This is a genomic window from Klebsiella sp. RC2 (assembly GCF_014192815.1).
Lineage (GTDB): Bacteria > Pseudomonadota > Gammaproteobacteria > Enterobacterales > Enterobacteriaceae > Klebsiella > Klebsiella variicola.
In genome coordinates this window covers 1-57233 of record NZ_JACHYL010000012.1, presented here as the reverse complement: position 1 = coordinate 57233, position 57233 = coordinate 1, and the positions used below count along the sequence as shown (strand labels likewise).

Genomic DNA, 57233 nt, shown 5'->3' with positions numbered 1-57233 from the left:
AGCCGATCGTCCGGGCCACGATCTGCGCTATGCCATTGATGCCTCGAAGATTGCCCGCGAGCTGGGCTGGACGCCGGCAGAGACCTTTACTTCCGGTATGCGTAAGACCGTGGCGTGGTATCTGGCGAACGAGAGCTGGTGGCGCCAGGTTCAGGATGGAAGCTATCAGGGCGAGCGTCTTGGGCTGCAAGGCTAATCATCTCTGGGGGGAATGATGAAAGGTATTATTCTGGCGGGCGGTTCCGGAACGCGACTGCATCCCATCACCCGCGGCGTATCGAAGCAGTTGTTGCCGATCTACGACAAGCCGATGATCTACTACCCGCTGTCGGTATTAATGCTGGCCGGGATACGTGAGATCCTGATCATCACCACGCCGGACGACCTACGTGATTTCCAGCGCCTGCTCGGCGATGGCTCAGAGTTTGGCATTGCGCTGCACTATGCCGTACAGCCGACGCCGGATGGTTTAGCCCAGGCGTTTATCATCGGCGAAGCCTTTCTTAACGGCGAACCGGCATGTCTGGTGCTAGGCGACAATATTTTCTTCGGCCAGAGCTTTAGCCCGAAGCTGCGCAGCGTGGCTGCCCGCACGGAAGGGGCGACGATTTTTGGCTATCAGGTGATGGATCCTGAGCGCTTTGGCGTGGTGGAGTTTGATGACAACTTCCGCGCGCTGTCGCTGGAAGAGAAGCCGAAGCAGCCGAAGTCGAACTGGGCGGTCACCGGTCTCTATTTCTACGATGGCAAGGTGACGGAGTATGCCAAACGGGTCAAGCCGTCCGAGCGCGGCGAGCTGGAAATCACCTCCATCAACCAGATGTACCTTGAGGATGGCGCATTGACCGTCGAGCTCCTCGGGCGCGGTTTTGCCTGGCTGGACACCGGCACGCACGATAGCCTGATCGAGGCCAGCATGTTCGTGCAGACCGTCGAGAAGCGCCAGGGCTTTAAAATCGCCTGTCTGGAAGAGATCGGCTGGCGTAACGGCTGGCTGGACGATGATGGCGTCAAACGCGCCGCGAAGCGGCTGGAAAAAACCGGCTACGGCCAATACCTGCTGGATCTGCTCCGTGCCCGTCCGCGCCAGTATTGATCCCCTGGAGTGGGAGAACCGCTTCTTTGCTGTTAACAGCGCCATCGTTCACTTTGATGAACGTGCGCCGCGGCTGACGCCTGAGGCGCTGGCGGGGTGGTCGCGGGTGCAGGCGAAGGTGGCCGCCAGCGACACCGTCCGGCTGGACGCGCTACAGCAGCTGGGTTTTCAGCTGGTGGAAGGCGAAGTCGATCTGGCGCTACCGGTGGGCAACCCTGCTGATGCGGGCGCCGACGTTGCCGTGGAAGCGGATATTGCGCCGCTGCGCGAGCTGGCGGCGCAGGCCTTTGCCATGAGCCGCTTTCGCGCGCCCTGGTACGCTGCCGATGCCAGCGGCCGCTTCTATGCCCAGTGGATTGAAAATGCGGTGCGTGGCACCTTCGATCATCAATGTCTGATTTACCGCCATCCTGAGGGGGATATCCGCGCCTTTGTCTCCCTGCGGCAGATCACAGCGACCGAAGCGCGTATCGGCCTGCTGGCCGGGCGCGGCGCCGGGGCGCAACTGATGCAGGCGGCGCAGTACTGGGCTGCCTCGCGCGGACTTTCTACACTGCGGGTGGCGACCCAGATGGGCAACACCGCCGCGCTTAAACGTTATATTCTCAGCGGTGCTAACGTGGAAAGCACCGCCTACTGGCTATACAGGTGACCCCATGATCCCATTTAACGCGCCGCCGGTGGTTGGAACCGAGCTTGATTACATGCAGTCTGCGATGAACAGCGGCAAGCTGTGCGGCGACGGCGGTTTTACGCGCCGCTGCCAGCAGTGGATGGAGCAGCGATTTGGCACGGCAAAAGCGCTGCTGACGCCTTCCTGCACGGCTTCGCTGGAGATGGCCGCGCTGCTGCTGGATATCCAGCCGGGCGACGAAGTGATTATGCCCAGCTATACCTTTGTCTCTACCGCCAACGCCTTTGTGCTGCGTGGGGCGAAAATCGTCTTCGTTGATATCCGCCGCGATACGATGAATATCGATGAAACGCTTATCGAAGCCGCCATCACCGATAAAACCCGGGCGATTGTCCCGGTGCACTATGCCGGCGTAGCCTGCGAGATGGACACCATCATGGCCATTGCCGACAAATACAACCTGTTTGTGGTGGAAGACGCCGCGCAGGGGGTGATGTCTACCTACAAGGGGCGCGCGCTGGGCACCATCGGCCATATCGGCTGCTTCAGCTTCCATGAAACCAAAAACTACACCGCCGGCGGTGAGGGCGGGGCGACGCTTATCAACGATCGCACACTGGTGGAACGCGCGGAGATCATTCGTGAAAAAGGTACCAACCGCAGCCAGTTCTTTCGCGGTCTGGTGGATAAATATACCTGGCGCGATATTGGCTCCAGCTATCTGATGTCCGACCTGCAGGCCGCCTATCTGTGGGCGCAGCTGGAAGCGGCGGAGCGGATCAACCAGCAGCGCCTGGCGCTGTGGCAGAACTATCACGATGCGCTGCTGCCGCTGGCGCGTGCGGGGCGTATCGAACTGCCGACGGTTCCGGCCGACTGTGGGCAAAATGCGCACATGTTCTACATTAAGCTGCGTGATATCGAGGATCGCAGCAGGCTGATCGCCTGGCTGAAAGAGGCGGAGATCCTCGCGGTATTCCATTATATTCCGTTGCACAGCTGCCCGGCCGGAGAACACTTCGGCGAGTTCCACGGTGAAGACCGCTACACCACCCAGGAGAGCGAGCGCCTGGTGCGCCTGCCGCTGTTTTACAATCTCTCTCTGGTGAACCAGCGGACGGTGATTAACTCGCTGCTGAGCTATTTCTCCTGATATGTCGTTAGCAAAAGCCTCACTGTGGACGGCGGTATCGACGCTGGTCAAAATCGGCGCCGGTCTGCTGGTCGTCAAGCTGCTGGCCGTCTCGTTTGGGCCGGCGGGCGTTGGCCAGGCCGGTAACTTCCGGCAGCTGGTCACCGTGCTCGGCGTGCTGGCGGGTGCCGGGATATTTAATGGCGTCACGAAGCTGGTGGCTCAGCATCACGACGATCCCCCACGTCTGAAACAGGTGGTGGGTACCTCGTCGGCTATGGTGCTTGGCTTTTCCACGCTGCTGGCGCTGGTGTTTTTACTGGCGGCGGCGCCGATAAGCCAGGGGCTGTTCGGCCATACGCACTATCAGGGGCTGGTACGCCTGGTGGCGCTGGTGCAGATGGGGATCGCCTGGGCGAACTTCCTGCTGGCGCTGATGAAAGGCTTTCGCGATGCGGCGGGTAACGCCTTCTCGCTGATTGCCGGGAGCCTGATTGGCGTCGCGGCCTATTATGCCTGTTACTACTTCGGGGGTTACCAGGGGGCGCTGTTGGGGCTGGCGTTAGTGCCGGCGCTGGTGGTGATCCCGGCGGGCATCATGCTCTGGCGGCGGGGTAATATACCGCTGAGCGCCCTGCGCCCGCGCTGGGATAACGGTCTGGCGGGACAGCTATCGAAATTTACCCTGATGGCGCTCATAACCTCGGTGACGCTGCCGGTGGCCTATGTGATGATGCGTAATCTGCTGGCGGCGCATTACGGCTGGGAGGCGGTCGGGATTTGGCAGGGGGTGAGCAGCATTTCCGATGCTTACCTGCAGTTTATTACCGCCTCGTTTAGCGTCTATCTGCTGCCGACGCTGTCGCGGCTGAGCGCCAAAACGGATATCACCCGCGAGATTGCCAAATCGCTGAAATTCGTTCTGCCGGCGGTGGCGGCGGCAAGCCTGACGGTCTGGCTACTGCGCGATTTTGCCATCTGGCTGCTGTTTTCCGATCGCTTTACCGCGATGCGTGACCTGTTCGCCTGGCAGCTGGTGGGCGACGTCTTAAAAGTCGGCGCCTATGTCTACGGCTATCTGGTGATCGCCAAAGCGTCGCTACGTTTTTATATTCTGACGGAAATCAGCCAGTTCACGCTGCTGACCGCATTCTCACACTGGCTTATTCCGGCGCACGGCGCAATTGGCGCGGCGCAAGCGTATATGGCCACGTATATTGTTTATTTCGCCCTCTGTAGTGGCGTGTTTTTACTCTGGCGTAAACGGGCATGACAGCACTGATACATGTACTGGGATCGGATATCCCGCACCATAACCAGACCGTACTGCGGTTCTTTAACGACGAACTGGCCGCCGACCCGCAGGCCCGGAGATTTTTGGTCGTCGGTGATGAGGCCAGCGTGCGTGATGGATATCCGGCACTGGACATCACCTGCTATCCAGGAAAGAAAGCGCTGGCGCAGGCAGTGATTGCCACCGCGAAAGCCAACCGCCAGCAGCGCTTTTTCTTCCACGGCCAGTTTAATACCGGGCTGTGGCTGGCGCTGTTGAGCGGCGGCATCCGCCCGTCACAGTTTAACTGGCATATCTGGGGGGCAGATCTGTATGAAAACTCTGCCAGCCTGAAGTTTCGCCTGTTCTATCCGCTACGCCGCATGGCGCAGGGGCGAGTAGGGCGCGTTTTCGCCACCCGCGGCGATCTCAGCTGGTTCGCTAACCGCCATCCGCGTGTGCCGGGTGAGCTGCTCTACTTCCCGACCCGTATGGATCCGGCGCTGAATACCCTGGCCGATAACGCCCCGCGCAGTGATACCCTGACTATTCTGGTCGGCAACTCCGGGGATCGCAGCAATGAACATATTGCCGCGCTGAAGGCTATCCATCAGCAGTTTGGCGATACGGTGAATGTCATCGTGCCGATGGGTTATCCGGCGAATAACGACGCCTATATCAACGAGGTGCGCGAGGCGGGGGCGGCGCTGTTTAGCCATGCGCATCTGCAGATCCTCAGCGAGAAGCTTGAATTTAATGATTATCTGGCGCTGCTGCGCCGCTGCGATCTGGGCTATTTTCTGTTTGCCCGCCAGCAGGGGATCGGCACCCTGTGTCTGCTGATTCAGGCGGGCATCCCCTGCGTGCTCAATCGGGAAAACCCGTTCTGGCAGGATATGACCGAGCAGCATGTGCCGGTGCTGTTCACCAGCGACGCGCTGGACGTCAGCGTGGTGCGTGAAGCGCAGCGTCAGCTGGCGAGCGTGGATAAATCTACTATCGCCTTCTTCCGGCCGAACTATCTGACGGGCTGGCAGCGGGCGCTACGGTTAGCGGCGGAGGGGCAGGCATGACGTTAATGCAATTTAGCGGGCTGCTGGTGGTCTGGCTGCTGTCGACCCTGTTTATCGCCACCGCCACCTGGTTTGAGTTCCGCCGGGTACGCTTCAACTTCAACGTCTTTTTCTCGTTGTTGTTTCTGCTGACCTTTTTCTTCGGCTTCCCGCTGACCAGTATTCTGGTGTTCCGCTTTGACGTCAGCGTAGCGCCGCCGGAGATTTTGCTGCAGACGCTGCTGATCGCGGTATGCTTCTACGCGATCTACTACGTGACCTATAAAACGCGCTTGCGCCCGGCCTCGCGCGAGGTTGCGCATCGCCCGCTGTTTACCATGAACCGGGTGGAAACCCATCTGGCGTGGGGCATACTGATGGGGCTGGCGCTGCTGTGCGTCGGCATCTTCTTCGCTCACAACGGCTTTCTGCTGTTTAAGCTCAACTCCTACAGCCAGATTTTTTCTGCTGAAGTGTCCGGCGTGGCGTTGAAGCGCTTCTTTTACTTCTTTATTCCGGCGATGCTGGTGGTTTATTTTCTGCGCCAGGATTATAAGGCGTGGATCTTCTTCCTCGTCAGCACCGTGGCCTTTGGTTTGCTGACCTACGCCATTGTCGGCGGGACCCGCGCCAATATCATCATCGCCTTCGCCATCTTTCTGTTCATCGGTATTATTCGCGGCTGGATCAGCTTGTGGATGCTGGCGGCGGCGGGCGTGCTGGGTATTGTCGGCATGTTCTGGCTGGCGCTGAAGCGCTACGGGATGAACGTCAGCGGCGATGAAGCGTTTTATACCTTCCTGTATCTCACGCGCGACACCTTCTCACCGTGGGAAAACCTGGCGCTGCTGCTGCAGAACTACGACAAGATCGATTTCCAGGGGCTGGCGCCGATGATCCGCGATTTCTACGTCTTCATCCCCAGCTGGATGTGGCACGGTCGTCCGACGATGGTGCTCAATACCGCCAACTACTTCACCTGGGAGGTGTTAAACAACCATTCGGGGCTGGCGATTTCGCCGACGCTGATTGGCTCGCTGGTGGTGATGGGCGGCGTCTGGTTTGTGCCGCTGGGCGCAGTGGCGGTAGGGTTGATTATTAAATGGTTCGACTGGCTGTATGAGCTGGGCAACCGGGAGAGCAATCGTTACAAAGCGGCTATCCTGCACAGTTTCTGTTTCGGCGCTATCTTCAACATGATAGTGCTGGCGCGCGAGGGTCTGGATTCGTTCGGCTCCCGCGTGGTGTTTTTCCTCGTGATCTTTGGTATCTGCTTGCTGGCGGCGAAATTGCTGTACTGGTTCCTGGATAGCGTGGGACTGATTCATAAGCGCGTAAAACCGCTTTCGCAACCGCAAGTCTGAGAAGGATAGACATGACTGGGACCATTTCCGCGCCGTTGTATCTGTTAAGAGGGCTGCAGCTCATAGGCTGGCGCGATATGCAGCACGCTCTGGATTATTTGTATGCCGACGGCGCGCTCCGGGAGGGGACGCTGGTGGCCATTAATGCTGAGAAAATGCTGGCCGTAGAAGATAACCCGGAGGTACGGGCGCTGATTGAGGCGGCGGAGTTTAAATATGCGGATGGCATCAGCGTGGTGCGTTCGCTGCGCAAAAAATACCCGCAGGCCCAGGTATCCCGCGTCGCCGGGGCCGATCTCTGGGAAGCGTTAATGCAGCGCGCTGGCGCTGAAGGGACACCGGTGTTTTTGGTTGGTGGTAAACATGAGGTCCTGACGCAAACGGAGTCCAGGCTGCGTCAGCGCTGGCAAGTGAACATCGTCGGCAGCCAGGACGGTTATTTTACCCCTGAGCAGCGCCAGGCATTGTTCGAACGCATTCGCGACAGCGGGGCGAAAATCGTCACCGTCGCGATGGGGTCGCCGCGCCAGGAGATCTTCATGCGCGACTGCCGGCGCCTGTATCCGCACGCGCTGTATATGGGCGTCGGCGGCACTTACGATGTCTTCACTGGGCACGTCCATCGGGCGCCGAAGTTCTGGCAGGATCTGGGGCTGGAGTGGTTCTATCGCCTGCTTTTGCAGCCGAGCCGCATCAAGAGACAGTTCCGTCTGCTGCGCTATTTACGTTGGCATTATACCGGCAAGCTCTGATATTCCACTGCAACCAGGCGAGTTTGCATACATATTCTGTGTAATCTCTTCACTCGCCTGATACTTTATTTGCCATTTCCGTAAAATTAATTAACCATTCGCAGGCTTCATACGCGCGGGGGAGACCTGCGCGTCGGCAAGGCTATGGTTTCAGTTAATAACAATAACCGGGAGTACCCGGAATACGGCAAACACAAGAGGATATATGACTGAGAAAAAAGCGGAGCTCCAGCGTGGACTGGAGGCCCGGCATATTGAACTGATCGCCCTTGGCGGGACGATTGGCGTGGGGTTGTTTATGGGGGCGGCCAGTACGTTGAAATGGGCCGGGCCTTCCGTGCTGCTGGCGTACATTATCGCTGGCCTGTTCGTCTTTTTCATTATGCGCTCAATGGGCGAAATGCTGTTCCTTGAGCCTGTCACTGGCTCCTTCGCGGTGTATGCGCATCGCTATATGAGCCCCTTCTTCGGCTACCTGACCGCGTGGTCCTACTGGTTTATGTGGATGGCGGTGGGGATCTCGGAGATTACCGCCATCGGGGTCTATGTGCAGTTCTGGTTCCCGGAGATGGCGCAGTGGATCCCGGCGTTAATTGCCGTGGGGCTGGTGGCGCTGGCGAACCTGGCGGCGGTCCGGCTGTACGGTGAAATCGAGTTCTGGTTCGCCATGATTAAAGTGACCACCATTATCGTGATGATCGTCGTCGGGCTGGGCGTCATTTTCTTCGGCTTTGGCAACGGCGGCCACTCCATTGGTTTTGGTAATCTCACCGAACATGGCGGTTTCTTCGCCGGCGGCTGGAAGGGCTTCCTGACGGCGCTGTGTATCGTGGTCGCGTCCTATCAGGGGGTGGAGCTCATCGGCATTACCGCAGGTGAAGCGAAAAATCCGCAGGTGACCCTGCGCAGCGCGGTGGGCAAAGTGCTGTGGCGGATCCTGATTTTCTACGTGGGCGCGATTTTCGTTATCGTCACCATCTTCCCGTGGGATCAAATCGGCTCCAACGGCAGCCCGTTCGTACTGACGTTTGCCAAAATCGGGATTACCGCGGCGGCGGGAATTATCAACTTCGTGGTGCTGACGGCGGCGCTTTCCGGCTGCAACAGCGGAATGTACAGCTGTGGACGTATGCTGTACGCCCTGGCGAAGAACCGCCAACTGCCGGCGGCGATCGGTAAGGTATCGCGCAACGGCGTTCCGGCCGTCGGCGTGGCGCTGTCGATTCTGATCCTGCTGGTGGGCTCCTGCCTGAATTACATCATTCCTAATCCGCAGCGGGTGTTTGTCTATGTCTACAGCGCCAGCGTGTTGCCAGGGATGGTGCCATGGTTTGTGATCCTGATTAGCCAGCTGCGTTTCCGTCGCGTGCATCGGGCGGCAATCGCCAGCCATCCGTTCCGTTCGCTGCTGTTTCCGTGGGCCAACTATTTCACCATGGCCTTCCTGATCTGTGTGCTGGTAGGGATGGGTCTGAATGATGAAACCCGGATGTCGCTGTTTGTCGGCATTATTTTCCTGGCCGCCGTCACCCTGATTTATAAGGTGTTTGGCCTCGGAAGACAGGGGCAAGTCAATAATACGGCTGAATAACCGTCAAAACGAACAAAGCATGAGCAAACGATAATTTTCTTTTAAAAGGCACTAGACAGCGGGGTAGGAAGTCCGTATTATCCGACCCCGCAACGGCGCTAAGCGCCCGTAGCTCAGCTGGATAGAGCGCTGCCCTCCGGAGGCAGAGGTCTCAGGTTCGAATCCTGTCGGGCGCACCATTAACCCGGTGCTGGAGCTGCGGTGGTTTTAATACCGCGTAAAAGGTTTGCAGTGGTGGCTATAGCTCAGTTGGTAGAGCCCTGGATTGTGATTCCAGTTGTCGTGGGTTCGAATCCCATTAGCCACCCCATTATTTGATAGAGTTGTGAATTTGCGAAGGTGGCGGAATTGGTAGACGCGCTAGCTTCAGGTGTTAGTGTTCTTACGGACGTGGGGGTTCAAGTCCCCCCCCTCGCACCACGACTTTAACGAATTGAACTAAAAATTCAAAAAGCAGTATTTCGGCGAGTAGCGCAGCTTGGTAGCGCAACTGGTTTGGGACCAGTGGGTCGGAGGTTCGAATCCTCTCTCGCCGACCAATTTTGAACCCCGCTTCGGCGGGGTTTTTTGTTTTCTGTCGCTGCCCGCCATTATTTATTCCCCTGATCTTGCTGATAAAAAAACGCCTCTCTGCTTGAGAATACGCGTCAGGAAAACTCTCAATTCATCACTGTGGTAGATGCAATTTCCCCGGATCCTGTGCGATAATAACCGGGTAGATGCTCATTCCATCTCTTATGTTCGCCTTCGTGCCTCATAAACTCCGGAATGATGCAGAGCCGTTCTTACGGTGCTTATCGTCCACTGACAGATGTCGCATTTATGCCTCATCAAACACCATGGACATTACGTTGAGTGAAGCACCCAATTTGTTGTCAAACAGACCTGTTTTAACGCCTGCCCTGATTTCAGCGCAGGCGTTTTTTTCTTTTAGGGATCCGTCAACGCGAAGGCGGGGGAGAAGGGCTATCGCCCCGCAGGAGGCGATAGCCATGGCAGGTTACGGCTGAGGATTATTCTGCAGCGTCAGCAGCAGCCCATCGCGGCGCATAGCGGCGGCTTCTTCCGGCTGATGCAGGCGATCCAGGGCATCCGCCAGCCAGGCGTAATCAAAGGCATCCGGACGCTGCTTAAGCGCGGCGCGGAAGGCGATGCTGGCCTCCTGCCATTCGCCGTGCCGCATCAGCGACTGGCCCAGGGTACTCCACAGCAGCGGACGGTCGCCAACGGCTTTGATCTGCTGGCGCAGCACTTTCTCCAGCTGTTCCGGGTTATTGGTCTTCAGACGCGGGATCGGCATCACCAGACGGTCATCATACTGTTTCTTCAGACCATCAATGATAATTTGCTGCGCGGTATCGTGATCGTCGCTCTCGATGAGGCGCTCGGCCATTGCCACCTGCAGCGGCACCAGCGCCCGCGTTTTACGGCTCTGGTTGCGCCACCATTCGCGCAACCCTTCGCTGCCGCCGTCGGCCAGCGCTTTATCCATCAGGCCAACCCAGGCCAGCTGTTCCAGCGCAGCGCGGTGCTCTTCATCGCCGACGTTAGCTTTCGCCATCGATGGAATGATGTCCAGCAGCGACTGCCAGGCGCCGGTGCGGGTGTATGCCTGTTCGGCGAGGCGCAGCACTTCAGGATGACGCGGAGTAATTTCCAGCAGCTTATCGATGCCATGGCGCGCGGCGTGATTTTCATTACGTGCCAGCTGCAGGCGAACGCGGGTGATTTCCACCGGGATCAGGTCATCGCCCGCCAGCTCGGTGGCGCGCTCCAGATGCTGGTTGGCCCGCGCTTCATCGCCGCGCTGCTGGGCCGCTTCAGCCGCCAGCAGATAGTTCACCACCGGCTGTTCGGCGTGATCGGCATTTTTCGCCATCAGCTTCTCAACCTGCTGGTAATCACCTTCCGCCAGCTTGAGTAGCGCCTGCTCGGTTTGCTTACGCGCGCGACGGCGTTTACGGCCGACAAACCAGCCGCGCGTATGTGCCCCGGTGCGGAAAATGCGGCGCAGCAGCCATTCGATGGCGAACAGCACCACCATGGCGAGGATCAGAATGATCACCAGCCCGGTGACGCTGGTCTCGATATTGTAATTATCGGTCTGGATCAGGACGTAGCCCTGATGCCCGGCGATCATCGGGCCAAGCACGATCCCGGCGATCAACAGCGCGAAGAGTAGAAGAATTTTCAGCATACGTTACTCTCCTTGCGGCGCAGCAGGGGCGGCCGGTGCAGCAGGGGCTGGTGAGGGCGCGCCGCCCGCGGTAACGGCAGGCTGCGCCATCAGGTTGCGCACCCGGGTCTGCATCAGTTTTTCCAGCAACGCCTGGCTCTGCAGCGTTTCCGGCACCGTCATGGTAATGCTTTGCTGACTGAGCTTATCCACCTCGTCGAGGAAGGCTTTGGTGGTGGCGTCATCAGTATCGTAATAGGCGCGTACCCAGGTCGAGACGTTATCCAGCGACTGTTTCCAGGTCTCTTCCTGATGGCGCGGCACTGCCTGCGCGGCGACCAGCAGGCGAGAGCGAATATTTTCCCGCAGATAGATATCCTGATTCGGCGCCAGCAGCGGGACCGCGGTTTCATCGCGGCGGCGCACGGTGATAAAGCTGTCCATAAAGTTCTGCCAGCTTTTCTGCAGATTGACGCGCCATTCGCTGATAGAGCTGGAAAGCTCGTCGCTATCAGAGTCCATCGGCGAATCGTCATCGTTATTATCGGCCAGCCGCAGGTTGTCGATTTGGTTCGCCAGCTGATTCACCTTGAGGATCATGCCGTCGTAGTCCACCTGGCTTACCGCGGAGAGGGTGGCGATGTCGTCGGTGATCGCCCGGCGGGCGCCGATCAGGCTGGGGTCATTCATGTCGGCGAGGCTGGCGTCGGCGCTTTTTAGCAGCGCGGCGGCGGTGGTGACATCCTGATCGCTCCACAGCTTACGTCCCGCCAGCTTGACGAGGAAATCGGCCTGGGCCAGCAGCCAGGTTTTGGCATCGCTGCCCGAAATCACGGCGACTTTCTGCTGCAACTCATCAAGCTGTTTGGTCAGGGTTTCCTGCTCGTGTTTGGCCTGACTCAGCTGGTCGGCCTGCTGTTTGATAATGCCTTCCAGTTCGCTCTTTTGGCTCTCCTGCGCTTTTTGCAGTGCCGCAAGCTGGCCTGATAATTCAGAGGTGGTTGCGTTTTGCCGCGTGGCCTGCTGTTTGTTCAGGCCATACAGGCCGATGCCAGCGGCTATCGCAATGGCGATAGCGATCGCGCTGAGCGCCAGGCTGGTTTTGTTACCCGCCTTCTTCTTATCGTTGTTCTCTGGCTGTGGTGTGGTTTCCACGGCCTCCCTGGTCTCTTCAACCACGGCGGATTGATTTTGTTGTTCCGTCATTATGGCTTCCAATGTTGAGAGTTATTGTAATGCGCGTAGCAGCGCATCGTTGTCAGCGTTATCGGCAACCTGAATCTCCTGCCAGCCCAGTTCCCGGGCCTGAAGGGCCAGACGTTCGCTGACAACGACAACGCGGCAGTGCAGGAGCCATTGTTCGCGATACCATTGCGGTATTAACGACCACAGCTGCTGCAGCATCTCACCGCTGGTGACCACCAGCGTGGTGACCCCGCGAGACTGCCAGCGCATCGCTTCTTCTGCGCCATCGTAATGTTTTGCACTACGTTGATAACATTCACAAAATGTGACCCTGGCGCCGCGTTCAGCCAGCGTGGCGCCTAAGAGTTCCCGCCCACCATTGCCGCGTAGGATCAGCGCATTTTTCCCGGCAATGTTTTGTAATTCAGGTAATTGTAGCAAGACTTCGCTAATTTCCCGATCTAACGGGTAACGGATGTGCTGCCCGCTGACCGTATGCAGGGCCAGCGCCGTCGTTCGACCAATGGCAAAATAGTGCGGAGAAGTGGGCCAGGGCAGGCCTTGCTGCTGCAGACGGGCATGGGCGAATTCCACCGCATGCTGGGATAGCGCAAACAGCAGGTCGTCGGACCCCAGATGGGCAAGATGGTCGCCCAGCACGGGAAGCTCCCGGCCAGGCGTAAATTCTATCAGCGGAAAGCTCCAGGCCACGCGTCCCATGGCCCGCAGACGGCTGACCAGCGCTTCCCCTTGCGGGAGTGGACGAGTGACCAGGATGCTCATCGTGGGGCTTCTCCATCATAAACTGCCGCGAGAATGTCGCGGGCGCCGTTATCCAGGAGCTCTTCCGCCAGCGAGATGCCGAGCGCTTCGGCCTGCTCTGCTGGCCCGCGCCGTTCGCCGCGTACCATCTGCGAACCATCCGGGGCGCCAACCAGCGCCCGCAGCCACAGTTCGCCGTTGACGAGTTCCGCATAGCTGCCAATTGGCACCTGACAACCGCCTTCGAGGCGGGTGTTCATCGCCCGTTCGGCGCGCACGCGTACTGCGGTTTCCGCATGGTTGAGGGGCGCTAACAGCGCCTGGGTCCATGCATCGTCAAGACGGCATTCGATACCCACCGCGCCCTGGCCGACGGCCGGCAGGGATTGCTCCGGCGACAGCGGCTGGCGAATACGCGCTTCCAGTTTCAGGCGCTTCAACCCGGCGGCGGCAAGGATAATGGCGTCATACTCACCGTTATCCAGTTTACTCAGCCGGGTACCGACGTTACCGCGCAGAGAGCGGATCACCAGGTCTGGACGGGTGGCGGCCAGCTGGCACTGACGGCGTAAACTTGACGTGCCAACGACGCTGCCGGCCGGCAGTTCGTCAATTGAGGCATAGTGATTGGAAACAAACGCGTCGCGCGGATCGTCGCGCTCGCAGATGGTGACCAACCCCAGGCCCTCCGGGAATTCCACCGGGACATCTTTCATCGAATGGACGGCGATATCGGCCCGCCCTTCGAGCATGGCGAGCTCTAACTCTTTCACAAATAAGCCCTTGCCGCCCACCTTTGCCAGGGGCGTATCAAGGATGACATCACCGCGCGTAACCATCGGCACCAGCTCGACGTTCAGTCCTGGATGCGCTTGTTCCAGGCGCGCTTTAACATACTGCGCCTGCCATAGCGCAAGCGGGCTTTGCCGTGTGGCAATTTTCAAAACTTTGTCTAACATGCTTGTTACCGTCATTGTCGACCACTATCCATCCTAACATTGTTGTCTTACGGATGTTAGTTTTCACGGTTTATGTGGGAGATGGCCCCGGCCTTCTCTTTTTTAACCTTTCATGCGCGTGGCGGTTGCCGGAGGCGTAGTGAGGAATTTACAGGTAATAAACGGTGCTACACTTGTATGTAGCGCATCTTTCTTTACGGTCAATGAGCAAGGTGTTAAATTGATCACGTTTTAAACCATTTGTCCGTCCGCTGCTCATCACAACCACACCGACGACGAATGGTGACGGTTTTTGTTGAAATACTGAAATCCTCCGTACTATTGTACTTCGGGTTTTTGAACATCAGGCGATATGTCTTGTACCTCTATATTGAGACACTGAAACAGAGACTGGATGCCATCAACCAATTGCGCGTGGATCGCGCCCTTGCTGCCATGGGACCCGCTTTCCAGCAGGTTTACAGTCTACTGCCAACGTTACTACATTATCATCACCCGCTGATGCCGGGTTACCTTGACGGTAACGTTCCCCGTGGCATTTGCCTCTACACGCCTGATGAAACCCAACGCCACTATCTTGAAGAACTAGAGCTGCATCGCGGCATGCAGACCCAGGAGCCGCCGAAAGGCGAGCTGCCGATCACCGGCGTCTACTCGATGGGCAGTACTTCTTCCGTTGGTCAAAGCTGTTCTTCCGATCTGGATATCTGGGTATGTCACCAGGCCTGGCTGGATAGCGAAGAGCGCCAGCTGCTGCAGCGAAAATGCAGCCTGCTTGAGAGCTGGGCGGCCTCGCTCGGCGTGGAAGTCAGCTTCTTCCTGATCGACGAAAACCGCTTCCGTCATAATGAAAGCGGCAGTCTCGGCGGCGAAGACTGCGGTTCGACTCAGCATATCCTGTTGCTCGATGAGTTCTATCGCACCGCGGTGCGCCTCGCCGGCAAGCGTATTCTGTGGAATATGGTGCCGTGCGATGAAGAAGAGCATTACGATGATTACGTCATGGGGCTGTATGCCCAGGGCGTGCTGACGCCTAACGAATGGCTCGATCTCGGCGGCCTCAGTTCGCTGTCGGCGGAAGAGTACTTCGGCGCCAGCCTGTGGCAGCTGTATAAAAGTATCGACTCCCCCTATAAAGCGGTGCTGAAAACGCTGTTGCTGGAAGCCTACTCCTGGGAATACCCCAATAACCGCCTGTTAGCGAAAGATATCAAACAGCGTCTGCACGACGGCGAGATTGTCTCCTTCGGCCTCGACCCGTACTGCATGATGCTGGAGCGCGTGACCACCTATCTGCAGGCCATCGAAGATGAAACCCGCCTCGACCTGGTGCGCCGCTGCTTCTACCTGAAAGTTTGTGAAAAACTCAGCCGCGAACGCGCCTGCGTCGGCTGGCGTCGCGAAGTCGTCAGCCAGTTGGTGAATGCCTGGGGCTGGGACGAAAAGCGTCTGATGATGCTCGACAACCGCGCCAACTGGAAAATTGATGAAGTGCGCAAGGCGCACAACGAACTGCTCGACGCCATGATGCAGAGCTATCGTAATCTGATCCGCTTCGCGCGGCGCAATAACCTTAGCGTCTCCGCCAGCCCTCAGGATATTGGCGTGCTGACCCGTAAGCTGTATGCGGCCTTTGAAGCGCTGCCGGGGAAAGTGACGCTGGTGAACCCGCAAATTTCGCCGGATCTGTCGGAACCGAACCTGACCTTTATCCACGTGCCGCCGGGCCGTGCCAACCGTACCGGTTGGTATCTGTATAACCGCGCGCCGGATATGGAATCGATCATCAGCCATCAGCCGCTGGAATATAACCGTTATCTTAATAAGCTGGTGGCCTGGGCCTGGTTTAACGGCCTGCTGACCTCACGCACCCGCCTGTTTATTAAGGGCAACGGCATCGTCGATCTGGCGAAGCTGCAGGAGATGGTGGCCGACGTGTCGCACCACTTCCCGCTGCGCCTGCCGGCGCCGACGCCAAAAGCGCTGTACAGCCCGTGCGAAATCCGCCATCTGGCGATTATCGTCAACCTCGAATATGACCCGACCGCGGCCTTCCGCAATCAGGTGGTGCACTTCGACTTCCGTAAACTGGATGTTTTCAGCTTCGGCGAAGAGCAAAAATGCCTGATCGGCAGCGTCGACCTGCTGTATCGCAACTCGTGGAACGAAGTGCGTACGCTGCACTTTAACGGCGAGCAGGCGATGATCGAAGCGCTGAAGACGATCCTCGGCAAAATGCATCAGGACGCCGCGCCGCCGGACAGCGTGGAGGTGTTCTGCTATAGCCAGCACCTGCGCGGCCTGATCCGTACCCGCGTGCAGCAGATGATCTCCGAATGCATCGAACTGCGTCTCTCCAGTACCCGCCAGGATACCGGGCGCTTCAAAGCGCTGCGCGTCTCCGGCCAGACGTGGGGGCTGTTCTTCGAGCGTCTTAACGTTTCGGTGCAGAAGCTGGAAAACGCCATTGAGTTCTACGGCGCTATCTCGCACAACAAGCTTCACGGGTTGTCGGTGCAGGTGGAAACCAATCACGTTAAGCTGCCGGCGGTGGTGGATGGCTTCGCCAGCGAAGGGATTATTCAGTTCTTCTTTGAAGATGCGGATAACAACGACAGCGGCTTTAACATCTATATTCTTGATGAGAGCAACCGCGCCGAGGTCTATCATCACTGCGAGGGCAGTAAAGAGGAACTGGTGCGCGACGTCAGCCGCTTCTATTCGTCATCGCACGATCGTTTCACCTACGGCTCCAGCTTTATCAACTTCAACCTGCCGCAGTTCTATCAGATTGTCGAGGTAGACGGGCGCACCCAGGTGATCCCCTTCCGCACCCAGGCGATTGCCGCCGCGATACCCACCAGCCAGGACGTTACCGCTTCGCCGGTGCTGCAGCAGCGCTACTCGTAGATTTGGCCCGGATAAGGCGTGAGCCGCTATCCGGAGATCTTCCCTGCTGGCGCTGCGCTTAGCAGGGCTACGGTTCTAAGTCGTCGGGTAGCCCGGATAAGGCGCGATGCGCCGCCATCCGGGAAACACGTTATTAACGGAATTTCACCGTCTCACCGGCCTGCTGGCTCGCCGCCTGCTCCAGCAAATCCCAGAAGGTCTCGCCGCTGCGATCGCAGATCCACTCGTCGCCTTTGAGATCAAAATGGTAGCCGCCCTGTTTGGTGGCCAGCCACACCTGGTGCAGCGGCTCCTGACGGTTAATAATGATTTTGCTGCCGTTTTCAAAGCTGATGGTCAGCACGCCGCCGTTGATTTCACAGTCGATGTCGCTATCGCCGTCCCAGTCGTCCAGGCGCTCTTCGATGGTCATCCACAGGCTATCCGCCAGGCGATGGAATTCACTGTCGTTCATGGTTCTATCCTGCTTTTTTGAAGATGGCGGCAGTATAGCGCGAAACAAAAGCGCGCGCAGTCGGATGCTAAAGGCTTGCTTTTACGTCTTCTCCTGCGATGATAGAAAGCAGAAAGAATGAATCACGGGCAACTATCAATGAAAAACGTTTTTCCTACGCTTGCCGTTTTGTTTGCGATCTTCAGCCTGACCGGCTGCGGTCTGAAAGGGCCTCTCTATTTCCCGCCGGCGGACAAAACCGCGCCGCCGCCGACCAAACCGGTTAACCCGGGCATTCAGAGCTCAACGCCGGATCGTAACGATCGTGGCGATACCGGTGGTCCGAGCCAGGTCAATTACTAACGATAACGTTCTGTTCCGCGCAACTGGAGTAGATGATGCAGTTCTCTAAAATGCATGGCCTTGGCAACGATTTTATGGTCGTTGACGCGGTAACGCAGAATGTTTTTTTCTCGCCGGAGTTGATTCGCCGCCTGGCAGATCGCCATCTTGGCGTCGGGTTCGATCAGCTGTTGGTCGTCGAGCCGCCCTACGATCCCGATCTGGATTTTCATTACCGGATCTTTAACGCCGACGGCAGCGAAGTGTCGCAGTGCGGCAACGGCGCGCGCTGTTTTGCCCGCTTTGTCCGGCTGAAAGGCCTGACCAATAAACGTGATATTCGCGTGAGTACGGCCAACGGGCGTATGGTATTAAGCGTAACGGAAGACGATCTGGTGCGGGTGAATATGGGCGAGCCTAACTTTGAGCCGTCCCAGGTGCCGTTCCGCGCCAACAAAGCGGAAAAGACCTATATCATGCGTGCCGCCGAGCAGACAGTATTGTGCGGCGTGGTGTCCATGGGGAATCCGCACTGCGTCATCCAGGTGGATGACGTGGATACGGCGGCCGTAGAAACCCTCGGCCCGGTGATGGAAAGCCACGAGCGTTTTCCGGAGCGCGCCAATATCGGCTTTATGCAGGTGGTCGGCCGGTCCCACATCCGTCTGCGCGTCTACGAACGCGGCGCGGGGGAAACCCAGGCCTGCGGCAGTGGCGCCTGCGCCGCGGTGGCGGTGGGGATCCAGCAGGGGCTGCTCGCTGAAACGGTACGCGTGGAATTGCCCGGCGGTCGTCTTGATATCGCCTGGAAAGGCCCGGGCCAGCCGCTGTTTATGACCGGCCCGGCGGCCCATGTCTATGATGGATTTATTCATTTATGAAACCAATCGGGGAAGAACAGCAGGAGGTTACCAGCGCGTTGAACGATCGGGCGGTGGTGGACTATCTGTTGCAACATCCTGAATTTTTTATTCGTAATGCCGCCCAGGTTGAACATATCCGTGTCCCGCATCCGGTCCGCGGTTCGATTTCGCTGGTGGAGTGGCACATGATGCGGGCGCGTAACCATATTCATGTGCTGGAAGAGAATATGTCGCTGCTGATGGAGCAGGCGGTCGCTAATGAAAGCCTGTTCCAGCGCCTGCTGCAGCTGCAAACGCGGCTGGCGGCCGCGGAGAGCCTCGATGATATGCTCAACCGCCTTCATCGCTGGGCTCGCGAGCTGGGGTTAGCTGGCGCCACGGTGCGCCTGTTCCCTGACTGCTGGCGCCTCGGCGCGCCCTCGAAGTTTACCCATTTGGCGTTAAGCCGGCAGGCGTTTGAGCCGATCCGTATTCAACGTCTGGGCCAGGCGCGCCACTATCTTGGGCCGCTGAACGGTCCGGAGCTGCTGGTGGTGCTACCGGAAGCGAAGGCCATTGGATCCGTGGCGATGTCGATGCTGGGCGGCGATAACGCTCCGGGCGTGATGCTCTTTAGCAGCCGCGATGCGCAGCATTATCAGTCAGGGCAGGGGACGCAGTTGCTGCAGGAAATTGCGCAGATGCTCCCTGGCCTGCTGGAGCGCTGGATTGAACGCGCATGACCGACTCTCCGCTTTCCGCCTGCGTCGACCGCTTCCTGCGCTATCTCGGCGTTGAGCGTCAGCTTAGCCCGATTACGCTGACTAACTACCAGCGTCAGCTGGACGCGTTGATCGCCCTGGCGGATGAGGCTGGGCTGAAAAGCTGGCAGCAGTGCGATGCCGCTCAGGTGCGTAGCTTTGCGGTACGCAGCCGCCGTGCGGGTTTAGGCCCGGCGAGCCTGGCGCTGCGGCTTTCCGCGCTACGCAGCTTCTTTGACTGGATGGTCAGTCAGGGCGAACTGGCCGCTAACCCGGCGAAGGGGATTGCGGCGCCGAAAATTCCCCGCCACTTGCCGAAAAATATCGATGTCGATGATGTAAATCGGCTGCTGGATATCGACCTCAACGATCCGCTCGCGGTGCGCGACCGGGCGATGCTGGAAGTGATGTACGGTGCAGGTCTGCGTCTGTCTGAGCTGGTCAACCTTGATATTAAGCACCTCGACCTCGAAAGCGGTGAGGTTTGGGTGATGGGCAAAGGCAGCAAAGAACGCCGTTTGCCGATCGGTCGTAACGCGGTGGCGTGGATTGAGCACTGGCTGGATTTGCGCGGCCTGTTCGGTACTGACGACGACGCGCTGTTTTTGTCGAAGCTGGGTAAACGCATTTCGGCGCGCAACGTGCAGAAGCGATTTGCCGAGTGGGGGATTAAGCAGGGGCTGAACAGCCATGTGCACCCGCACAAGCTGCGCCACTCCTTTGCTACCCATATGCTGGAGTCCAGCGGCGATCTGCGCGGCGTGCAGGAGCTGTTGGGCCATGCTAACCTCTCCACCACTCAAATCTATACCCATCTTGACTTTCAACACCTTGCCTCGGTGTACGATGCCGCGCATCCGCGCGCTAAACGGGGGAAATAATGCGTTTTTACCGACCTCTGGGCCAGATTTCCGCACTGACGTTTGACCTGGACGACACCCTATATGATAACCGCCCGGTGATTGACCGGACGATGCACGAATCGCTGGCCTTTGTGCGCAATTACCATCCGTCGCTCAGCCAGTTCGATGCCCATGAGCTTAACCAACTGCGTCAGACGCTGCTGGCATCTGAGCCGGAGATCTACCACGACGTGACCGTCTGGCGCCATCGTGCGCTGGAGCTCGGCATGCGTAACGCTGGGCTCTCCGCCGAAGCGGCAAAAGCCGGCGCCGATGCGGCGATGGAAAACTTCGCTCACTGGCGCAGCCGGGTCGATGTTCCGCAGGAGACCCACGATACGCTGGCGAAGCTGGCGGAGAAGTGGCCGCTGGTGGCCATTACCAATGGCAACGCCCGCCCCGAGCTGTTCGGCCTGAACGACTATTTCCGCTTCGTGCTGCGCGCGGGTCCGGATGGTCGTTCCAAGCCGTTTGCCGATATGTATCACCTGGCGGCGGCGCGTCTGAATTTACCGCTCGGGCACATTCTGCACGTCGGCGATGATCTGACGACCGACGTCGCCGGTTCGCTACGCTGCGGGATGCAGGCCTGCTGGATTAAACCGCAAGGCGCGGACCTGATGCACACCGCGGACAGCCGCCTGCTGCCGCATATTGAAATTTCACGGTTGGCATCTCTGACCTCGCTGATATAATCACCAGTCACTCTGTATATATTAACAGGGGTTCATGGAACCCCTTCTCTTCCGGCGGTGCCAATGGACGTTTCTTACCTGCTCGACAGCCTTAATGACAAACAGCGTGAAGCCGTAGCGGCCTCGCGCACCAATATGCTGGTTCTGGCAGGGGCGGGCAGTGGTAAGACGCGCGTTCTGGTGCACCGTATCGCCTGGCTGCTGAGCGTGGAGAACTGCTCGCCGTACTCGATTATGGCGGTGACCTTTACCAACAAAGCGGCGGCGGAGATGCGCCACCGTATCGGCCAGCTGATGGGCACTACCCAGGGCGGCATGTGGGTAGGCACCTTCCACGGCCTCGCGCACCGCCTGCTGCGTGCGCATCATCTGGACGCCAACCTGCCGCAGGATTTCCAAATCCTCGACAGCGAAGACCAGCTCCGTCTGCTGAAGCGTCTGATTAAGGCGATGAACCTCGATGAGAAGCAATGGCCGCCGCGTCAGGCGATGTGGTACATCAACAGCCAGAAAGATGAAGGGCTGCGCCCGCATCACATTCAGAGCTACGGCAACCCGGTCGAGCAGACCTGGCAGAAGGTCTATCAGGCCTACCAGGAGGCCTGCGACCGCGCCGGGCTGGTGGATTTCGCCGAGCTGCTGCTGCGCGCGCACGAGCTGTGGCTGAACAAGCCGCATATCCTGCAGCACTATCGTGAGCGTTTCACCAATATCCTCGTCGATGAATTCCAGGACACCAACAACATCCAGTACGCCTGGATCCGCCTGCTGGCGGGTGATACCGGCAAAGTGATGATCGTTGGCGATGATGACCAGTCGATTTATGGCTGGCGCGGCGCGCAGGTCGAGAACATTCAGCGCTTCCTCAACGACTTCCCCGGCGCGGAAACTATTCGCCTGGAGCAGAACTATCGTTCAACCAGCAATATTCTTAGCGCTGCCAACGCCCTGATTGAAAACAACAACGGGCGCCTGGGCAAAAAGCTGTGGACCGACGGCGCCGACGGCGAGCCGATTTCGCTGTACTGCGCCTTCAACGATCTCGACGAAGCGCGCTTCGTGGTGAACCGCATTAAAACCTGGCAGGAGAACGGCGGCGCGCTGGAGCAATGCGCCATTCTCTATCGCAGTAACGCCCAGTCGCGCGTGCTGGAAGAGGCGCTCCTGCAGGCCAGCATGCCGTACCGTATCTACGGCGGTATGCGCTTCTTCGAACGTCAGGAAATCAAAGATGCGCTCTCTTACCTGCGCCTGATTGCCAACCGTAACGACGATGCCGCCTTTGAGCGGGTGGTCAATACCCCGACCCGCGGCATCGGCGATCGCACGCTCGACGTGGTGCGCCAGACGTCGCGCGATCGTCAGCTGACGCTGTGGCAGGCCTGCCGCGAGCTGCTGAAAGAGAAAGTGCTGGCTGGCCGTGCCGCCAGCGCTCTGCAGCGCTTTATGGAGTTGATTGACGCGCTGGCGCAGGAAACCGCCGATATGCCGCTACATGTTCAGACCGATCGGGTGATTAAAGACTCCGGGCTGCGCGCGATGTACGAGCAGGAGAAAGGCGAGAAGGGCCAGACCCGTATTGAAAACTTAGAGGAACTGGTGACGGCGACGCGCCAGTTCAGCTACAACGAAGAAGATGAAGACCTGATGCCGCTGCAGGCGTTCCTCTCCCACGCCGCGCTGGAAGCGGGCGAGGGGCAGGCGGACACCTGGCAGGACGCGGTTCAACTGATGACCCTGCACTCGGCGAAAGGGCTGGAATTCCCGCAGGTGTTTATCGTCGGCGTCGAAGAAGGGATGTTCCCGAGCCAGATGGCGCTTGATGAAGGCGGCCGCCTGGAAGAAGAGCGTCGCCTGGCCTACGTTGGCGTGACGCGCGCCATGCAGAAGCTGACGCTGACCTACGCCGAAACCCGCCGTCTGTACGGCAAAGAGGTTTATCACCGCCCGTCGCGCTTTATCGGAGAACTGCCGCAGGAGTGCGTAGAAGAAGTGCGTCTGCGGGCCACGGTGAGCCGTCCGGTAAACCACCAGCGACTGGGGGCGCCGATTGCCGAGAGCGATACCGGCTACAAGTTAGGTCAGCGGGTGCGTCATCCGAAGTTTGGCGAAGGCACTATCGTCAACCTCGAAGGCAGCGGCGAGCACAGCCGGCTGCAGGTGGCTTTTCAGGGCCAGGGAATCAAATGGCTGGTGGCGGCTTACGCGCGGCTTGAGACGGTGTAACTTTAAGAAAAATATCATTATTTTGTAATATTCTGCTACCTTTATACGTTAAGGCGCCTGATTTGCGCTTTCGCGTTCCGTTGCGTGTTGACGCCGATTTTGCGCTGGCGTAACATGCGCGCACGATTACGCTAAGAGGACATTCGCCTTGGACACACCCAGTAGATGCTGGCTCAACTTCCTGTCATTCAGGAACAACTCCTAAGGCTATCCTCTTATGCTGATAGCCTTAGCGGTTGTCAGCGACCTGCCCTATTCCCGTCGCGCTGAGTCAGGCTTAATGGTCTGAAACCCAATTTGTTTCTGTGTGCCCACCGAACTGTCCGATAATTTTTTTTCATTGGGAGTCCCGGTCATGCTGAGCGCATTTCAACTGGAAAACAATCGTTTAACGCGCCTGGAAGCCGATGAGATCAAGCACCTCGCCAGCTCGGTGTGGGTCGATCTGGTCGAGCCTGACGACGATGAGCGAAGCCGCGTGCAGACGGAACTGGGTCAGAACCTGGCGACGCGCCCGGAACTGGAAGATATCGAAGCCTCCGCGCGTTTCTTTGAAGATGAAGACGGGTTACACATCCACTCGTTCTTCTTTTTTGAAGATGCGGAAGATCACGCCGGCAACTCTACCGTGGCGTTTACCATCCGCGAAGGCCGCCTGTTCACGCTGCGCGAGCGCGAACTGCCCGCTTTCCGCCTGTACCGTATGCGCGTGCGCAACCAGACGCTGGTCGACGGTAACGCCTACGAACTGCTGCTCGACCTGTTCGAAACCAAAATCGAGCAGCTGGCGGATGAAATTGAAAATATCTACAGCGACCTGGAAAAGCTGAGCCGCGTGATTATGGAAGGCCATCAGGGCGACGAGTACGATGAAGCGCTGTCGACGCTGGCGGAACTGGAAGATATCGGCTGGAAGGTCCGCCTCTGTCTGATGGATACCCAGCGCGCGCTGAACTTCCTGGTGCGTAAGGCGCGCCTGCCGGCGGGCCAGCTGGAACAGGCGCGGGAGATCCTGCGCGATATCGAATCCCTGCTGCCGCACAACGAATCGCTGTTCCAGAAGGTGAACTTCCTGATGCAGGCGGCGATGGGCTTCATCAACATCGAGCAGAACCGCATCATCAAGATCTTCTCGGTGGTGTCGGTGGTATTCCTGCCGCCAACCCTGGTGGCGTCCAGCTACGGGATGAACTTTGAATTTATGCCGGAGCTGCACTGGAGCTTCGGCTACCCGGGGGCGATCGTCTTTATGATGCTGGCCGGCCTGGCGCCATATCTCTACTTCAAGCGTAAAAACTGGCTGTAAAAAAAGGGAGCGGCGGCTCCCTTTTTTACTGGCTGAGGCCGGCTTAGCCTATGCGCAGCCGGCGCTGGGTATACAGCGCATCGACGATAAATACCGCCAGCGCGACCCAGATAAAGCCGAAGGTCACCATTTTATCCTTGCCCGGCACTTCGCCGTAGAACGTCACCGCCAGCAGGAACATCAGCGTTGGGCCGATGTACTGGAAAAAGCCCAGCGTGGAGAGCCGCAGGCGCGTTGCCGCGCCAGTGAAGCACAGCAGGGGAATGGTCGTGACCACGCCCGCGGCCATCAGCAGCAGATTGAGCGACCAGGGGTTCTCCCCCATATGGCTGGTCGGGCTATCAGTGATGCCAAACAGCCAGATTGCCGCCACCGGCAGTAGCCACAGCGTTTCCACCAGCATGCCGGTCTGCGCGTCGACAGCGATTTTCTTCCGCACCAGGCCGTAAAAGGCAAAACTGAAGGCCAGCCCAAGGCCGATTATCGGCAGCGAACCAAAGGTCCACAGCTGGACCAACACGCCGCAAAAGGCGAGGATCACCGCCAGCCACTGCAGGCGACGGAAGCGTTCGCCGAGGAAAATCATCCCCAACAGAATATTTACCAGCGGGTTGATAAAGTAGCCGAGGCTGGCTTCCAGCATATGGTGGTTATTCACCGCCCAGATGAACAACAGCCAGTTACCGCCGACCAGCACTGCCGAGAGCGCCAGCAGGAAGATCTTGCGCGGCGTCTTCAGCAGCTTTTTCACCTGCGGCCACTGGCGGCTGACGCTGATGAGCGCCACCATGAAGAAGAAGGACCAGATCACGCGATGGGTCAGAATTTCATCGGCGGGAACATAGTAGATAAGTTTGAAGTACGCTGGCGCGATACCCCAGATAAAGTAGGCGGCGAGGGCCAGAATGATCCCCAACCGCGTCTGTTTCGCATCCATCGGTAAAATCCATTGCCAAAGAGAGTGATGTTACTCGATTTTGGCCAATCAACCCACCATATAGGTGGCCGTTGCGCTGGCAATATAGACCTGAGCTTCGTTATGCAGTTCCACGCGGGCTACCGCCACTTTATTGCCGGCGCGCAGCAGGCTGCTGGTGGCGGTAAACCGTTCGCCGCGGCCCGGACGCAGGTAGTCTACGCGCAGGTCGATGGTTCCCATGCGGGAGAGGCGTTGGCGCAGCTCTTCTTCGTTGATGGTGTCATGGCGGGTGAGGGTGCTGCCGACGCAGACCAGGCCAGCGGCGACGTCCAGCGCGGAGGCGATCACTCCGCCATGCAAAATACTCTGCGCCCAGTTGCCGACCATCATCGGCTGATTATTAAAGCTGAGCTGGGCAAACGCCTTTTCATAGCGCTCCAGTTCGAGACCGAGGGCGCGGTTAAACGGCATGTGATAGACGAAAATCTCCCCCACCAGTTTCAGCGCTGCTTCGGCAGTAAGTTCAGACATAACACCGGTTCCATTCGTTAACAAAATGTTGATTTTATGCTTCTAAAATATTGATTTCCACTTTCGGAGCGGATTAGGGGGCAGGTGATTAATAAACAGGTAGAATGGCTTCAGGTTAAACAAAAATAAAAACTATTTATCAGGAGACCAGCATGCGTATCTCTTTGGCCTGCCTGGTGGCGCTGTGCGCGCTACCGGCCGGTGTTATGGCGCAGGATGCGTCGGTTCACGACAAACCGGCAGTGCGCGGCAGCATTATCGCCAACCTGCTCCAGGACCATGATAATCCTTTCCTGCTCTACCCTTATGAGAGCAACTATTTGCTCTACACATGGACCAGCGACCTCAATAAAGAGGCGATCCGCAGCTATGACTGGGCCGAAAATGCCCGTAAAGATGAAGTGAAATTTCAGCTGAGTCTGGCGTTTCCGCTGTGGCGCGGCATCCTGGGTGATAATTCGCTGCTCGGCGCATCGTACACCCAGAAATCCTGGTGGCAGCTCTCCAACAGCAAAGAGTCGGCGCCGTTTCGCGAAACCAATTACGAACCCCAGCTGTTTTTGGGCTTTGCGACCGACTACCAGTTTGCCGGCTGGACGCTGCGCGACATCGAGATGGGGTATAACCACGACTCGAATGGTCGTTCCGACCCCACCTCGCGCAGCTGGAACCGGCTTTACGCCCGCCTGATGGCGCAAAACGGCAACTGGCTGGTGGAAGTGAAGCCCTGGTATGTGGTGGGCAACACCGATGATAACCCGGATATCACCAAATATATGGGCTATTACCGGCTGAAGGTGGGCTACCAGCTGGGAGAGGCGATCCTCAGCGCGCAGGGGCAATATAACTGGAACACCGGCTATGGCGGGGCGGAGCTCGGCGTGAGCTATCCCATTACCAAACATGTTCGCGCCTATACGCAGATCTACAGCGGTTACGGCGAATCGCTTATCGACTACAACTTCAATCAAACGCGCGTCGGCGTCGGGCTAATGCTCAACGATCTGTTTTAATCGTTGCACTCTGGCTCGCAGGCGCTGAAAATAGCGCCTGTTTTCTTTTCAGGCAAATGGGGTCAACGTGGCACAGGCGGAAGTATTAAATCAGGAATCGCTGGCGAAGCAGGTTTTACAAGAGACCTTCGGCTACCAGCAGTTCCGTCCTGGCCAGGAAACGATTATCGAGACGGTGCTTGAGGGCCGTGACTGCCTGGTGGTCATGCCGACCGGTGGCGGTAAATCGCTGTGCTATCAGGTGCCGGCGCTGGTCATGGGCGGTCTGACAGTCGTGGTCTCACCCCTGATCTCGCTGATGAAAGACCAGGTCGATCAACTGCTGGCCAACGGTGTGGCGGCGGCTTGTCTGAACTCGACGCAAAGCCGCGAGCAGCAGCAGGAAGTGATGGCCGGCTGTCGCAGCGGGCAGGTTCGTCTGCTGTATATCGCGCCGGAACGGTTGATGCTGGATAACTTTCTTGAGCATCTGGCGAACTGGAACCTGGCGATGCTGGCGGTAGACGAAGCGCACTGTATCTCCCAGTGGGGCCATGACTTCCGTCCGGAATATGCCGCGCTGGGCCAGCTGCGTCAGCGGTTGCCGCAGATCCCGTTTATGGCGTTGACCGCCACCGCCGATGACACCACCCGCCGTGATATCGTCCGTCTGCTCGGGCTTAACGATCCGCTGATTCAGGTCAGCAGCTTCGACCGGCCGAACATCCGCTATATGCTGATGGAGAAATTCAAACCGCTCGACCAGCTGATGCGCTACGTTCAGGATCAGCGCGGCAAATCGGGCATCATCTACTGCAACAGCCGCTCGAAAGTGGAAGATACCGCCGCGCGTCTGCAGAGCCGCGGCATCAGCGCGGCGGCTTACCATGCTGGTCTGGAAAACGCCGTTCGCGCCGACGTGCAGGAGAAATTCCAGCGCGACGATCTGCAGATCGTGGTGGCGACGGTGGCCTTCGGGATGGGTATCAACAAGCCGAACGTCCGCTTTGTGGTGCACTTCGATATCCCGCGCAATATTGAATCCTACTACCAGGAAACCGGCCGCGCCGGGCGTGATGGCCTGCCGGCGGAAGCGATGCTGTTTTACGATCCGGCGGATATGGCGTGGCTGCGCCGCTGTCTGGAGGAAAAACCCGCCGGACCGCTACAGGATATCGAGCGGCATAAGCTGAATGCGATGGGGGCGTTTGCCGAAGCGCAAACCTGTCGTCGTCTGGTGCTGCTGAACTACTTTGGCGAAGGGCGCCAGGAGCCGTGCGGCAACTGCGATATCTGTCTTGATCCGCCAAAGCAGTACGATGGCTTAATGGATGCGCGCAAGGCGCTGTCAACGATTTACCGGGTGAATCAACGTTTCGGGATGGGTTACGTGGTGGAGGTCCTGCGCGGGGCCAACAACCAGCGCATCCGTGACATGGGCCACGATAAGCTGCCGGTTTACGGTATCGGCCGGGAGCAGAGTCACGAGCACTGGGTGAGCGTGATCCGCCAACTGATTCACCTTGGGCTGGTGACGCAGAATATCGCCCAGCACTCCGCACTGCAGCTGACCGAAGCCGCACGACCGGTGCTGCGCGGCGAGGTGCCGCTGCAGCTTGCCGTACCGCGTATCGTGGCGCTGAAGCCGAAGGCGATGCAGAAATCCTTTGGCGGCAATTACGACCGCAAGCTGTTTGCCAAGCTGCGCAAATTGCGTAAAGCGATCGCCGACGAAGAGAATATCCCGCCATACGTGGTCTTCAACGACGCGACGCTGATCGAGATGGCGGAACAGTCGCCACTCACCGCCGGCGAGATGCTCAGCGTCAACGGCGTGGGGACGCGTAAACTTGAGCGCTTCGGTAAAGAATTCATGGCATTGATACGCGCTCATGTCGATGGTGATGATGAGTAGTCAGCCGCGGGAAAAGGTGCCAGAATAGTTTCCCTCTTCACTATTTTCCTGCGAGTTAACTATGCTGATGCTTTTCCTCACCGTGGCGCTGGTGCATATCATTGCGCTGATGAGCCCGGGGCCGGACTTTTTCTTTGTCTCACAAACGGCCATCAGCCGCTCGCGCAGAGAGGCGATGATGGGTGTGCTGGGGATCACCTGCGGCGTCATGATCTGGGCGGGGGTTGCCCTGCTCGGCCTGAACCTGATCCTCGCGCAGATGGCGTGGCTGCATAACATCATCATGGTCGGTGGCGGCCTGTATCTGTGCTGGATGGGCTACCAGATGCTGCGCGGCGCGCTGAAAAAAGAGGCGGTGGCCTCGGCGGAGCCGCAGGTGGAGCTGGCCCGCAGCGGACGCAGCTTCGTGAAGGGACTGCTGACCAATCTGGCGAATCCGAAAGCGATCATCTACTTCGGCTCGGTGTTCTCGCTGTTCGTGGGTGACAGCGTCGGCGCTGGTGCGCGCTGGGGTATTTTCCTGCTGATTATCGTCGAGACGCTGGCCTGGTTTATGGTGGTTGCCAGCCTGTTCGCCCTGCCGGGGATGCGCCGCGGCTATCAGCGGATGGCGAAGTGGATCGATGGTATCGCCGGTACGCTGTTTGCGGGCTTCGGCATCCACCTGATTATCTCGCGTTAACCGGTATGCTGTTTCCCACCCGGCTGTTTCCGGGTGGGAAAGTGTCAGTGGCGAAGCCGCTGCAGCTCATCCTCAGCCAGACCGGTCATTTCCATAATAGCTGCGTCATCAATACCGCGTTTGCGCATTGCTTCGGCAACCTGCAGCAAGGCCTGGTGTTTACCTTCTTTTATGCCTTGCTGTACGCCTTCCTTGATGCCTTTCTCCATACCTTCTGCAAGCCATGTTTCCGCCAGCGTCATCAGTAATCCTCCATGCTGCGGCACGCGCTGTGCCAGTCCGTACAAGAGTGTCCGTGTATCCTCGGCATCTCCTGCCTGAGCCATATAGTTTACCAATACGGTGATTTGTTGTCCGCTCATCTGCTCCAGCAGTAAGAGATGGGTCAACTTATCCAGCAATTGCGCCATATCGCGCTGGCGGATGTGCTTTTGCACCAGCGTCAGGGCTGCCATGCTGCGGTGCTGCATGATGTCGTCGTCGGGGATCACCGTGATATCGACCAGCGGAAACGCCCCGCTATAGAGCTGGCGGGCGGTCTCAGGATCGGCAAAATTATCCAGCCAGCGCATCGACCAGGGATAGGGGCTGCGTCGTCCCTGATAAAAGAGAATAGGGATAACCAGAGGCAGCGTTTTATGGCCGCTCTCCAGGTGCCGCTGCATGGCGGCGACAGCATAGCGCATTAAGCGAAAGGCCATCAGCTTATCAGGTGCGCTCTGGTGCTCGATCAGAACATGGACATAGCCCGCACCGCGGGTGGTTTCCAGCGAATAAAGGATATCACTGTAGTAAGGCCTGAGATCGTCTTCGAGAAAGCTGCCGGATTCCAGACGCAGGGTATCCAGTTTGCAGATCTGTGTTAACGACGAAGGCAGGTGGAGCTCGATAAAATCGCGCGCCGTCTCTACCCGCGAGAGAAAGGTTTTAAATACCGCATCATGAGGAGTCGCCGTTTCCGCCATCGCCGTTCATCCGTGAATCACGTATCTGGCGGCATCCTGACACGGTGGGTTCAACGCCGACAGCGGGTAAAAAAATTAATTACCCGCTTTGCGTGTCGGCTCGTGCAGAGAGTGCGCGTTTTTCGCCCGGTAAACCTCTCTTTGCGAGCGAGATTCCATGATTCAGGCGTGACGGGCGGAGGCGAGCAGCGCCCCGACCAGCATAAACAGCGAACCAAAGACTTTGTTCAGCGCCTTCATCTGCTTTGGCCCTTTGATCCATGCGGAAATGCGCTGCGCCAGGGTCGCATAGCCAATCATCACAATGATATCGACGACAATGGTGGTGACGCCCAGAACAAGATACTGCATCACCTGCGGCTGGTGCGGCAGGATAAACTGCGGAAACAGGGCGGCCAGAAACACAATGCTTTTGGGGTTGGTGAGATTCACGAACACCGCGCGCTGGAACAGTTTGCCGCGCGTCTGCGCCTTCGCCAGCGTATTCAGGTCGATCGCCCCCGCCGCCCGCCATTGCTGGATCCCCAGCCAGATAAGATAAGCCGCGCCGGCCCATTTCAGCACTTCAAAGGCCAGCACCGAGCGGGAGAAAAGGGTGCCGAGACCAACACCAACCAGCACGATATGAATAACCAGCCCGGTCTGCAAACCGGCAATCGACGCCGCCGCGCCGCGGTAACCGTGGTTAATGGAGGTGGTCATGGTATTAATCGCTCCGGAACCTGGTGACAGGCTGAGAATGATTGATGTCAGCAGGTAGGCGAACCACCACTCAATGGTCATGAGAAACTCCCTGATTGTCTGTTTTTATGCCACAATACGCTATTGTGTCAGCATTGTGTGATACACGGCAAAAAAACGATTTTCAGCGGTTAACAGGGGTGTAAACCCGATGTTTGGGCAGAAAAAGGACTGGGAAACACGAGAAAACGCGTTTGCGGCCTTTAGTATGGGGCTGCTGACGGATTTCTGGCGACAGCGCGAAGAGGCTGAATTTAAAGGCGTCGATGATGTACCGGTACGCTTTGTTCGCTTCTGCGCGCAAAATAACGATCGTCTGGTGCTGATTTGCCCCGGGCGCATTGAAAGCTACGTGAAGTATGCCGAAGTCGCCTACGATCTCTTTCACAGCGGCTTTGACGTGATGATCATCGATCATCGCGGCCAGGGACGCTCGGGCCGCCTGCTCTCTGATACCCACCGCGGACACGTCGTCAACTTCAGCGACTATGTCGATGACCTGGCGGCGCTCTGGCAGCAGCAGGTGGTCCCCGGACACTGGCGAAAACGGTTTATCCTCGCTCACTCTATGGGCGGGGCGATTGCCACGCTTTTTCTGCAACGTTACCAGGCGCATTGCGATGCGATTGCGCTCTGCGCGCCGATGTTCGGGATTATCATTCGATTACCGGACTGGATGGTGCGCCATATTCTCGACTGGGCTGAGGGCCATCAGCGCATTCGCGAAGAGTATGCCATCGGCACCGGGCGCTGGCGGGCGCTGCCTTTTGCCGTTAACGTGCTGACGCACAGTCGACAACGCTATCGTCGCAACCTGCGCTTCTATGCCGATGAACCGCGACTGCAGGTTGGCGGCCCGACCTGGCACTGGGTGCGTGAGGGCATGCTGGCCGGCGACGAAGTGCTGGCGAATGTGGAAAAAGACACCGCCCCGACGCTGCTTTTACAGGCAGAGGAGGAGCGGGTGGTCGATAATCTGATGCACGACCGCTATTGTGAATTACGGGCCGCTGCCGGCCATCCCTGTGAGGGCGGTAAACCGCTCGTCATTGAAGGGGCATATCATGAGATCCTTTTTGAAAAGGACGCTATGCGCTCAGTCGCGCTCAATGCCATCGTCGAGTTTTTCAATCGACATACTTAATCCGACGATAACGCTCGTCGCCCTGCTTAGAGGTTAACTTTTTTATGTACCAGGTTGTTGCGTCTGATTTAGACGGCACGCTGCTTTCCCCCGACCATTTCCTGACCCCGTATGCCAAAGAGACGCTGAAATTGCTCACCGCCCGTGGGATCAATTTCGTCTTCGCCACCGGCCGTCACTACATCGACGTCGGGCAGATCCGCGATAATCTCGGCATCCGGTCGTACATGATCACCTCTAACGGCGCCCGGGTTCACGATAGCGATGGTCAGCAAATCTTTGCCCATAACCTCGATCGCGATATTGCCGCCGACCTGTTTGAGATCGTGCGTAACGACCCAAAAATCGTCACTAACGTCTATCGGGAAGACGAGTGGTATATGAACCGCCATCGTCCGGAAGAGATGCGCTTCTTCAAGGAGGCGGTGTTTAACTACAAGCTGTATGAGCCGGGCGAACTGGATCCGCAGGGGATCAGCAAAGTATTCTTTACCTGCGAGGATCACGAGCATCTGCTGCCGCTGGAGCAGGCGATGAACGCCCGCTGGGGCGATCGCGTGAACGTCAGCTTCTCCACCTTAACCTGCCTGGAAGTTATGGCGGGTGGGGTATCGAAGGGGCATGCGCTGGAGGCGGTGGCGAAAATGCTCGGTTACACTCTTGCCGATTGCATCGCCTTCGGCGACGGTATGAACGACGCTGAGATGCTGTCGATGGCCGGCAAGGGCTGCATCATGGCCAACGCCCATCAACGGCTGAAGGATCTGCATCCGGAACTGGAAGTGATCGGCAGTAACGCCGACGATGCGGTCCCGCACTACCTGCGTAAGCTATACCTCGACTGAAAAAGATTGACGACTGGCGAATAACTGTCCAGTCGTCAACCTGACTCTTCGCTACAATGCCTGTTCTTTATCCAACGAGACGACCATTGTGGCGCTGTTAATTATCACCACTATCCTGTGGGCCTTTTCTTTTAGCCTGATTGGCGAATACCTTGCCGGTAGCGTCGACAGCTATTTTTCGGTGCTGATGCGTGTGGGCCTGGCGGCGCTGGTGTTCCTGCCTTTCCTGCGCACGCGCGGCCAGTCTCCGCGCACGATCGTGCTCTATATGCTGGTGGGCGCGATGCAGCTTGGCATCATGTATCTGCTGGCTTTCCGCGCCTATCTCTATCTGACGGTTTCGGAATTTCTGCTGTTTACCGTGTTTACCCCGCTGTATATCACGCTGATCTACGACCTGCTCAGCGGACGTAAGCTGCGCTGGGGCTATCTGTTGAGTGCTGCGCTGGCGGTGCTGGGGGCGGCGATTATCCGCTATGACAAAGTCAGCGATCATTTCTGGACCGGGCTGTTACTGGTGCAGTTGTCAAACCTCTGCTTCGCTATCGGCATGGTGGGTTACAAGCGCCTGATGGAGGTACGTCCGATGCCGCAGCACAATGCCTTTGCCTGGTTTTATGTCGGGGCCTTTATCGTGGCGGTGGCAGCGTGGTTTATGCTGGGCAACCCCCAGAAGCTGCCGACCACCACGCTGCAGTGGAGCGTGCTGGTGTGGCTTGGCGTGGTGGCTTCCGGGCTGGGTTACTTTATGTGGAACTATGGCGCCACGCAGGTGGATGCCGGCACGCTGGGGATCATGAACAACGTCCATGTCCCCGCTGGTCTACTGGTTAACCTTGCCATCTGGCAGGAGCAGCCGCACTGGCCGAGCTTTATTAGCGGAGCGTTGGTGATCCTGGCCTCGCTGTGGGTCCATCGCCGCTGGGTCGCTCCGCACTCCGGACAAACGGCAGGTGATCGCAGGCGTGGTTCCGCGCAGAGCGAATAAACGCTTCGGTGACCGGTTGACGCTGTTCGCCATCGCGGACGGCCGCGTACAACCGGCTCCATAATCCCTCACCCAGGGTTTTGGTGACCACCAGGCCCTGGCGTTCAAAGCTTTCCACCACCCAGTGCGGCAGCGCGGCGATGCCCATCCTTGCGGCCACCATCTGGATCAGCAACAGCGTGTTATCGACGCTTTTCAGCTGGGGACTGATGCCGGCCGGCTGCAGGAAATGGCGCCAGATGTCGAGGCGCCCGCGCTGCACGGGATAAATCAGCAGTGTTTCCGCGGCCAGGTCCTCTGGCGTAATCAGCGTCTTCATGGCTAACGGGTGCTCGGGCGCCAGCACCAGACGCACCTCATAATCAAACATCGGCGAGTAGTGCAGACCGCTGCGCGGCAGGATATCGGAGGTCATCACCAGATCCAGTTCGCCCTGCTGCAGCGCAGGCTGCGGGTCGAAGGTCACTCCGGAATGGAAGTCGACCTCCACGTGCGGCCAGCGGGCGCGGAAATTCTCCAGCGCCGGCGTCAGCCACTGAATACAGCTGTGACATTCGATAGCCAGCCGCAGCCGGGTCTGCTGTGGTTCGTTACAGTCCTGCAGGGCGCGAGCGATCTGCGGCAGCACCTGATTGGCCAACTGCAGCAGAATTTCCCCTTGCGGCGTGAAGCGTAGTGGCTGGCTTTTACGCACAAACAAACGGAAGCCAAGGCGCTGTTCCAGATCGCTGAACTGGTGAGACAAGGCGGACTGGGTCTGGTGCAGGGCCGCTGCCGCACCCGCCAGTGAACCGCTGTTCCGCAACGCTTGCAGCGTTTTCAGATGTTTAATTTCGATCATGAAAGTCCTTCACTTCGCCATGAGCAATTTGCGCTTGAGGAATATACAGTAACTGCCAATTATGGATGTGTAAACATCTGGATGGCTAAAATCCTTCGTCTTTTGAATTTATGGTGCGTTGGCTGCGTTCGCTCACCTCAGTCACTTACTTCAGTAAGCTCCTGGGGATGAGCAAACTTGCCGCCTTCCCTAAATACAAAATCCTTTGGATTAATAATTAATTAGAGGAAGAACACATGACAATTATTAACCACACCCTCGGTTTTCCTCGCGTTGGCCTGCGCCGCGAGCTGAAAAAAGCGCAAGAGAGCTACTGGGCGGGCAACGCCACTCGCGAGGAACTGCTGACAGTAGGCCGTGAGCTGCGTGCCCGCCACTGGGAGCAGCAGAAACAGGCGGGCGTTGATCTGCTGCCGGTGGGGGATTTCGCCTGGTACGACCATGTTCTGACTACCAGCCTGCTGCTTGGCAACGTGCCGGCTCGTCATCAGAACAAAGACGGATCCATCGATATCGATACCCTGTTCCGCATTGGCCGCGGCCGTGCGCCGACTGGCGAACCGGCCGCCGCTGCGGAAATGACCAAATGGTTTAACACCAACTATCACTACATGGTGCCGGAGTTCGTGAAGGGCCAGCAGTTCAAACTGACCTTGACCCAACTGCTGGATGAAGTAGACGAAGCGCTGGCGCTGGGCCACAAGATCAAGCCCGTGCTGCTGGGGCCGGTAACGTACCTGTGGCTGGGTAAAGTGAAAGGTGAACCGTTTGACCGTCTGAGCCTGCTGAATGACATACTGCCGGTTTACCAGCAGGTGCTGGCCGAACTGGCGAAGCGCGGCATCGAGTGGGTGCAGATTGATGAACCGGCGCTGGTGCTGGAGCTGCCGCCAGCGTGGCTGGAGGCCTTTAAACCGGCTTATGACGCCCTGCAGGGCCAGGTGAAACTGCTGCTGACCACCTATTTTGAAGGCATTAGTGACAATCTCGCGACCATTGCTGCGCTACCGGTCCAGGGGCTGCACGTCGATCTGGTGCACGGCAAAGATGATGTTGCCGAGCTGCACAACCGCCTGCCGGCCGACTGGCTGCTGTCTGCGGGTCTGATCAATGGGCGCAACGTCTGGCGCGCCGATCTCACCGAAAAGTATGCACAAATTAAAGACCTCGTCGGTAAGCGCGAGCTATGGGTCGCGTCATCCTGTTCTCTGCTGCATAGCCCGATCGATCTGAGCGTGGAGACGCGCCTTGATGCGGAAGTGAAGAGCTGGTTTGCCTTCGCGCTGCAGAAATGCGGCGAGCTGGCGCTGCTGCGCGATGCGCTGAACAGCGGCGATACGGCGGCGATTACCGAGTGGAGCGCGCCAATCCAGGCCCGTCGCCATTCGACCCGCGTGCACAACGCGGAAGTGGAAAAACGGCTGGCGGCGATCACCGCTCAGGACAGCCAGCGTGCCAGCCCCTATGAGGTTCGCGCGCAGGCACAGCGCCAGCGCTTTAACCTGCCGAAATGGCCGACCACCACCATCGGGTCATTCCCGCAAACGACGGAGATCCGCGGTCTGCGCCTGGACTTCAAAAAGGGCAACCTTGACGCCAGTCATTATCGGACGGGGATTGCGGAACATATTAAGCAGGCGATCGTCGAGCAGGAGCGGTTAGGTTTAGACGTACTGGTGCACGGAGAAGCCGAGCGGAACGACATGGTGGAATACTTCGGTGAACATCTGGACGGTTTTATCTTCACGCAAAACGGCTGGGTGCAGAGCTATGGTTCCCGTTGCGTGAAGCCGCCGGTGGTGATCGGCGACGTCAGCCGTCCGCAGGCGATCACCGTCGACTGGGCGAAGTACGCGCAGTCGCTGACCGACAAGCCAGTGAAAGGGATGCTCACTGGACCGGTGACCATTCTGTGCTGGTCCTTCCCGCGGGAAGATGTCAGCCGTGAAACCATCGCGAAACAGATTGCGCTGGCCCTGCGTGATGAAGTGGCGGATCTGGAAGCGGCGGGGATCGGCATCATCCAGATTGATGAGCCGGCGCTGCGCGAAGGGTTACCGCTGAAGCGCAGCGACTGGGATGCCTATCTGCAGTGGGGTGTGGAAGCCTTCCGCCTTAATGCTGCGGTCGCCAAAGACGACACTCAGATCCACACCCACATGTGCTATTGCGAGTTCAACGACATCATGGACTCCATTGCCGCGCTGGATGCCGACGTGATCACCATTGAAACCTCGCGGTCCGATATGGAGCTGCTGGAGTCGTTCGAAGCGTTCGAGTATCCCAATGAGATCGGGCCGGGGGTATATGATATTCACTCGCCGAACGTGCCGAGCGTGGAGTGGATTGAAGCGTTGCTGGCAAAAGCCGCGCAGCGTATCCCGGCGGAGCGGCTGTGGGTTAACCCGGACTGCGGCCTGAAAACTCGCGGCTGGCCGGAAACCCGCGCCGCGCTGGCGAATATGGTGCAAGCGGCGCAGAACCTGCGCCAGTCCGCCTGATCGTTACGCAAAAAATCAAAAAGGAGGCATTTGCCTCCTTTTTTCATGCATTGGGTGATTATGCTTTTTTACCGCCATACTGAGCAAACCACGCGAGCATTCGCTGCCAGCCGTCTTTGGCTGACTCTTCATGATAGCTGGCGCGATAGTCGGCGTTAAAGGCATGATCGGCTTCGGGATAGACCACGATTTCCGCCGTGGCGTTGGCCGCCCGCAGCGCCTGACGCATGGTCTCGATGGTGTCCTGCGGAATACTGGCGTCTTTAGCGCCGTACAGACCAAGCACCGGGGCGTTGAGATCGACCGCGATATCCACCGGATGCTTCGGTGAATTCAGCGATTTTTCTCCCACCAGCTTGCCGTACCAGGCCACGCCTGCCTTCAGCTGCGGGTTATGCGCGGCATACAGCCAGGTAATGCGTCCGCCCCAGCAGAAGCCGGTGATTAGCAGACGATGGGCATCGCCGCCGTGGCGCGCCGCCCAGCTGGCGACATGGTCGAGATCCGCCAGCACCTGCGCGTCCGGCACCTTGGTAACCAGCTCTTTGAACAGGGTCGGGATATCGTGGTACTCATTCGGATCGCCCTGACGGAAGTACAATTCAGGCGCAATAGCCAGATAGCCTTCCTGCGCCAGGCGGCGACAAAGATCGCGAATATGCTCATGCACGCCGAAAATTTCCTGTACCACGATAACAATCGGCAGTGGGCCATCGACGTTTTTCGGGCGGGCGTGGTAGGCCGGCATGTTTTCACCCTGAGAGGGAATAGACGTCTCTCCGGCGATAATATGCTCTTCCGGCGTATGAACGGCGGTGGCGGCGTGTGGTGAAGCTGCAGGTGCGAATCCAGGTTGCTTGGTGGTGGTCATGGTATTCTCCGTACCCTTATTTATTAGCGCATCAATAACTATAGACCCTTTACCTTTAGTTCGGGCGGTAATAAAGCACAGTGCCTGAAAGCGGCTATCTTTTGTTCTGTGACGATGAATATAACTTGTTAATGTGATGTGTATCACTATTTACTGAAAAACAACTGCAATCATTATTGGTCTTGGTGACTATCATCACAAAATGTTGCCAGGGGCTTCTGTACAGTACCGTTTTGCTTCTGCTGATAATTCGACCCACAGAGGAGTTTTTTATGTCCAAGTCTGATGTTTTTCATCTCGGCCTCACCAAGAACGATTTACAAGGGGCTACGCTGGCTATCGTCCCTGGCGATCCGGAGCGTGTGGAAAAGATCGCCGCGCTGATGGATAAGCCGGTCAAGCTGGCATCCCACCGCGAATTTACCTCCTGGCGCGCGGAGCTGGACGGCAAGCCGGTGATCGTCTGCTCTACCGGCATCGGCGGCCCGTCGACTTCTATCGCCGTGGAAGAGCTGGCGCAGCTGGGCGTGCGTACCTTCCTGCGTATCGGCACCACCGGCGCGATTCAACCGCACATTAACGTTGGCGATGTGCTGGTTACGACCGCTTCCGTTCGCCTGGACGGCGCCAGCCTGCACTTCGCGCCGATGGAGTTCCCGGCCGTCGCAGACTTCGCCTGCACCACCGCGCTGGTGGAAGCGGCGAAATCTATTGGTGCCACCACCCATATCGGCGTGACCGCCTCTTCGGATACCTTCTACCCAGGCCAGGAGCGTTACGACACCTTCTCCGGCCGCGTGGTGAGCCGCTTCAAGGGCTCAATGGAAGAGTGGCAGGCAATGGGCGTGATGAACTATGAAATGGAATCCGCCACGCTGCTGACCATGTGCGCCAGCCAGGGCCTGCGTGCCGGAATGGTCGCCGGGGTTATTGTGAACCGTACCCAGCAAGAGATCCCTAACGCCGAAACCATGAAGCAAACCGAAAGCCACGCGGTCAAAATCGTCGTGGAAGCGGCGCGTCGTCTGCTGTAATTCAACCCCTTCTCTGTCAGGCCGGGTCCTCCGGCCTTTCTTTTTTGCGTTGCTCCTCGCAGGAAATCCCTTTTAAACTGGACGTTTGTACAGCACAATTCTATTTTGTGTCATCAGGTTATCGCAGGGGGCGTCGTGGATCTCTCAATCATTATCAGCGCGGTTATCGCACTGGCTGCCGGGTTAATGGTCGGCTGGCTGGCAACCAAAGCGCGCGCCGACCAAATCCGGGCCGATCTCATTGAGGAGCGGCGAGAGCTGGATATTGAGCTGAGCGCCGCCCGTCAGCAGCTGGTGCAGGAGGCCCACTGGCGTGAGGAGTGCGAGCTGCTGAACAATGAGCTGCGCAGTCTGCGGGATATCAATACCTCGCTGGAGGCCGATCTGCGTGAGGTCACCACCCGGCTCGAATCCACCCAGCTGCATGCGGAAGATAAGATCCGTCAGATGGTTAACAGCGAGCAGCGCCTGAGCGAGCAGTTTGAAAACCTCGCCAACCGCATTTTCGAACACAGCAACCGGCGCGTCGATGAGCAAAACCGCCTGAGTCTGCATGGTCTGCTGACCCCGCTGCGCGAACAGCTCGACGGGTTCCGCCGCCAGGTGCAGGAGAGCTTTGGCCAGGAGGCGCGGGAAAGGCACACCCTGGCGCATGAGATCCGCAATCTTCAGCAGCTGAACGCGCAGATGGCGCAGGAGGCACTGAACCTGACGAAAGCGCTGAAAGGTGATAACAAAACCCAGGGCAACTGGGGGGAAGTGGTCTTAACCCGCGTGCTGGAGGCTTCCGGCCTGCGCGAAGGCTATGAGTACCAGACCCAGGTCAGTATCGAGACCGATAACCGCTCGCGGATGCAGCCGGACGTCATTGTCCGCCTGCCGCAGGGCAAGGACGTGGTGATAGACGCCAAAATGACCCTGGTCGCCTATGAGCGCTATTTCAACGCCGAAGACGACTACACCCGCGAAGTCGCGCTGCAGGAACATCTTGCCTCGGTGCGAAACCATATTCGCCTGCTGGGACGCAAGGATTATCAACAACTGCCGGGGCTGCGCTCTCTCGACTACGTGCTGATGTTTATTCCCGTCGAGCCGGCGTTCCTGGTGGCCATCGACCGTCAGCCCGAGCTCATCAGCGAGGCGTTGCAAAATAATATCATGCTGGTCAGCCCGACGACGCTGCTGGTAGCCCTGCGTACTATCGCCAATCTGTGGCGCTATGAGCATCAGAGCCGCAACGCGCAGAAGATCGCCGAGCGGGCGGGGCGCCTTTACGACAAAATGCGCCTGTTTGTGGATGATATGTCCGCCATCGGCCAGAGTCTGGATAAGGCGCAAGAGAACTATCGCCAGGCGATGAAAAAGCTCGCTTCCGGGCGCGGGAATCTGCTGGCCCAGGCGGAAGCCTTTCGCGGCCTGGGGGTGGAGGTGAAGCGCGGGATAAATCCTGATTTAGTCGAACAAGCCACTGCCCAGGACGATGAATATCGTCTTGAAGACGAGGATAACCTCCCGGAAAATGACGCATTTTCAGCCGACTCTGCCGAGGCGTTACATAATCGGGAGGCGGCTCCGCCACGTTGAAACGTATGGGAAATGCGCTGAATCTGATACACTCAGTGAACATTTTCTTGAAAAGCAAGCAGGCATAGAGATGGTTGAGGATTCACAAGAAACGACGCACTTTGGCTTTCAGACGGTCGCTAAAGAGCAGAAACAGGACATGGTGGCGCATGTATTCCATTCTGTCGCGGCAAAGTATGATGTGATGAACGACTTGATGTCGTTTGGTATCCATCGTTTGTGGAAGCGTTTCACCATCGACTGCAGCGGCGTACGTCGCGGGCAGACCGTGCTGGATCTGGCGGGGGGGACCGGCGATTTGACGGCCAAGTTCTCCCGTCTGGTAGGAGAAACCGGCCGCGTCATGCTTGCTGATATCAATGATTCCATGCTCAAAATGGGCCGCGAAAAGCTGCGTAATATCGGCATCGTGGGCAACGTTGAGTATGTTCAGGCCAACGCGGAAGCCCTGCCGTTTGCTGATAACACCTTTGACTGCATCACCATCTCTTTCGGTCTGCGTAACGTTACCGATAAAGAAAAAGCGCTGCGTTCGATGTACCGCGTGCTGAAGCCGGGCGGACGTCTGCTGGTGCTGGAGTTTTCTAAACCGATTATCGAACCGCTCAGCAAAGCCTACGACGCTTACTCCTTCCATATCCTGCCGAAGGTGGGGGAACTGGTGGCAAAAGACGGCGACAGCTATCGCTACCTGGCAGAATCTATCCGTATGCACCCGGATCAGGAAACCCTGAAAGGGATGATGCAGGATGCAGGTTTTGAAAGTGTCGACTACCACAACCTGACGGCGGGTATCGTTGCCTTGCATCGCGGTTACAAGTTCTGACAGGAGGGACGCTATGCCTTTCACACCCCTGGTGACCGCTAGCATTGAGACGGCGCTGAATACTTTTCTCTGGCGTGACAAGGCGCTAAAACCCGCTCGTCAGCGCCTGCTGGGTAAGGTATTGCGAGTTCAACTGCAGGACTTCTCCACCCCGATCGTACTGGCGTTCAGCGAACGCCAGGTTGATGTCCTGAGCGCCTGGGAGGGAGAGGCCGACTGCACTGTGATTACCCGGCTCAGCGTGCTGCCCAAACTGCGTAATCGTCAGCAGCTCACGGCGCTTATCCGTAGCGGAGATCTGGAAGTGCAGGGCGATCTGCAGGTGGTGCAGAATATGGTCTCCCTGTGCGATCTGGCGGAGTTCGATCCCGCTGAACTGCTGGCGCCTTATACTGGCGATATCGTGGCTGAAGGCGTTGGCAAAGTCCTCCGCGGCGGCGCTCAGTTTTTACTGAAAGGCGCGCAGCGCCAGCAGCGCTATGTCGCAGAAGCGATCACTGAAGAGTGGCGACTGGCACCGGGGCCGCTGGAGCTGGCATGGTTTGCGGAAGAAACGACGGCTATTGAACGCGCGCTGGCCGCACTGGAAAAACGGCTGGAAACGCTGGAGGGCAAATGACGCCAGGAGAATTACGGCGCCTGTATTTCATCATCCACACCTTTTTGAGCTACGGGCTCGATGAGCTCATCCCCAAAATTCGTCTCACGCTGCCGCTGCGTATCTGGCGGCGGATGCTGTTCTGGATGCCAAATCGTCATCAAGACCAACCCCTTGGCACTCGTCTGCGCCTGGCGCTTCAGGAGCTGGGGCCGGTGTGGATTAAATTTGGCCAGATGCTTTCCACCCGCCGGGATCTCTTCCCGCCGCATATTGCCGATCAGCTGGCGCTGTTGCAGGACCGCGTAGCGCCCTTTGAAGGAAAGCTCGCGCAGCAGCAGATAGAGAAAGCGATGGGGGGCCTGCCGGTGGAAGCCTGGTTTGATGATTTCTCCGTAGAGCCGTTAGCCTCGGCGTCCATCGCCCAGGTGCATACCGCACGTCTGAAAGAGAATGGCAAAGAGGTGGTGATCAAGGTTATCCGCCCGGATATTTTGCCGATCATTAAAGCGGACATGAAGCTCATCTACCGCCTGGCGCGCTGGGTACCGCGTCTGCTGCCTGACGGCCGCCGTCTGCGCCCGCAGGAGGTGGTTCGCGAATATGAAAAAACGCTGCTGGACGAGCTGAACCTGTTGCGGGAATCCGCCAACGCCATTCAGCTGCGGCGTAATTTCGAAGATAGTCCGATGCTGTACGTGCCGGAGGTGTACCCCGACTACTGCAGCGAAAGCATGATGGTGATGGAGCGCATCTACGGTATCCCGGTGTCCGACGTGGAGGCGCTGGAGGCCCAGGGGACCAACATGCAGCTGCTGGCGGAGCGGGGCGTGCAGGTCTTCTTTACCCAGGTGTTCCGCGACAGCTTCTTTCATGCCGATATGCACCCTGGCAACATATTCGTCAGCTACGAGCACCCGGAAGATCCGCAGTATATCGGCATCGACTGCGGTATTGTCGGCTCGCTGAACAAAGAAGATAAGCGCTATCTGGCGGAAAACTTTATCGCCTTCTTTAACCGCGATTATCGTAAGGTGGCTGAGCTGCACGTCGATTCCGGTTGGGTACCGCCCGATACGAATGTCGAAGAGTTTGAGTTCGCGATCCGCACGGTCTGCGAGCCGATCTTTGAGAAGCCGCTGGCGGAGATCTCCTTCGGCCACGTGCTGCTTAATCTGTTCAATACCGCGCGGCGTTTCAATATGGAAGTCCAGCCGCAGCTCGTTTTACTACAGAAGACATTACTTTACGTAGAAGGGGTAGGCCGGCAGCTCTATCCTCAGTTAGACTTGTGGAAAACGGCGAAGCCTTTCCTCGAGTCGTGGATCAAAGATCAGGTCGGCATTCCGGCGCTGGTGCGCGCGTTTAAAGACAAAGCGCCGTTCTGGATCGAAAGAATGCCTGAAATACCTGAGCTGGTGTATCAGAGCCTGCAGCAGAGCAAACAGCTGCAGACCAGCGTCGATACCATCGTGCGGGATATGCATGTGCGTCATGTGCGCCAGGGCCAATCCCGTTATCTGTTTGGTATAGGCGCGGTTTTATTGCTCAGTGGTACGCTGCTCTTTATCCATCGCCCTGAGTGGGGAATGATGCCCGGCTGGTTGATGGCCGGCGGTGTGGTGACCTGGCTGATTGGCTGGCGGAAAATCCACTGATCGGTTCGCCTCTTCATGACGCAGGCTTATTTGCGCAAAATCATGCCGGCGGCCTGACGAAGAGGCGGCTCGCAGGATGGCGTGTATAATGCGTCCACATAATTCATCATCTGTCATAGGGGAACGTGTATGGGTGGTATCAGTATTTGGCAGTTATTAATTGTTGTCGTCATCGTAGTTCTGCTTTTTGGGACGAAGAAGCTGAGCTCACTGGGGTCAGACTTAGGGGCATCTATCAAAGGCTTTAAAAAAGCCATGAGTGATGATGATAAACCCGAAAAGTCGGCGCCAGACGCAGATTTCACGGCGAAAACCATCGCCGATAAACAGGATGATGCAAAAAAAGACGAGACAAAACGCCACGACAAAGAGCAGGTGTAACTCGTGTTCGATATTGGTTTTAGTGAACTACTGCTGGTGTTTGTGATTGGCCTCATTGTTCTGGGGCCACAGCGGCTTCCCGTCGCGGTTAAAACGGTGGTTGGCTGGATCCGTACGCTACGCTCGCTGGCGACCACGGTACAAAATGAGCTGGCCCAGGAGCTAAAACTGCAGGAGTTCCAGGAGAGCCTCAAGAAGGTGGAAAAGGCTAGCCTGAATAACCTGACGCCGGAGCTGAAAGCCTCCATGGATGAACTGCGCGAGGCTGCGGAGTCGATGAAGCGCTCCTATAGCGCCCACGATCCTGAAAAGGCCAGCGACGAAGCCAATACCATCCTTAATCCGGTGGTGAAAGGCAGTGAAGCGCAGCGCCAGGACGTCACGCTGGCGACGGCAGAACATCAGGCCAGCGCTCCGGCTCATGCGCCGGATCCTGTCGCCGATGAGCAACCCGCTTCACCGGCTGAACTTCCGGCAGAGAAAACATCCGCTACGGCGGCAGCCCCTCATTCTTCCCCCGCATCGAGTGATAAACCGTAAACATGGGCGTAGACGATACACAACCGCTAATTTCGCATCTGATTGAGCTGCGCAAGCGTCTGCTCAACAGCATCATTGCTATCCTGGTGATCTTCCTGGCGCTGGTCTATTTCGCCAATGATATCTACCAGCTGGTCTCGGCCCCGCTTATCAGCAAGATGCCGGTAGGCGCGACGATGATCGCCACTGATGTCGCTTCACCTTTCTTCACGCCGATAAAGCTGACCTTCATGGTGTCGGTGATCCTGTCAGTGCCGATTATTCTTTACCAGGTATGGGCCTTCGTCGCGCCGGCGCTGTATAAGCACGAGCGCCGGCTGGTGGTGCCTTTACTGGTATCCAGTACGCTGCTGTTCTATATCGGCATGGCTTTCGCTTATTTTGTCGTGTTTCCGCTGGCGTTCGGCTTCCTGACCCATGCTGCACCGGAGGGGGTGCTGGTCTCGACCGATATCCGCAGCTATCTCGACTTCGTGATGGCGCTGTTTATGGCTTTCGGGGTCTCTTTTGAGGTACCGGTCGCCATTGTGCTGCTCTGCTGGATGGGCGTTACCACGCCGGAAGAGCTGCGCAAAAAACGGCCGTATGTGCTGGTGGGCGCCTTCGTGGTGGGTATGCTGCTGACACCGCCGGACGTATTCTCGCAGACGCTGCTGGCCATTCCTATGTACTGTCTGTTTGAAGTCGGGGTGTTCTTCGCCCGCTTCTACACCGGGAAGCGCCTGACGCGTGATGACGACGCTGCGGCCGAAGCTGAAGCCGCGGAGCACAGAGAAGAGTAATACCGCCAACCGCCCGTCAGGGCGGTTGTCATATGGGAGCGATCATGTTTGATATCGGCGTTAATCTCACCAGTTCGCAGTTTTCCCGCGACCATGATGAGGTGGTGGCGCGCGCCCGGGCGGCGGGGGTTCACGGCATGCTGCTGACCGGCACAAATTTGCCGGAGAGCCAGCAGGCCCAGAGAATGGCGAGCCATTATTCCGGTTGCTGGTCCACGGCAGGGGTTCATCCCCATGACGGCAGCAGCTGGTCGCCAGCGGTCGCCGAGGCGATTTATACCCTCGCCCGCGAGCCACAGGTGGTGGCGATAGGTGAGTGCGGTCTGGATTTCAACCGTAATTTCTCCACGCCGCAGGAGCAGGAGGCAGCGTTCAGCGCCCAGCTGGCGCTGGCCGCTGAGCTGTCGATGCCGGTGTTTTTACACTGCCGCGACGCCCACGACCGGTTTCTGGCGTTGCTTAAACCCTGGCTTGAGAAGATCCCGGGCGCGGTGCTGCACTGCTTTACCGGCAGCCGCAGCGAGGTGCAGGAATGCCTGGATCTGGGCCTGTTTATCGGTATTACCGGTTGGGTATGCGATGAGCGGCGGGGACTGGAGCTGCGCGAGCTGCTGCCGGCGATCCCGGCGGAACGTCTGCTGCTGGAGACCGATGCGCCTTATCTGCTGCCTCGCGACCTCAAGCCGAGACCGGCCTCGCGGCGTAACGAGCCCGCGTATTTGCCGCATATCCTGGCCAGCGTCGCGAGCTGGCGGGGCGAAGAGACGCAATGGCTGGAGGCGCAAACGGACGCAAACGTCAGGACGCTGTTTGGCATCGACGTTAACGGCGTTTAGATTTTCTGGAAGTCGGTATTTTTAACGCTCTGCAGGACTTGCTTATTCAGCAGGTTTAACAGCAACATAGAACGAGCTTCGCCGTCCGGCTCGGTGAAGATAGCCTGTAAGCCTTCGAACGCGCCGTCGGTGATTAGCACGCTATCGCCCTCATGCGGCGTTTCCGGGTCGGTAATGCCTTCTGGTTTGTAGATAGAGAGCTGATGAATCACCGCCGAGGGAACGACAGCGGGCAGGGCGCCAAAGCGCACGAAGTTGTTAACCCCGCGGGTGGCGCTGATGGTAGTGGTATGAATCACCTCTGGATCGAACTCAATAAACAGGTAGTTCGGGAACAGCGGTTCGCTGACCATGGTGCGTTTACCGCGAATGATTTTTTCCAGCGCAATCGTCGGCATCAGGCAGTTAACTGACTGACGTTCCAGATGTTCCTGGGCTCGTTGTAGCTGCCCACGTTTGCAATACAGTAAGTACCAGGCTTGCATAATGACTCATTCCACTTCTAATAACGGCAAGCATAACAAATGGCTGGTGTAATCGCGAAAGCCATTATAATTGAAATCCAAATTTCAGCGTTCTTTCACGCTAATTTAACAAAATTACAGCATCGCGCCGTCGAACACCGTATAATTAGCCGCCTGTAGAGAGGTCAATAACACTTTCATGAAATACCACGATCTTCGCGACTTTCTGACACTCCTGGAACAACAGGGCGAACTAAAACGTATCACTCTGCCGGTCGATCCTCACCTGGAAATCACCGAAATTGCCGACCGGACCCTGCGTGCCGGTGGCCCGGCGCTGCTGTTTGAAAACCCGAAAGGCTACTCGATGCCGGTGCTGTGCAATCTGTTTGGCACGCCGCGTCGTGTGGCGCTAGGGATGGGCCAGGAAGACGTCAGTTCGCTACGGGAAGTCGGGAAGCTATTGGCCTTTCTGAAAGAGCCGGAGCCGCCAAAAGGCTTCCGCGATCTGTTTGATAAGCTGCCGCAGTTCAAGCAAGTGCTGAATATGCCGACCAAACGCCTGCGCGGTGCGCCCTGCCAACAAAAAATCATCCAGGGCGATGACGTCGACCTGAATAAAATCCCGATTATGACCTGCTGGCCGGAAGATGCCGCGCCGCTGATCACCTGGGGGCTAACGGTGACCCGCGGGCCGCACAAAGAGCGGCAGAACCTGGGAATTTATCGCCAGCAGCTGATCGGTAAAAACAAACTCATCATGCGTTGGTTATCCCACCGCGGCGGCGCGCTCGATTTCCAGGAGTGGTGCGCGGCGCATCCCGGCGAGCGCTTCCCGGTTTCCGTGGCGCTTGGCGCCGATCCGGCGACCATTCTTGGCGCGGTGACGCCGGTGCCCGATACCCTGTCGGAATATGCTTTCGCAGGCTTGCTGCGCGGCACCAAGACCGAAGTGGTGAAGTGCGTTTCCAATGACCTTGAAGTGCCGGCCAGCGCGGAAATTGTGCTCGAAGGTTACATTGAGGCCGGGGAGATGGCGCCGGAAGGCCCGTATGGCGATCATACTGGCTACTACAATGAAGTGGATAGCTTCCCGGTGTTTACGGTAACCCACATTACCCAGCGCGAAGACGCGATTTATCATTCGACCTATACCGGTCGTCCGCCGGATGAACCTGCGGTGCTGGGCGTGGCGCTGAACGAAGTCTTTGTGCCGATTCTGCAAAAGCAGTTCCCGGAAATCGTCGACTTTTATCTGCCGCCGGAAGGGTGTTCCTATCGCCTGGCGGTGGTGACCATGAAAAAACAGTACGCGGGCCATGCCAAGCGCGTGATGATGGGCGTCTGGTCATTCCTGCGCCAGTTCATGTATACCAAATTCGTGATCGTATGCGATGACGACGTCAACGCACGCGACTGGAACGACGTGATTTGGGCGATTACTACCCGTATGGACCCGGCTCGTGATACGGTACTGGTAGAAAATACGCCAATAGATTATCTGGATTTTGCCTCGCCGGTTTCCGGCCTGGGTTCAAAAATGGGGCTGGATGCCACAAATAAATGGCCTGGCGAAACCCAGCGTGAATGGGGTCGTCCAATCAAAAAAGATCCTCAGGTGACGGCGCGCATCGACGCCATCTGGGATGAACTGGCCATCTTTAAATAACAGTAAGCGGGGCTAACGCCGCTGTTTTGCTCTATAGACCCGACAGAGGGGACGCATGACAACCTTAAGCTGTAAAGTGACCTCAGTGGAGGCGATTACCGATACCGTGTATCGCGTTCGATTAGTACCGGAAGCGGCATTCTCTTTCCGCGCTGGCCAGTATCTGATGGTGGTAATGGACGAGCGCGATAAGCGTCCGTTCTCTATGGCTTCCACGCCGTCAGAGCACGAGTTTATCGAGCTGCATATCGGTGCTTCTGAACTTAATCTGTATGCGATGGCGGTGATGGATCGCATTCTGAAAGAGCGTGAAATTGAGGTTGATATTCCGCATGGCGAAGCGTGGCTGCGCGATGACGAAGATCGCCCGCTGATTCTGATCGCCGGCGGCACCGGTTTCTCTTATGTGCGTTCTATTCTGTTAACCGCACTGGCGCGTAACCCGGATCGCGATATCGCCATTTATTGGGGCGGCCGCGAGGCTAAGCATTTGTACGATCTGGCCGAGCTGGAAGCGTTAAGTATCAAACATCCGAATCTGCGCATCGAGCCGGTGGTCGAGCAACCGGAAGAAGGGTGGCGCGGTCGTTCCGGTACGGTACTGACTGCCGTGCTGCAGGATTACGGCACGCTGGCCGAGCATGATATCTACATTGCCGGTCGTTTTGAGATGGCCAAGATTGCCCGCGACCTGTTCTGCAACGAACGCGGCGCGCGCGAAGATCGCCTGTTTGGCGACGCGTTTGCGTTTATCTGAAAATAAAAAAACCCGCCCCTGACAGGCGGGAAGAACGGCAACTAAACCTGCTCTCTTCGCCATTGCTGCCTGCTTCTGGTCGCAATGGCGTTGAGATAACCCTTCGATTAAATCCGCTCAAACACAGTGGCAATACCCTGACCTAAACCGATACACATGGTCGCCAGACCGAACTGAGCGTCTTTGCGTTCCATCTGATTGATCAACGTGGTGCTAATGCGCGCCCCGGAGCAGCCCAGCGGATGTCCGAGCGCGATCGCGCCGCCGTTGAGGTTGATCTTCTCGTCAATCTGCTCCATTAAGCCCAGATCTTTAATACACGGCAGGATCTGCGCGGCAAACGCTTCATTCATTTCAAAGACGTCGATATCGCTGGTGGATAAGCCCGCTTTTTTCAGCGCCAGCTTTGAGGCCGGAACCGGGCCATAACCCATAATGGACGGGTCGCAGCCGACCACCGCCATCGAACGGACGCGGGCGCGTGGCTTCAGCCCCAGCTCGCGGGCGCGGCTTTCGCTCATCAGCAGCATTGCCGCCGCGCCGTCGGAAAGGGCGGAAGAGGTGCCTGCCGTTACCGTGCCGGTCACCGGATCAAATGCCGGTCTCAGCGCCGCCAGCGCTTCGACGGTGGTTTCCGGGCGGATCACTTCGTCATAGTTAAAAGACTTCAGTACGCCATCGGCATCGTGGCCACCGGTCGGGATAATCTCGGCTTTGAAGGCGCCTGATTGCGTCGCCGCCCAGGCGCGAGCGTGAGAGCGTGCGGCGAACTGATCCTGCATTTCGCGGCTGATGCCGTGCAGACGCGCCAGCATTTCCGCGGTCAGCCCCATCATGCCGGCGGCTTTCGCCACATTACGGCTGAGGCCCGGATGGAAATCGACACCGTGGCTCATTGGCACATGGCCCATGTGCTCAACGCCGCCAATCAGGCAGACGCTGGCATCGCCGGTCATGATCATACGGGCCGCATCGTGCAGCGCCTGCATGGAGGAACCGCACAGACGGTTAACCGTCGTCGCCGGTACCGAGTGCGGGATTTCTGCCAGCAGCGCGGCGTTACGCGCAATGTTGAAACCCTGCTCCAGCGTTTGTTGCACGCAGCCCCAGTAAATATCGTCAATCGCGCTCGCCTCAAGCGACGGGTTACGCGAAAGCAGGCTACGCATCAGGTGCGCGGAGAGGTCTTCCGCACGCACGTTGCGAAAGGCGCCGCCCTTCGAACGGCCCATCGGGGTGCGAATTGCATCGACAATGACAACCTGTTCCATTGTGACTCCTTAAGCCGTTTTCAGAGCGCCAACCGGACGGGCTGGCTCTACCTGGGGATAATACGCTTCGTTATGGCGCGCTTTGTCACGCAGACCGGCTGGCACTTCATACAGCGGGCCAAGGTGCTGGTATTGCTGTGCCATATCGAGATACTTCGCGCTGCCGATGGTGTCCAGCCAGCGGAATGCGCCGCCGTGGAACGGAGGGAAGCCCAGGCCGTATACCAGCGCCATATCCGCTTCCGCCGGGCTGGCGATAATGCCTTCTTCCAGGCAGCGGACGACTTCGTTAACCATCGGGATCATCATGCGGGCGATAATCTCTTCATCGCTGAAATCGCGCTTCGGCTGGCTGACGTCGGCCAGCAGGCTGTCGACGGCAGCGTCTTCTTCTTTCTTCGGCTTACCTTTGCTGTCTTCTTTATAACGCCAGAAACCGAGGCCGTTCTTCTGGCCGAAACGGTTGGCGTCAAACAGGGCGTCGATGGCGTCGCGATAATCTTTCTGCATCCGCTGCGGGAAGCCCGCCGCCATCACGGCCTGAGCATGGTGGGCGGTATCGATGCCGACAACATCCAGCAGATAGGCCGGGCCCATTGGCCAGCCAAACTGTTTTTCCATCACTTTGTCGACCTTGCGGAAATCCGCCCCGTCGCGCAGCAGCTGGCTGAAGCCGGCGAAGTAGGGGAACAGCACGCGGTTGACGAAGAAGCCGGGACAATCATTCACCACGATTGGCGTCTTGCCCATTTTGCTGGCCCAGGCCACAACTTTGGCAATGGTCTTATCCGAGGTTTTTTCGCCGCGGATCACTTCAACCAGCGGCATGCGATGCACCGGGTTAAAGAAGTGCATACCGCAGAAGTTTTCCGGGCGTTGCAGAACGCTGGCCAGTTCGCTGATGGGGATTGTTGAGGTGTTGGATGCCAGCACGGTATCCGGGCGCACTTTTGCCTCGGTTTCGGCCAGCACCGCTTTCTTCACTTTCGGGTTTTCGACCACCGCTTCAACAACCACGTCGACGCGATCAAAACCGCTGTATTCCAGGGTTGGCTGAATGGTGCTGATCACTCCGGCCAGCTTCAGACCGTCGATTTTGCCGCGTTCCAGCTGTTTATTCAGCAGTTTCGCCGCTTCGGTCATGCCCAGGGTCAGCGATTTGTCGCTAATGTCTTTCATCACCACCGGCACGCCTTTCCAGGCCGACTGGTATGCGATACCGCCGCCCATAATGCCAGCGCCCAGGACAGCAGCATGCTTCGGCGTCTCGACATCTTTGGTCAACTTTTTCGCTTTCGCTTTGACGTACTGGTCGTTCAGGAAGATACCAACCAGCGCGCGGGCCTCATTGGTATGGGCCAGCGGGACAAAGCTTTTATTTTCCAGCACCAGGGCTTCTTCACGACCAAGACGTGCGGCGGCTTCAATGGTTTTCACCGCGGTGATCGGCGCCGGGTAATGTTTCCCGGCCGTTTGCGCGACCATGCCTTTGGCAATCGTGAAGCTCATGGTAGCTTCAATTTTGCTGAGCTTCAGCGGCTCTAGTTTCGGCTGACGTTTTGCTTTCCAGTCCAGATCGCCATTAATCGCCTGACGCAGGATCGCCAGCGCGCCGTCACGCAGTTTTTCCGCTGCGACCACACCATCCACCAGGCCGATTTTCAGCGCCTGATCGGCGCCGACGTCTTTCCCGGCGGCAATAATTTCCAGCGCGCTATCGGCGCCGAGCAAGCGTGGCAGACGCACAGAACCGCCGAAGCCCGGCATAATGCCAAGCTTGGTTTCCGGCAGACCGATACGCAGATCCGGCGTCGCCAGGCGGTAATCGGTCGCCAGGACGCATTCACAACCGCCGCCCAGCGCGTAACCATTGACGGCAGAGATCGTCGGGACGGGAAGATCTTCCAGACGATTGAAAACGCTGTTAGCAAAATGCAACCACTGGCTTAACTGCTCCTCAGGGACCAGGAACAGCGAGAGGAATTCGGTGATATCCGCGCCGACGATAAACGCCGCTTTTTCAGAGCGCAGCAGCAGACCTTTGAGATCGTTTTGTTTTTCCAGTACGTCCAGCGCGTGACCGAGGCTGGCTACGGTTGCGGTATCAAGCTTGTTGACCGAACCTGGGGCATCGAACACCAGTTCGGCGATGCCATCTTCCAGCCAGTCGAGGTACAGGGTGTCGCCTTTGTAGAGCATGTCAGTCTCCTGAATCCAGCAATATGATCTGGTCATACCAGATGAAACGGAGTGTGGAATTTATGTTAAAGAATTGCAAATTACTCTTTAAATAATTGCTGGTCGGATCACATCCGGCGGAAATCACCCGCACGCAGGGTGATGTGCTAAGATGCGGAGTATCACGATCCCATAAAAGCAAAGGATGAAAGATGGAATCCCTGTCCGCGCTCTATAAAAATCATATTGTTACCCTACAAGAACGTACCCGCGACGTGCTGGCCCGTTTTCAGATGGATGCGCTGCTGATTCACTCCGGTGAGCTGGTTAACGTCTTCCTTGACGACCACCCGTACCCGTTCAAGGTCAATCCGCAGTTCAAAGCCTGGGTGCCAGTGACGCAGGTGCCTAACTGCTGGCTGCTGGTGGATGGCGTTAACAAACCGAAGCTGTGGTTCTATCTGCCGGTCGATTACTGGCACAACGTCGAGCCGCTACCGACCGCATTCTGGACCGAAGAGGTTGACGTCATTGCTCTGCCGAAGGCCGATGGCATCGGCAGCCAGCTACCTGCCGCTCGCGGTAATATCGGTTATATTGGGCCGGTACCGGAGCGCGCGCTGGGGCTGGGTATCGCTGCGGATAAGATCAACCCGAAAGGGGTTATCGATTACCTGCACTACTATCGGGCTTACAAAACGGATTACGAGCTGGCCTGTATGCGTGAAGCGCAGAAATCGGCGGTCAATGGTCATCGCGCGGCCTATGAAGCTTTCCAGTCCGGGATGAGCGAATTCGATATCAACCAGGCCTATCTCACCGCCACTGGTCACCGCGATACCGACGTGCCTTACAGCAACATTGTCGCGCTGAATGAGCATGCCTCCGTCCTGCACTACACCAAACTGGATCATCGCGCCCCGGCGGAGATGCGCAGCTTCCTGCTCGACGCTGGCGCAGAATATAACGGCTATGCCGCGGATCTGACGCGAACCTGGGCGGCGCACGGCGACAACGACTTTGCCCATCTGATCAAAGACGTTAATGACGAGCAGCTGGCGCTGATTAGCACCATGAAGGCCGGGACTCGTTATGTTGATTACCATATCCAGTTCCATCAGCGCATCGCAAAGCTACTGCGTAAACACCAGTTGGTTACCGACATAAGCGAAGAGGCGATGGTGGAGAATGACCTGACCGGGCCGTTTATGCCGCACGGGATTGGCCATCCGCTGGGTCTGCAGGTGCATGATGTCGCTGGCTTTATGCAGGATGACACCGGTACGCATCTGGCGGCGCCGTCGAAATACCCGTATCTGCGCTGCACCCGTATTATCGAGCCGCGCATGGTGCTGACTATTGAACCCGGCATCTACTTCATCGAGTCGTTACTGGCGCCGTGGCGTGAAGGCCCGTTCAGCAAGCACTTCAACTGGCAGAAAATTGACGCCATGAAGCCGTTTGGCGGGATCCGTATCGAAGATAACGTGGTGGTTCACGAAAACAGCATTGAAAATATGACGCGCGATCTGAAGCTGGCGTAATGGAAAGCTGGTTAATCCCGGCGGCGCCGGTTACCGTCGTTGAGGAGATTAAAAAAAGCCGTTTTCTCACGCTGTTGGCGCATACCGACGGCGTGGCGGCGGCAAAAGCGTTTGTCGAGTCCGTCAGAGCGGATCACCCTGATGCGCGCCACCACTGCGTGGCGTGGGTCGCCGGGCCGCCTGATGATTCGCAACAGCTGGGGTTTTCTGACGATGGCGAACCGGCGGGGACGGCGGGTAAACCGATGCTGGCGCAACTGATGGGGTGCGGCGTGGGTGAGATAACCGCTGTCGTCGTGCGCTACTACGGTGGTATCCTGCTGGGCACTGGCGGCCTGGTGAAAGCCTATGGCGGCGGTGTTCATCAGGCGCTGGCGCAGCTGACGACGCAGCGCAAGACACCGTTAACAGCATATACTTTGCAATGTGAGTATGGGCAACTGGCCGGTATCGAAGCGCTGCTCGCCCAATTCTCCGGGAAGGTAGTCGAAAGCGAATATCTGGCGTCGGTTCGGCTGCGCGTGGCGCTTCCCCGGGCCGAAGTGGCGGCTTTTTCAGCAAAACTGGCTGATTTTAGTCGCGGTTCATTGCAATTACTGAAGATTGACGAATAATCCCCTCTGTTTTTTTGCCTATCAAAGGAAGCGCCAGAGATGCATTTTCGCGCCATAACCCGAATCGTTGGACTGTTGGTCATCTTATTTTCGGGGACGATGATCGTTCCGGGATTAGTGGCCCTGATATATCGCGATGGCGCGGGGCGGGCCTTCACGCAAACCTTTTTTGTTGCGCTGGCGATTGGCTCCATGCTGTGGTGGCCGAATCGTAAACAAAAAGGCGAACTGAAATCCCGCGAAGGGTTTCTGATTGTGGTGCTGTTCTGGACCGTGCTGGGGAGCGTGGGGGCCTTGCCCTTTATTTTCGCCGAGCAGCCGAACCTGACGGTGACCGATGCCTTCTTCGAGTCATTTTCCGGCCTGACGACGACCGGAGCGACCACCCTGGTGGGTTTGGACTCATTACCTCATGCAATCCTCTTTTACCGGCAGATGCTGCAATGGTTCGGCGGCATGGGGATCATTGTGCTGGCGGTGGCGATTCTGCCTATCCTCGGCGTAGGGGGGATGCAGCTCTACCGCGCGGAAATGCCCGGTCCGTTGAAAGACAACAAGATGCGCCCGCGTATCGCCGAGACGGCGAAGACGCTGTGGCTTATCTATGTGTTATTGACGATAGCCTGCGCATTGGCGCTCTGGTTTGCCGGTATGCCGGCGTTCGATGCGATTGGGCACAGCTTTGCCACTATCGCCATCGGCGGTTTCTCGACTCACGATGCCAGCGTCGGCTATTTCAATAGCCCGATGATTAACTCTATCATCGCGATCTTTTTGCTGATCTCTGGCTGTAACTACGGTCTGCATTTTTCGTTATTGAGCGGACGCAGCCTGAAGGTGTACTGGCGCGACCCAGAATTTCGCATGTTCATTGGCGTCCAGTTGACGCTGGTCATCATCTGTACGCTGGTGCTATGGCTTCATAACGTGTATGGGTCGGTGCTGACGACGCTGAATCAGGCATTTTTCCAGGTGGTGTCGATGGCGACCACCGCGGGATTCACTACCGATAGCATTGCGCGCTGGCCGCTATTCCTGCCGGTGTTGCTGCTCTGCTCCGCATTTATCGGCGGCTGTGCCGGTTCCACGGGCGGTGGCTTAAAGGTGATCCGTATCCTGTTGCTGTTTAAGCAGGGCAACCGTGAGCTTAAGCGTCTGGTACACCCGAATGCGGTTTATAGCATCAAGTTAGGTAACCGCGCCTTGCCGGAACGTATTCTTGAAGCCGTGTGGGGGTTCTTCTCCGCCTATGCGCTGGTCTTTATCATTAGTATGTTGGCTATTATCGCCACCGGGGTGGATGATTTCTCTGCCTTCGCCTCCGTGGTGGCGACGTTGAACAACCTCGGGCCTGGGCTTGGCGTTGTCGCGGACAACTTTGCCACTATGAACCCGGTCGCGAAATGGATCCTGATTGCTAATATGCTGTTTGGTCGTCTGGAAGTGTTCACCTTACTGGTGCTCTTTACTCCCACTTTCTGGCGCGAATAACAGGAGTGCTCGTGAAAACTTTAATACTCTTCTCCACCCGCGACGGGCAGACCCGTGAAATCGCTTCGTTTCTGGCCTCCGAGCTGAAAGAGCTGGGCATCGACGCGGACATCTTGAACCTGAACCGTACCGATGTCGTCGAATGGCATCACTACGATCGGGTGGTCATCGGCGCGTCGATTCGCTACGGGCACTTTCATCCGGCGGTGGACCGCTTTGTGAAAAAGCATCTGGCATCATTGCAGGCGCTGCCGGGAGCATTCTTCTCTGTTAACCTGGTGGCGCGTAAACCCGAGAAGCGCACGCCGCAGACCAACAGCTATACGCGTAAGTTTCTGCTGAACTCGCCGTGGCAGCCGCAGAGCTGCGCGGTATTTGCCGGCGCGCTGCGCTACCCGCGCTACAGCTGGTACGATCGGTTTATGATCCGCCTGATTATGAAAATGACCGGGGGGGAAACGGATACCCGCAAAGAAGTGGTCTATACCGACTGGCAACAGGTATCCCGGTTTGCTCGGGAAATCGCACAAATGGCGCGCAAATAGCGCGTAAAACTTGCGTTGTGATGGAAAATCGAGCGAACGAAAAGTTTTTTTGAATTTCCCCTTGTCACCTCAGAATTACTCCCTATAATGCGCCTCCACTGACACGGAACAACGGCAAACAAGCCGCCGGGTC

Annotated in this window: 54 protein-coding genes and 4 tRNA genes (1 of these 58 running past the window's edge); 44 read left to right on the top strand and 14 right to left on the bottom strand. The window is 57.7% G+C overall.

Going from position 1 to position 57233, the window contains the following annotated elements:
* From rffG to FHW76_RS25460, 13 genes are all read left to right on the top strand, one after another.
* Positions 1–196, top strand: partial view of a dTDP-glucose 4,6-dehydratase gene (rffG, locus tag FHW76_RS25520; RefSeq protein WP_050887801.1) — the 3' end only. The gene continues 872 nt to the left of window position 1, outside the view; the window shows 196 of its 1068 coding nt (coding positions 873–1068); the start codon falls outside the window, past its left edge; it ends in the stop codon at positions 194–196.
* Positions 197–214: 18 nt separating this feature from the next.
* Entirely contained in the window at positions 215–1096 is an 882-nt protein-coding gene (rfbA, locus tag FHW76_RS25515) for a glucose-1-phosphate thymidylyltransferase RfbA (protein WP_002883307.1), read from the top strand.
* Entirely contained in the window at positions 1074–1748 is a 675-nt protein-coding gene (gene rffC / locus FHW76_RS25510; protein WP_032732160.1) for a dTDP-4-amino-4,6-dideoxy-D-galactose acyltransferase, read from the top strand. Before rfbA ends, rffC begins: the two co-directional genes overlap by 23 nt.
* Positions 1749–1752: 4 nt before the next feature.
* Positions 1753–2883: a dTDP-4-amino-4,6-dideoxygalactose transaminase gene (gene rffA / locus FHW76_RS25505; RefSeq protein WP_012543244.1), complete on the top strand. Its 1131-nt coding sequence runs from the start codon at positions 1753–1755 to the stop codon at positions 2881–2883.
* Between the two features lies 1 nt (position 2884).
* Positions 2885–4135, top strand: a complete 1251-nt coding sequence (gene wzxE, locus FHW76_RS25500; RefSeq protein ID WP_183477084.1) for a lipid III flippase WzxE — start codon at positions 2885–2887, stop codon at positions 4133–4135.
* Positions 4132–5208: a TDP-N-acetylfucosamine:lipid II N-acetylfucosaminyltransferase gene (locus FHW76_RS25495; protein WP_032734012.1), complete on the top strand. Its 1077-nt coding sequence runs from the start codon at positions 4132–4134 to the stop codon at positions 5206–5208. The genes wzxE and FHW76_RS25495 overlap by 4 nt, the downstream gene beginning before the upstream one ends.
* Complete coding sequence (gene wzyE, locus FHW76_RS25490) at positions 5205–6551, top strand: ECA oligosaccharide polymerase (protein WP_004886822.1); 1347 nt, start codon at positions 5205–5207, stop codon at positions 6549–6551. The genes FHW76_RS25495 and wzyE overlap by 4 nt, the downstream gene beginning before the upstream one ends.
* A gap of 11 nt (positions 6552–6562) precedes the next feature.
* Entirely contained in the window at positions 6563–7303 is a 741-nt protein-coding gene (gene wecG / locus FHW76_RS25485) for a lipopolysaccharide N-acetylmannosaminouronosyltransferase (RefSeq protein WP_008807959.1), read from the top strand.
* Positions 7304–7508: 205 nt separating this feature from the next.
* Positions 7509–8894 carry a bifunctional threonine/serine APC transporter ThrP gene (gene thrP / locus FHW76_RS25480; RefSeq protein WP_012969196.1) on the top strand — a complete coding sequence of 462 codons (1386 nt, stop codon included), beginning with the start codon at positions 7509–7511 and terminating at the stop codon, positions 8892–8894.
* A gap of 102 nt (positions 8895–8996) precedes the next feature.
* Positions 8997–9073: transfer RNA gene (locus FHW76_RS25475), tRNA-Arg, on the top strand.
* A gap of 55 nt (positions 9074–9128) precedes the next feature.
* Positions 9129–9204: transfer RNA gene (locus FHW76_RS25470), tRNA-His, on the top strand.
* 23 nt (positions 9205–9227) lie between these two features.
* A tRNA-Leu gene (locus tag FHW76_RS25465) sits at positions 9228–9314 on the top strand.
* A gap of 42 nt (positions 9315–9356) precedes the next feature.
* A tRNA-Pro gene (locus tag FHW76_RS25460) sits at positions 9357–9433 on the top strand.
* A gap of 461 nt (positions 9434–9894) precedes the next feature.
* Here FHW76_RS25460 and hemY read toward each other — a convergent pair.
* Genes hemY through hemC form a run of 4 tightly spaced genes read right to left on the bottom strand, consistent with a single transcriptional unit; the run spans position 9895 to position 13976 of the window.
* Positions 9895–11091 (bottom strand): protoheme IX biogenesis protein HemY, encoded by a 1197-nt coding sequence (hemY, locus tag FHW76_RS25455; protein WP_008807956.1) that lies wholly within the window; start codon positions 11089–11091, stop codon positions 9895–9897.
* 3 nt (positions 11092–11094) lie between these two features.
* Positions 11095–12276 (bottom strand): uroporphyrinogen-III C-methyltransferase, encoded by a 1182-nt coding sequence (gene hemX, locus FHW76_RS25450; RefSeq protein WP_008807955.1) that lies wholly within the window; start codon positions 12274–12276, stop codon positions 11095–11097.
* A gap of 21 nt (positions 12277–12297) precedes the next feature.
* The gene (gene hemD, locus FHW76_RS25445) at positions 12298–13038 is read right to left on the bottom strand and encodes a uroporphyrinogen-III synthase (protein WP_012969195.1); all 741 of its coding nucleotides are present in this window, start codon (positions 13036–13038) and stop codon (positions 12298–12300) included.
* Complete coding sequence (hemC, locus tag FHW76_RS25440; RefSeq protein ID WP_008807953.1) at positions 13035–13976, bottom strand: hydroxymethylbilane synthase; 942 nt, start codon at positions 13974–13976, stop codon at positions 13035–13037. Before hemC ends, hemD begins: the two co-directional genes overlap by 4 nt.
* 357 nt (positions 13977–14333) lie before the next feature.
* Here hemC and cyaA point away from each other — a divergent pair, with 357 nt between their 5' ends.
* Positions 14334–16886, top strand: a complete 2553-nt coding sequence (gene cyaA / locus FHW76_RS25435; RefSeq protein WP_002883383.1) for a class I adenylate cyclase — start codon at positions 14334–14336, stop codon at positions 16884–16886.
* A 133-nt stretch (positions 16887–17019) separates the two neighbouring features.
* Here cyaA and cyaY read toward each other — a convergent pair whose 3' ends face one another.
* Positions 17020–17340 carry an iron donor protein CyaY gene (gene cyaY, locus FHW76_RS25430; RefSeq protein ID WP_002883389.1) on the bottom strand — a complete coding sequence of 107 codons (321 nt, stop codon included), beginning with the start codon at positions 17338–17340 and terminating at the stop codon, positions 17020–17022.
* Between the two features lie 138 nt (positions 17341–17478).
* Here cyaY and lptM point away from each other — a divergent pair, with 138 nt between their 5' ends.
* The 8 genes from lptM (at position 17479) to corA (ending at position 24393) form a co-directional block, all read left to right on the top strand.
* Positions 17479–17682, top strand: coding sequence for an LPS translocon maturation chaperone LptM (lptM, locus tag FHW76_RS25425; protein ID WP_004886794.1), 204 nt, complete (start codon positions 17479–17481; stop codon positions 17680–17682).
* Positions 17683–17717: 35 nt separating this feature from the next.
* Positions 17718–18542: a diaminopimelate epimerase gene (gene dapF, locus FHW76_RS25420; protein ID WP_002883394.1), complete on the top strand. Its 825-nt coding sequence runs from the start codon at positions 17718–17720 to the stop codon at positions 18540–18542.
* On the top strand, positions 18539–19246 hold the full coding sequence (locus FHW76_RS25415) for a DUF484 domain-containing protein (protein ID WP_008807952.1): 708 nt from the start codon (positions 18539–18541) through the stop codon (positions 19244–19246). Before dapF ends, FHW76_RS25415 begins: the two co-directional genes overlap by 4 nt.
* Complete coding sequence (gene xerC / locus FHW76_RS25410) at positions 19243–20145, top strand: tyrosine recombinase XerC (RefSeq protein WP_023296872.1); 903 nt, start codon at positions 19243–19245, stop codon at positions 20143–20145. The genes FHW76_RS25415 and xerC overlap by 4 nt, the downstream gene beginning before the upstream one ends.
* Positions 20145–20861: a 5-amino-6-(5-phospho-D-ribitylamino)uracil phosphatase YigB gene (yigB, locus tag FHW76_RS25405; protein WP_032734014.1), complete on the top strand. Its 717-nt coding sequence runs from the start codon at positions 20145–20147 to the stop codon at positions 20859–20861. The genes xerC and yigB overlap by 1 nt, the downstream gene beginning before the upstream one ends.
* A gap of 63 nt (positions 20862–20924) precedes the next feature.
* The gene (gene uvrD, locus FHW76_RS25400; RefSeq protein ID WP_012543235.1) at positions 20925–23087 is read left to right on the top strand and encodes a DNA helicase II; all 2163 of its coding nucleotides are present in this window, start codon (positions 20925–20927) and stop codon (positions 23085–23087) included.
* 148 nt (positions 23088–23235) lie between these two features.
* A complete protein-coding gene (gene ysgD, locus FHW76_RS26730) occupies positions 23236–23292 on the top strand; it encodes a YsgD/CorL family protein (protein ID WP_349815745.1) in 57 nt (18 codons plus the stop codon).
* 150 nt (positions 23293–23442) lie between these two features.
* The gene (corA, locus tag FHW76_RS25395; protein ID WP_012543234.1) at positions 23443–24393 is read left to right on the top strand and encodes a magnesium/cobalt transporter CorA; all 951 of its coding nucleotides are present in this window, start codon (positions 23443–23445) and stop codon (positions 24391–24393) included.
* Between the two features lie 43 nt (positions 24394–24436).
* Here corA and rarD read toward each other — a convergent pair whose 3' ends face one another.
* Both rarD and yigI read right to left on the bottom strand, forming a co-directional pair.
* The gene (gene rarD / locus FHW76_RS25390; RefSeq protein ID WP_046878948.1) at positions 24437–25330 is read right to left on the bottom strand and encodes an EamA family transporter RarD; all 894 of its coding nucleotides are present in this window, start codon (positions 25328–25330) and stop codon (positions 24437–24439) included.
* A gap of 48 nt (positions 25331–25378) precedes the next feature.
* Positions 25379–25843, bottom strand: coding sequence for an acyl-CoA thioesterase YigI (gene yigI, locus FHW76_RS25385; RefSeq protein WP_008807947.1), 465 nt, complete (start codon positions 25841–25843; stop codon positions 25379–25381).
* A 152-nt stretch (positions 25844–25995) separates the two neighbouring features.
* Here yigI and pldA point away from each other — a divergent pair, with 152 nt between their 5' ends.
* The 3 genes from pldA (at position 25996) to rhtC (ending at position 29432) form a co-directional block, all read left to right on the top strand.
* Entirely contained in the window at positions 25996–26856 is an 861-nt protein-coding gene (pldA, locus tag FHW76_RS25380; RefSeq protein ID WP_002883408.1) for a phospholipase A, read from the top strand.
* Positions 26857–26923: 67 nt separating this feature from the next.
* Positions 26924–28750: an ATP-dependent DNA helicase RecQ gene (gene recQ / locus FHW76_RS25375; RefSeq protein WP_032701195.1), complete on the top strand. Its 1827-nt coding sequence runs from the start codon at positions 26924–26926 to the stop codon at positions 28748–28750.
* A gap of 61 nt (positions 28751–28811) precedes the next feature.
* Positions 28812–29432: a threonine export protein RhtC gene (gene rhtC, locus FHW76_RS25370; protein WP_008807945.1), complete on the top strand. Its 621-nt coding sequence runs from the start codon at positions 28812–28814 to the stop codon at positions 29430–29432.
* A 44-nt stretch (positions 29433–29476) separates the two neighbouring features.
* On the opposite strand, the gene FHW76_RS25365 is transcribed toward rhtC, so the two are convergent.
* A complete protein-coding gene (locus FHW76_RS25365) occupies positions 29477–30397 on the bottom strand; it encodes an Rpn family recombination-promoting nuclease/putative transposase (protein ID WP_023340894.1) in 921 nt (306 codons plus the stop codon).
* Positions 30398–30559: 162 nt separating this feature from the next.
* The gene (gene rhtB, locus FHW76_RS25360) at positions 30560–31180 is read right to left on the bottom strand and encodes a homoserine/homoserine lactone efflux protein (RefSeq protein WP_008807943.1); all 621 of its coding nucleotides are present in this window, start codon (positions 31178–31180) and stop codon (positions 30560–30562) included.
* A 109-nt stretch (positions 31181–31289) separates the two neighbouring features.
* On the opposite strand from rhtB, the gene pldB reads away from it, so the two are divergent.
* The 3 genes from pldB to FHW76_RS25345 all read left to right on the top strand — a co-directional run bounded on the left by pldB (position 31290) and on the right by FHW76_RS25345 (position 34115).
* Complete coding sequence (pldB, locus tag FHW76_RS25355; RefSeq protein WP_183477082.1) at positions 31290–32282, top strand: lysophospholipase L2; 993 nt, start codon at positions 31290–31292, stop codon at positions 32280–32282.
* Between the two features lie 44 nt (positions 32283–32326).
* The gene (gene yigL, locus FHW76_RS25350) at positions 32327–33127 is read left to right on the top strand and encodes a sugar/pyridoxal phosphate phosphatase YigL (protein ID WP_008807941.1); all 801 of its coding nucleotides are present in this window, start codon (positions 32327–32329) and stop codon (positions 33125–33127) included.
* An 88-nt stretch (positions 33128–33215) separates the two neighbouring features.
* Positions 33216–34115 (top strand): carboxylate/amino acid/amine transporter, encoded by a 900-nt coding sequence (locus tag FHW76_RS25345; protein ID WP_008807940.1) that lies wholly within the window; start codon positions 33216–33218, stop codon positions 34113–34115.
* Here FHW76_RS25345 and metR read toward each other — a convergent pair.
* Entirely contained in the window at positions 34003–34956 is a 954-nt protein-coding gene (gene metR / locus FHW76_RS25340; protein ID WP_023296876.1) for an HTH-type transcriptional regulator MetR, read from the bottom strand. The genes FHW76_RS25345 and metR overlap by 113 nt on opposite strands.
* 236 nt (positions 34957–35192) lie before the next feature.
* Between metR and metE the strand changes: the two genes are divergently transcribed.
* The gene (gene metE, locus FHW76_RS25335) at positions 35193–37457 is read left to right on the top strand and encodes a 5-methyltetrahydropteroyltriglutamate--homocysteine S-methyltransferase (RefSeq protein ID WP_183477080.1); all 2265 of its coding nucleotides are present in this window, start codon (positions 35193–35195) and stop codon (positions 37455–37457) included.
* Between the two features lie 58 nt (positions 37458–37515).
* Here metE and FHW76_RS25330 read toward each other — a convergent pair whose 3' ends face one another.
* On the bottom strand, positions 37516–38328 hold the full coding sequence (locus FHW76_RS25330) for a dienelactone hydrolase family protein (RefSeq protein ID WP_064324141.1): 813 nt from the start codon (positions 38326–38328) through the stop codon (positions 37516–37518).
* Positions 38329–38600: 272 nt separating this feature from the next.
* Here FHW76_RS25330 and udp point away from each other — a divergent pair, with 272 nt between their 5' ends.
* The 9 genes from udp to tatD all read left to right on the top strand — a co-directional run bounded on the left by udp (position 38601) and on the right by tatD (position 46567).
* Positions 38601–39362 carry a uridine phosphorylase gene (gene udp, locus FHW76_RS25325; RefSeq protein WP_002883419.1) on the top strand — a complete coding sequence of 254 codons (762 nt, stop codon included), beginning with the start codon at positions 38601–38603 and terminating at the stop codon, positions 39360–39362.
* Positions 39363–39497: 135 nt separating this feature from the next.
* Positions 39498–40946, top strand: a complete 1449-nt coding sequence (gene rmuC / locus FHW76_RS25320) for a DNA recombination protein RmuC (protein WP_008807936.1) — start codon at positions 39498–39500, stop codon at positions 40944–40946.
* A 70-nt stretch (positions 40947–41016) separates the two neighbouring features.
* Positions 41017–41772, top strand: coding sequence for a bifunctional demethylmenaquinone methyltransferase/2-methoxy-6-polyprenyl-1,4-benzoquinol methylase UbiE (ubiE, locus tag FHW76_RS25315; RefSeq protein ID WP_008807935.1), 756 nt, complete (start codon positions 41017–41019; stop codon positions 41770–41772).
* 13 nt (positions 41773–41785) lie between these two features.
* On the top strand, positions 41786–42391 hold the full coding sequence (locus FHW76_RS25310; RefSeq protein ID WP_008807934.1) for an SCP2 domain-containing protein: 606 nt from the start codon (positions 41786–41788) through the stop codon (positions 42389–42391).
* A complete protein-coding gene (gene ubiB / locus FHW76_RS25305; RefSeq protein ID WP_183477078.1) occupies positions 42388–44028 on the top strand; it encodes a ubiquinone biosynthesis regulatory protein kinase UbiB in 1641 nt (546 codons plus the stop codon). The genes FHW76_RS25310 and ubiB overlap by 4 nt, the downstream gene beginning before the upstream one ends.
* Positions 44029–44157: 129 nt before the next feature.
* Positions 44158–44409, top strand: coding sequence for a Sec-independent protein translocase subunit TatA (gene tatA, locus FHW76_RS25300; RefSeq protein ID WP_002883425.1), 252 nt, complete (start codon positions 44158–44160; stop codon positions 44407–44409).
* A gap of 3 nt (positions 44410–44412) precedes the next feature.
* A complete protein-coding gene (tatB, locus tag FHW76_RS25295) occupies positions 44413–44949 on the top strand; it encodes a Sec-independent protein translocase protein TatB (RefSeq protein WP_183477076.1) in 537 nt (178 codons plus the stop codon).
* Between the two features lie 2 nt (positions 44950–44951).
* Entirely contained in the window at positions 44952–45731 is a 780-nt protein-coding gene (tatC, locus tag FHW76_RS25290) for a Sec-independent protein translocase subunit TatC (protein ID WP_004886745.1), read from the top strand.
* 32 nt (positions 45732–45763) lie between these two features.
* Positions 45764–46567: a 3'-5' ssDNA/RNA exonuclease TatD gene (gene tatD / locus FHW76_RS25285; RefSeq protein WP_162493294.1), complete on the top strand. Its 804-nt coding sequence runs from the start codon at positions 45764–45766 to the stop codon at positions 46565–46567.
* Here tatD and rfaH read toward each other — a convergent pair.
* On the bottom strand, positions 46564–47052 hold the full coding sequence (rfaH, locus tag FHW76_RS25280; RefSeq protein WP_008807930.1) for a transcription/translation regulatory transformer protein RfaH: 489 nt from the start codon (positions 47050–47052) through the stop codon (positions 46564–46566). The genes tatD and rfaH overlap by 4 nt on opposite strands.
* A gap of 178 nt (positions 47053–47230) precedes the next feature.
* Between rfaH and ubiD the strand changes: the two genes are divergently transcribed.
* Both ubiD and fre read left to right on the top strand, forming a co-directional pair.
* Positions 47231–48700, top strand: coding sequence for a 4-hydroxy-3-polyprenylbenzoate decarboxylase (ubiD, locus tag FHW76_RS25275; RefSeq protein WP_008807929.1), 1470 nt, complete (start codon positions 47231–47233; stop codon positions 48698–48700).
* Between the two features lie 55 nt (positions 48701–48755).
* On the top strand, positions 48756–49457 hold the full coding sequence (gene fre / locus FHW76_RS25270; protein WP_008807928.1) for an NAD(P)H-flavin reductase: 702 nt from the start codon (positions 48756–48758) through the stop codon (positions 49455–49457).
* Between the two features lie 107 nt (positions 49458–49564).
* On the opposite strand, the gene fadA is transcribed toward fre, so the two are convergent.
* Both fadA and fadB read right to left on the bottom strand, forming a co-directional pair.
* Positions 49565–50728: an acetyl-CoA C-acyltransferase FadA gene (fadA, locus tag FHW76_RS25265; protein WP_008807927.1), complete on the bottom strand. Its 1164-nt coding sequence runs from the start codon at positions 50726–50728 to the stop codon at positions 49565–49567.
* A gap of 9 nt (positions 50729–50737) precedes the next feature.
* Entirely contained in the window at positions 50738–52927 is a 2190-nt protein-coding gene (gene fadB, locus FHW76_RS25260) for a fatty acid oxidation complex subunit alpha FadB (protein ID WP_012543218.1), read from the bottom strand.
* 191 nt (positions 52928–53118) lie between these two features.
* On the opposite strand from fadB, the gene pepQ reads away from it, so the two are divergent.
* The 4 genes from pepQ to hemG are packed head-to-tail and all read left to right on the top strand — an operon-like array spanning position 53119 to position 57100.
* Positions 53119–54450: a Xaa-Pro dipeptidase gene (pepQ, locus tag FHW76_RS25255; RefSeq protein WP_012969182.1), complete on the top strand. Its 1332-nt coding sequence runs from the start codon at positions 53119–53121 to the stop codon at positions 54448–54450.
* On the top strand, positions 54450–55064 hold the full coding sequence (locus FHW76_RS25250) for an IMPACT family protein (RefSeq protein WP_183477074.1): 615 nt from the start codon (positions 54450–54452) through the stop codon (positions 55062–55064). Before pepQ ends, FHW76_RS25250 begins: the two co-directional genes overlap by 1 nt.
* A gap of 39 nt (positions 55065–55103) precedes the next feature.
* Positions 55104–56555, top strand: coding sequence for a Trk system potassium transporter TrkH (gene trkH / locus FHW76_RS25245; protein ID WP_008807923.1), 1452 nt, complete (start codon positions 55104–55106; stop codon positions 56553–56555).
* 11 nt (positions 56556–56566) lie between these two features.
* A complete protein-coding gene (gene hemG / locus FHW76_RS25240) occupies positions 56567–57100 on the top strand; it encodes a menaquinone-dependent protoporphyrinogen IX dehydrogenase (protein WP_050887809.1) in 534 nt (177 codons plus the stop codon).
* Positions 57101–57233: the final 133 nt, after the last annotated feature.

Coding starts and splice junctions, on each gene's coding strand:
- rfbA (WP_002883307.1), top strand. CDS start 215: ATGAAAGGTATTATTCTGGCGGGCGGTTCCGGAACGCGACTGCATCCC.
- rffA (WP_012543244.1), top strand. CDS start 1,753: ATGATCCCATTTAACGCGCCGCCGGTGGTTGGAACCGAGCTTGATTAC.
- wzxE (WP_183477084.1), top strand. CDS start 2,885: ATGTCGTTAGCAAAAGCCTCACTGTGGACGGCGGTATCGACGCTGGTC.
- FHW76_RS25495 (WP_032734012.1), top strand. CDS start 4,132: ATGACAGCACTGATACATGTACTGGGATCGGATATCCCGCACCATAAC.
- wzyE (WP_004886822.1), top strand. CDS start 5,205: ATGACGTTAATGCAATTTAGCGGGCTGCTGGTGGTCTGGCTGCTGTCG.
- wecG (WP_008807959.1), top strand. CDS start 6,563: ATGACTGGGACCATTTCCGCGCCGTTGTATCTGTTAAGAGGGCTGCAG.
- thrP (WP_012969196.1), top strand. CDS start 7,509: ATGACTGAGAAAAAAGCGGAGCTCCAGCGTGGACTGGAGGCCCGGCAT.
- hemY (WP_008807956.1), bottom strand. CDS start 11,091: ATGCTGAAAATTCTTCTACTCTTCGCGCTGTTGATCGCCGGGATCGTG.
- hemX (WP_008807955.1), bottom strand. CDS start 12,276: ATGACGGAACAACAAAATCAATCCGCCGTGGTTGAAGAGACCAGGGAG.
- hemD (WP_012969195.1), bottom strand. CDS start 13,038: ATGAGCATCCTGGTCACTCGTCCACTCCCGCAAGGGGAAGCGCTGGTC.
- hemC (WP_008807953.1), bottom strand. CDS start 13,976: ATGTTAGACAAAGTTTTGAAAATTGCCACACGGCAAAGCCCGCTTGCG.
- cyaY (WP_002883389.1), bottom strand. CDS start 17,340: ATGAACGACAGTGAATTCCATCGCCTGGCGGATAGCCTGTGGATGACC.
- lptM (WP_004886794.1), top strand. CDS start 17,479: ATGAAAAACGTTTTTCCTACGCTTGCCGTTTTGTTTGCGATCTTCAGC.
- dapF (WP_002883394.1), top strand. CDS start 17,718: ATGCAGTTCTCTAAAATGCATGGCCTTGGCAACGATTTTATGGTCGTT.
- FHW76_RS25415 (WP_008807952.1), top strand. CDS start 18,539: ATGAAACCAATCGGGGAAGAACAGCAGGAGGTTACCAGCGCGTTGAAC.
- xerC (WP_023296872.1), top strand. CDS start 19,243: ATGACCGACTCTCCGCTTTCCGCCTGCGTCGACCGCTTCCTGCGCTAT.
- yigB (WP_032734014.1), top strand. CDS start 20,145: ATGCGTTTTTACCGACCTCTGGGCCAGATTTCCGCACTGACGTTTGAC.
- uvrD (WP_012543235.1), top strand. CDS start 20,925: ATGGACGTTTCTTACCTGCTCGACAGCCTTAATGACAAACAGCGTGAA.
- corA (WP_012543234.1), top strand. CDS start 23,443: ATGCTGAGCGCATTTCAACTGGAAAACAATCGTTTAACGCGCCTGGAA.
- rarD (WP_046878948.1), bottom strand. CDS start 25,330: ATGGATGCGAAACAGACGCGGTTGGGGATCATTCTGGCCCTCGCCGCC.
- yigI (WP_008807947.1), bottom strand. CDS start 25,843: ATGTCTGAACTTACTGCCGAAGCAGCGCTGAAACTGGTGGGGGAGATT.
- pldA (WP_002883408.1), top strand. CDS start 25,996: ATGCGTATCTCTTTGGCCTGCCTGGTGGCGCTGTGCGCGCTACCGGCC.
- rhtC (WP_008807945.1), top strand. CDS start 28,812: ATGCTGATGCTTTTCCTCACCGTGGCGCTGGTGCATATCATTGCGCTG.
- FHW76_RS25365 (WP_023340894.1), bottom strand. CDS start 30,397: ATGGCGGAAACGGCGACTCCTCATGATGCGGTATTTAAAACCTTTCTC.
- rhtB (WP_008807943.1), bottom strand. CDS start 31,180: ATGACCATTGAGTGGTGGTTCGCCTACCTGCTGACATCAATCATTCTC.
- pldB (WP_183477082.1), top strand. CDS start 31,290: ATGTTTGGGCAGAAAAAGGACTGGGAAACACGAGAAAACGCGTTTGCG.
- yigL (WP_008807941.1), top strand. CDS start 32,327: ATGTACCAGGTTGTTGCGTCTGATTTAGACGGCACGCTGCTTTCCCCC.
- metR (WP_023296876.1), bottom strand. CDS start 34,956: ATGATCGAAATTAAACATCTGAAAACGCTGCAAGCGTTGCGGAACAGC.
- metE (WP_183477080.1), top strand. CDS start 35,193: ATGACAATTATTAACCACACCCTCGGTTTTCCTCGCGTTGGCCTGCGC.
- FHW76_RS25330 (WP_064324141.1), bottom strand. CDS start 38,328: ATGACCACCACCAAGCAACCTGGATTCGCACCTGCAGCTTCACCACAC.
- udp (WP_002883419.1), top strand. CDS start 38,601: ATGTCCAAGTCTGATGTTTTTCATCTCGGCCTCACCAAGAACGATTTA.
- ubiE (WP_008807935.1), top strand. CDS start 41,017: ATGGTTGAGGATTCACAAGAAACGACGCACTTTGGCTTTCAGACGGTC.
- FHW76_RS25310 (WP_008807934.1), top strand. CDS start 41,786: ATGCCTTTCACACCCCTGGTGACCGCTAGCATTGAGACGGCGCTGAAT.
- ubiB (WP_183477078.1), top strand. CDS start 42,388: ATGACGCCAGGAGAATTACGGCGCCTGTATTTCATCATCCACACCTTT.
- tatA (WP_002883425.1), top strand. CDS start 44,158: ATGGGTGGTATCAGTATTTGGCAGTTATTAATTGTTGTCGTCATCGTA.
- tatC (WP_004886745.1), top strand. CDS start 44,952: ATGGGCGTAGACGATACACAACCGCTAATTTCGCATCTGATTGAGCTG.
- tatD (WP_162493294.1), top strand. CDS start 45,764: ATGGGAGCGATCATGTTTGATATCGGCGTTAATCTCACCAGTTCGCAG.
- rfaH (WP_008807930.1), bottom strand. CDS start 47,052: ATGCAAGCCTGGTACTTACTGTATTGCAAACGTGGGCAGCTACAACGA.
- ubiD (WP_008807929.1), top strand. CDS start 47,231: ATGAAATACCACGATCTTCGCGACTTTCTGACACTCCTGGAACAACAG.
- fre (WP_008807928.1), top strand. CDS start 48,756: ATGACAACCTTAAGCTGTAAAGTGACCTCAGTGGAGGCGATTACCGAT.
- fadA (WP_008807927.1), bottom strand. CDS start 50,728: ATGGAACAGGTTGTCATTGTCGATGCAATTCGCACCCCGATGGGCCGT.
- fadB (WP_012543218.1), bottom strand. CDS start 52,927: ATGCTCTACAAAGGCGACACCCTGTACCTCGACTGGCTGGAAGATGGC.
- pepQ (WP_012969182.1), top strand. CDS start 53,119: ATGGAATCCCTGTCCGCGCTCTATAAAAATCATATTGTTACCCTACAA.
- FHW76_RS25250 (WP_183477074.1), top strand. CDS start 54,450: ATGGAAAGCTGGTTAATCCCGGCGGCGCCGGTTACCGTCGTTGAGGAG.
- trkH (WP_008807923.1), top strand. CDS start 55,104: ATGCATTTTCGCGCCATAACCCGAATCGTTGGACTGTTGGTCATCTTA.